This is a genomic window from Plantibacter sp. ME-Dv--P-095 (assembly GCF_030209365.1).
Classification (GTDB): Bacteria; Actinomycetota; Actinomycetes; order Actinomycetales; family Microbacteriaceae; genus Plantibacter.
The window spans coordinates 57,672-114,149 of record NZ_JARVSB010000001.1; the positions used below are offsets into that span (position 1 = coordinate 57,672).

At 70.2% G+C, this 56,478-nt stretch carries 55 protein-coding genes (2 of these 55 running past the window's edge); 40 read left to right on the forward strand and 15 right to left on the reverse strand.

Annotated elements, in window-relative coordinates:
- The 6 genes in view from QRN26_RS00265 to QRN26_RS00290 are tightly spaced (at most 55 nt apart) and all read left to right on the forward strand, a layout consistent with a single transcriptional unit that may run on beyond the window.
- Window positions 1-629 carry the 3' portion of a phosphate/phosphite/phosphonate ABC transporter substrate-binding protein gene (locus tag QRN26_RS00265; RefSeq protein ID WP_285034837.1) on the forward strand. It extends 313 nt beyond the left edge of the window, so 629 of the gene's 942 nt are visible here — the last part of the coding sequence; the start codon falls outside the window, past its left edge; the stop codon is at window positions 627-629.
- Between the two features lie 55 nt (window positions 630-684).
- Window positions 685-1,521, forward strand: coding sequence for a phosphonate ABC transporter ATP-binding protein (gene phnC, locus QRN26_RS00270; protein ID WP_285034838.1), 837 nt, complete (start codon window positions 685-687; stop codon window positions 1,519-1,521).
- Window positions 1,518-3,275 (forward strand): PhnE/PtxC family ABC transporter permease, encoded by a 1,758-nt coding sequence (locus QRN26_RS00275; RefSeq protein ID WP_285034839.1) that lies wholly within the window; start codon window positions 1,518-1,520, stop codon window positions 3,273-3,275. The genes phnC and QRN26_RS00275 overlap by 4 nt, the downstream gene beginning before the upstream one ends.
- Entirely contained in the window at window positions 3,272-4,465 is a 1,194-nt protein-coding gene (locus QRN26_RS00280; protein WP_285034840.1) for a TIGR03364 family FAD-dependent oxidoreductase, read from the forward strand. Before QRN26_RS00275 ends, QRN26_RS00280 begins: the two co-directional genes overlap by 4 nt.
- A complete protein-coding gene (locus QRN26_RS00285; RefSeq protein WP_285034841.1) occupies window positions 4,462-5,184 on the forward strand; it encodes a phosphonatase-like hydrolase in 723 nt (240 codons plus the stop codon). The genes QRN26_RS00280 and QRN26_RS00285 overlap by 4 nt, the downstream gene beginning before the upstream one ends.
- Entirely contained in the window at window positions 5,181-6,362 is a 1,182-nt protein-coding gene (locus tag QRN26_RS00290) for a zinc-binding dehydrogenase (RefSeq protein WP_285034842.1), read from the forward strand. The genes QRN26_RS00285 and QRN26_RS00290 overlap by 4 nt, the downstream gene beginning before the upstream one ends.
- Here the strand turns inward: QRN26_RS00290 and QRN26_RS00295 are convergent.
- The 4 genes from QRN26_RS00295 to QRN26_RS00315 form a co-directional block, all read right to left on the reverse strand.
- Window positions 6,359-7,117 carry a GntR family transcriptional regulator gene (locus QRN26_RS00295; RefSeq protein ID WP_235526809.1) on the reverse strand — a complete coding sequence of 253 codons (759 nt, stop codon included), beginning with the start codon at window positions 7,115-7,117 and terminating at the stop codon, window positions 6,359-6,361. The genes QRN26_RS00290 and QRN26_RS00295 overlap by 4 nt on opposite strands.
- Before the next feature lie 47 nt (window positions 7,118-7,164).
- Window positions 7,165-7,584 carry a hypothetical protein gene (locus QRN26_RS00300; RefSeq protein WP_285034843.1) on the reverse strand — a complete coding sequence of 140 codons (420 nt, stop codon included), beginning with the start codon at window positions 7,582-7,584 and terminating at the stop codon, window positions 7,165-7,167.
- Between the two features lie 399 nt (window positions 7,585-7,983).
- On the reverse strand, window positions 7,984-9,357 hold the full coding sequence (locus QRN26_RS00310) for an FAD-dependent oxidoreductase (protein ID WP_285034844.1): 1,374 nt from the start codon (window positions 9,355-9,357) through the stop codon (window positions 7,984-7,986).
- 11 nt (window positions 9,358-9,368) lie between these two features.
- A complete protein-coding gene (locus QRN26_RS00315; RefSeq protein ID WP_285034845.1) occupies window positions 9,369-10,124 on the reverse strand; it encodes an aquaporin in 756 nt (251 codons plus the stop codon).
- A 48-nt stretch (window positions 10,125-10,172) separates the two neighbouring features.
- Here QRN26_RS00315 and QRN26_RS00320 point away from each other — a divergent pair, with 48 nt between their 5' ends.
- Together QRN26_RS00320 and QRN26_RS00325 are read left to right on the forward strand one after the other, a co-directional pair.
- On the forward strand, window positions 10,173-10,847 hold the full coding sequence (locus tag QRN26_RS00320) for an arsenate reductase/protein-tyrosine-phosphatase family protein (RefSeq protein WP_285034846.1): 675 nt from the start codon (window positions 10,173-10,175) through the stop codon (window positions 10,845-10,847).
- 22 nt (window positions 10,848-10,869) lie between these two features.
- Window positions 10,870-11,268, forward strand: coding sequence for an arsenate-mycothiol transferase ArsC (locus QRN26_RS00325; RefSeq protein WP_285034847.1), 399 nt, complete (start codon window positions 10,870-10,872; stop codon window positions 11,266-11,268).
- Between the two features lie 16 nt (window positions 11,269-11,284).
- On the opposite strand, the gene QRN26_RS00330 is transcribed toward QRN26_RS00325, so the two are convergent.
- Window positions 11,285-12,604, reverse strand: a complete 1,320-nt coding sequence (locus tag QRN26_RS00330) for an NAD(P)-binding domain-containing protein (RefSeq protein WP_285034848.1) — start codon at window positions 12,602-12,604, stop codon at window positions 11,285-11,287.
- Between the two features lie 84 nt (window positions 12,605-12,688).
- Here QRN26_RS00330 and QRN26_RS00335 point away from each other — a divergent pair, with 84 nt between their 5' ends.
- Window positions 12,689-13,036, forward strand: a complete 348-nt coding sequence (locus QRN26_RS00335; protein WP_285034849.1) for an ArsR/SmtB family transcription factor — start codon at window positions 12,689-12,691, stop codon at window positions 13,034-13,036.
- Between the two features lie 89 nt (window positions 13,037-13,125).
- Here QRN26_RS00335 and QRN26_RS00340 read toward each other — a convergent pair whose 3' ends face one another.
- Window positions 13,126-13,695, reverse strand: a complete 570-nt coding sequence (locus tag QRN26_RS00340) for a hypothetical protein (RefSeq protein WP_285034850.1) — start codon at window positions 13,693-13,695, stop codon at window positions 13,126-13,128.
- Between the two features lie 103 nt (window positions 13,696-13,798).
- On the opposite strand from QRN26_RS00340, the gene QRN26_RS00345 reads away from it, so the two are divergent.
- Window positions 13,799-14,374: a hypothetical protein gene (locus QRN26_RS00345; RefSeq protein ID WP_285034851.1), complete on the forward strand. Its 576-nt coding sequence runs from the start codon at window positions 13,799-13,801 to the stop codon at window positions 14,372-14,374.
- Window positions 14,375-14,423: 49 nt separating this feature from the next.
- Here QRN26_RS00345 and QRN26_RS00350 read toward each other — a convergent pair whose 3' ends face one another.
- The gene (locus tag QRN26_RS00350; RefSeq protein WP_285034852.1) at window positions 14,424-14,696 is read right to left on the reverse strand and encodes a hypothetical protein; all 273 of its coding nucleotides are present in this window, start codon (window positions 14,694-14,696) and stop codon (window positions 14,424-14,426) included.
- A 259-nt stretch (window positions 14,697-14,955) separates the two neighbouring features.
- Here QRN26_RS00350 and QRN26_RS00355 point away from each other — a divergent pair, with 259 nt between their 5' ends.
- The 13 genes from QRN26_RS00355 (at window position 14,956) to QRN26_RS00415 (ending at window position 27,392) form a co-directional block, all read left to right on the forward strand.
- The gene (locus tag QRN26_RS00355) at window positions 14,956-15,327 is read left to right on the forward strand and encodes a hypothetical protein (protein ID WP_285034853.1); all 372 of its coding nucleotides are present in this window, start codon (window positions 14,956-14,958) and stop codon (window positions 15,325-15,327) included.
- A gap of 10 nt (window positions 15,328-15,337) precedes the next feature.
- Window positions 15,338-16,075, forward strand: coding sequence for a hypothetical protein (locus tag QRN26_RS00360; protein WP_285034854.1), 738 nt, complete (start codon window positions 15,338-15,340; stop codon window positions 16,073-16,075).
- Window positions 16,076-16,134: 59 nt separating this feature from the next.
- Window positions 16,135-16,638 (forward strand): hypothetical protein, encoded by a 504-nt coding sequence (locus QRN26_RS00365; RefSeq protein WP_285034855.1) that lies wholly within the window; start codon window positions 16,135-16,137, stop codon window positions 16,636-16,638.
- Window positions 16,635-17,177, forward strand: coding sequence for a GNAT family N-acetyltransferase (locus QRN26_RS00370; protein WP_285034856.1), 543 nt, complete (start codon window positions 16,635-16,637; stop codon window positions 17,175-17,177). Before QRN26_RS00365 ends, QRN26_RS00370 begins: the two co-directional genes overlap by 4 nt.
- Window positions 17,178-17,315: 138 nt before the next feature.
- On the forward strand, window positions 17,316-18,182 hold the full coding sequence (locus QRN26_RS00375; protein ID WP_285034857.1) for a putative endonuclease domain-containing protein: 867 nt from the start codon (window positions 17,316-17,318) through the stop codon (window positions 18,180-18,182).
- 111 nt (window positions 18,183-18,293) lie between these two features.
- Window positions 18,294-19,166, forward strand: a complete 873-nt coding sequence (locus tag QRN26_RS00380; protein WP_285034858.1) for a MerR family transcriptional regulator — start codon at window positions 18,294-18,296, stop codon at window positions 19,164-19,166.
- Window positions 19,167-19,265: 99 nt separating this feature from the next.
- A complete protein-coding gene (locus tag QRN26_RS00385) occupies window positions 19,266-20,108 on the forward strand; it encodes an NAD-dependent epimerase/dehydratase family protein (protein WP_056006209.1) in 843 nt (280 codons plus the stop codon).
- Window positions 20,109-20,465: 357 nt separating this feature from the next.
- Window positions 20,466-21,821 carry a cation:dicarboxylate symporter family transporter gene (locus tag QRN26_RS00390; RefSeq protein WP_162239331.1) on the forward strand — a complete coding sequence of 452 codons (1,356 nt, stop codon included), beginning with the start codon at window positions 20,466-20,468 and terminating at the stop codon, window positions 21,819-21,821.
- Window positions 21,818-22,711 (forward strand): LysR family transcriptional regulator, encoded by an 894-nt coding sequence (locus tag QRN26_RS00395; RefSeq protein WP_285034859.1) that lies wholly within the window; start codon window positions 21,818-21,820, stop codon window positions 22,709-22,711. Before QRN26_RS00390 ends, QRN26_RS00395 begins: the two co-directional genes overlap by 4 nt.
- The gene (locus tag QRN26_RS00400) at window positions 22,708-23,931 is read left to right on the forward strand and encodes an alkaline phosphatase family protein (protein ID WP_056006200.1); all 1,224 of its coding nucleotides are present in this window, start codon (window positions 22,708-22,710) and stop codon (window positions 23,929-23,931) included. The genes QRN26_RS00395 and QRN26_RS00400 overlap by 4 nt, the downstream gene beginning before the upstream one ends.
- A gap of 108 nt (window positions 23,932-24,039) precedes the next feature.
- Window positions 24,040-25,005 (forward strand): hypothetical protein, encoded by a 966-nt coding sequence (locus QRN26_RS00405; protein WP_056006197.1) that lies wholly within the window; start codon window positions 24,040-24,042, stop codon window positions 25,003-25,005.
- 51 nt (window positions 25,006-25,056) lie between these two features.
- Window positions 25,057-25,851, forward strand: a complete 795-nt coding sequence (locus tag QRN26_RS00410) for a response regulator transcription factor (RefSeq protein WP_235526737.1) — start codon at window positions 25,057-25,059, stop codon at window positions 25,849-25,851.
- Window positions 25,851-27,392, forward strand: a complete 1,542-nt coding sequence (locus tag QRN26_RS00415) for a sensor histidine kinase (protein ID WP_056006194.1) — start codon at window positions 25,851-25,853, stop codon at window positions 27,390-27,392. The genes QRN26_RS00410 and QRN26_RS00415 overlap by 1 nt, the downstream gene beginning before the upstream one ends.
- A 13-nt stretch (window positions 27,393-27,405) precedes the next feature.
- Here QRN26_RS00415 and QRN26_RS00420 read toward each other — a convergent pair whose 3' ends face one another.
- The 4 genes from QRN26_RS00420 to QRN26_RS00435 form a co-directional block, all read right to left on the reverse strand.
- The gene (locus QRN26_RS00420; protein WP_157580150.1) at window positions 27,406-28,560 is read right to left on the reverse strand and encodes an ABC transporter permease; all 1,155 of its coding nucleotides are present in this window, start codon (window positions 28,558-28,560) and stop codon (window positions 27,406-27,408) included.
- A 26-nt stretch (window positions 28,561-28,586) separates the two neighbouring features.
- A complete protein-coding gene (locus QRN26_RS00425) occupies window positions 28,587-29,303 on the reverse strand; it encodes an ABC transporter ATP-binding protein (protein ID WP_056006187.1) in 717 nt (238 codons plus the stop codon).
- Window positions 29,303-30,559, reverse strand: a complete 1,257-nt coding sequence (locus QRN26_RS00430; protein ID WP_056006184.1) for an efflux RND transporter periplasmic adaptor subunit — start codon at window positions 30,557-30,559, stop codon at window positions 29,303-29,305. Before QRN26_RS00430 ends, QRN26_RS00425 begins: the two co-directional genes overlap by 1 nt.
- 68 nt (window positions 30,560-30,627) lie before the next feature.
- Window positions 30,628-31,545 (reverse strand): SDR family NAD(P)-dependent oxidoreductase, encoded by a 918-nt coding sequence (locus QRN26_RS00435; protein ID WP_285034860.1) that lies wholly within the window; start codon window positions 31,543-31,545, stop codon window positions 30,628-30,630.
- Between the two features lie 95 nt (window positions 31,546-31,640).
- Between QRN26_RS00435 and QRN26_RS00440 the strand changes: the two genes are divergently transcribed.
- The gene (locus QRN26_RS00440; protein ID WP_285034861.1) at window positions 31,641-32,069 is read left to right on the forward strand and encodes a MarR family winged helix-turn-helix transcriptional regulator; all 429 of its coding nucleotides are present in this window, start codon (window positions 31,641-31,643) and stop codon (window positions 32,067-32,069) included.
- A gap of 40 nt (window positions 32,070-32,109) precedes the next feature.
- On the opposite strand, the gene QRN26_RS00445 is transcribed toward QRN26_RS00440, so the two are convergent.
- Window positions 32,110-32,793: a response regulator transcription factor gene (locus QRN26_RS00445; protein ID WP_285034862.1), complete on the reverse strand. Its 684-nt coding sequence runs from the start codon at window positions 32,791-32,793 to the stop codon at window positions 32,110-32,112.
- Window positions 32,794-32,908: 115 nt separating this feature from the next.
- Between QRN26_RS00445 and QRN26_RS00450 the strand changes: the two genes are divergently transcribed.
- From QRN26_RS00450 to QRN26_RS00470, 5 genes are all read left to right on the forward strand, one after another.
- Entirely contained in the window at window positions 32,909-33,523 is a 615-nt protein-coding gene (locus QRN26_RS00450; protein ID WP_285034863.1) for a hypothetical protein, read from the forward strand.
- Window positions 33,520-34,563, forward strand: a complete 1,044-nt coding sequence (locus QRN26_RS00455; protein ID WP_285034864.1) for a peptidoglycan-binding protein — start codon at window positions 33,520-33,522, stop codon at window positions 34,561-34,563. The genes QRN26_RS00450 and QRN26_RS00455 overlap by 4 nt, the downstream gene beginning before the upstream one ends.
- Window positions 34,560-35,261: an ABC transporter ATP-binding protein gene (locus QRN26_RS00460; protein WP_285034865.1), complete on the forward strand. Its 702-nt coding sequence runs from the start codon at window positions 34,560-34,562 to the stop codon at window positions 35,259-35,261. The genes QRN26_RS00455 and QRN26_RS00460 overlap by 4 nt, the downstream gene beginning before the upstream one ends.
- Window positions 35,254-36,441 carry an ABC transporter permease gene (locus QRN26_RS00465; protein ID WP_285034866.1) on the forward strand — a complete coding sequence of 396 codons (1,188 nt, stop codon included), beginning with the start codon at window positions 35,254-35,256 and terminating at the stop codon, window positions 36,439-36,441. Before QRN26_RS00460 ends, QRN26_RS00465 begins: the two co-directional genes overlap by 8 nt.
- A 69-nt stretch (window positions 36,442-36,510) precedes the next feature.
- Window positions 36,511-38,331 (forward strand): sensor histidine kinase, encoded by a 1,821-nt coding sequence (locus QRN26_RS00470; protein WP_285034867.1) that lies wholly within the window; start codon window positions 36,511-36,513, stop codon window positions 38,329-38,331.
- 108 nt (window positions 38,332-38,439) lie between these two features.
- Here QRN26_RS00470 and QRN26_RS00475 read toward each other — a convergent pair whose 3' ends face one another.
- Window positions 38,440-38,736, reverse strand: coding sequence for a hypothetical protein (locus QRN26_RS00475; protein ID WP_056006156.1), 297 nt, complete (start codon window positions 38,734-38,736; stop codon window positions 38,440-38,442).
- Window positions 38,737-38,963: 227 nt separating this feature from the next.
- Between QRN26_RS00475 and QRN26_RS00480 the strand changes: the two genes are divergently transcribed.
- From QRN26_RS00480 to QRN26_RS00505, 6 genes are all read left to right on the forward strand, one after another.
- Entirely contained in the window at window positions 38,964-39,893 is a 930-nt protein-coding gene (locus QRN26_RS00480; protein ID WP_285034868.1) for a WcbI family polysaccharide biosynthesis putative acetyltransferase, read from the forward strand.
- Complete coding sequence (locus QRN26_RS00485; RefSeq protein WP_285034869.1) at window positions 39,890-40,864, forward strand: hypothetical protein; 975 nt, start codon at window positions 39,890-39,892, stop codon at window positions 40,862-40,864. The genes QRN26_RS00480 and QRN26_RS00485 overlap by 4 nt, the downstream gene beginning before the upstream one ends.
- Window positions 40,861-42,162, forward strand: a complete 1,302-nt coding sequence (locus QRN26_RS00490) for a glycosyltransferase family 2 protein (RefSeq protein WP_285034870.1) — start codon at window positions 40,861-40,863, stop codon at window positions 42,160-42,162. The genes QRN26_RS00485 and QRN26_RS00490 overlap by 4 nt, the downstream gene beginning before the upstream one ends.
- A 100-nt stretch (window positions 42,163-42,262) precedes the next feature.
- The gene (locus QRN26_RS00495) at window positions 42,263-43,162 is read left to right on the forward strand and encodes an SDR family oxidoreductase (protein WP_056011222.1); all 900 of its coding nucleotides are present in this window, start codon (window positions 42,263-42,265) and stop codon (window positions 43,160-43,162) included.
- A complete protein-coding gene (locus tag QRN26_RS00500; protein ID WP_285034871.1) occupies window positions 43,159-44,550 on the forward strand; it encodes an alpha/beta fold hydrolase in 1,392 nt (463 codons plus the stop codon). The genes QRN26_RS00495 and QRN26_RS00500 overlap by 4 nt, the downstream gene beginning before the upstream one ends.
- A gap of 11 nt (window positions 44,551-44,561) precedes the next feature.
- Window positions 44,562-46,094, forward strand: a complete 1,533-nt coding sequence (locus QRN26_RS00505) for a GMC family oxidoreductase (protein ID WP_285034872.1) — start codon at window positions 44,562-44,564, stop codon at window positions 46,092-46,094.
- A gap of 19 nt (window positions 46,095-46,113) precedes the next feature.
- Here the strand turns inward: QRN26_RS00505 and QRN26_RS00510 are convergent, their stop codons facing one another.
- Both QRN26_RS00510 and QRN26_RS00515 read right to left on the reverse strand, forming a co-directional pair.
- The gene (locus QRN26_RS00510) at window positions 46,114-47,160 is read right to left on the reverse strand and encodes a LacI family DNA-binding transcriptional regulator (RefSeq protein WP_285034873.1); all 1,047 of its coding nucleotides are present in this window, start codon (window positions 47,158-47,160) and stop codon (window positions 46,114-46,116) included.
- Entirely contained in the window at window positions 47,153-48,733 is a 1,581-nt protein-coding gene (locus tag QRN26_RS00515; RefSeq protein WP_285034874.1) for a sugar ABC transporter ATP-binding protein, read from the reverse strand. Before QRN26_RS00515 ends, QRN26_RS00510 begins: the two co-directional genes overlap by 8 nt.
- Window positions 48,734-48,998: 265 nt before the next feature.
- Between QRN26_RS00515 and QRN26_RS00520 the strand changes: the two genes are divergently transcribed.
- From QRN26_RS00520 to QRN26_RS00540, 5 genes are all read left to right on the forward strand, one after another.
- Window positions 48,999-49,997, forward strand: a complete 999-nt coding sequence (locus QRN26_RS00520) for an ABC transporter substrate-binding protein (protein ID WP_056777685.1) — start codon at window positions 48,999-49,001, stop codon at window positions 49,995-49,997.
- 116 nt (window positions 49,998-50,113) lie between these two features.
- Window positions 50,114-51,640, forward strand: a complete 1,527-nt coding sequence (locus tag QRN26_RS00525; RefSeq protein WP_285034875.1) for a sugar ABC transporter ATP-binding protein — start codon at window positions 50,114-50,116, stop codon at window positions 51,638-51,640.
- The gene (locus tag QRN26_RS00530; protein ID WP_369817177.1) at window positions 51,637-52,761 is read left to right on the forward strand and encodes an ABC transporter permease; all 1,125 of its coding nucleotides are present in this window, start codon (window positions 51,637-51,639) and stop codon (window positions 52,759-52,761) included. Before QRN26_RS00525 ends, QRN26_RS00530 begins: the two co-directional genes overlap by 4 nt.
- The gene (locus tag QRN26_RS00535; RefSeq protein ID WP_082455782.1) at window positions 52,758-53,801 is read left to right on the forward strand and encodes an ABC transporter permease; all 1,044 of its coding nucleotides are present in this window, start codon (window positions 52,758-52,760) and stop codon (window positions 53,799-53,801) included. The genes QRN26_RS00530 and QRN26_RS00535 overlap by 4 nt, the downstream gene beginning before the upstream one ends.
- An 81-nt stretch (window positions 53,802-53,882) precedes the next feature.
- On the forward strand, window positions 53,883-56,478 hold the 5' portion of the coding sequence (locus QRN26_RS00540; RefSeq protein ID WP_285034876.1) for a family 43 glycosylhydrolase. 1,034 nt of this gene lie beyond the right edge of the window; the window shows 2,596 of its 3,630 coding nt (coding positions 1-2,596); it begins with the start codon at window positions 53,883-53,885; its stop codon lies beyond the right edge, outside the window.

The window sequence follows — 56,478 nt, forward strand, 5'->3', positions numbered from 1 at the left end:
ATGTCGCCTCCTTCTCGGGCTTCACCTACGTCACCGCCGCGAACAACGGAGCCAAGCTCACCCCGATCTCCTCGATCGTCACCAAGGAGGGCCAGGAGCCCGGCTACTACTCCCAGGCCATCGTCCCGAAGGGGAGCGACATCACCGATCTCGCCGGCTTCAAGGGCAAGAAGGTCTGCTTCGTCGACCCGTCCTCGACCTCGGGCTACCTCTTCCCCAGCTACAACCTGCTCGAGGCCGGCGTCGACCCCGAGAAGGACATCACCCCGGTCTTCGCAGGCAAGCACGACGTCAGCGTCACCAAGGTCGGCGAGGGCGTGGAGTGTGAGGCGGGCTTCGCCGAGGACAGCGAGGTCGCCAAGTCCGACAAGGTCACGGTCATCGCCGAGACCATGGTCCCCGGAGCGCCCATCGTGATGTCGAGCACGCTGCCCACCGAGGTGCAGTCGAAGCTGACCGACGTCCTGGCTGACGTCACCATCGACCAGATCATCAAGGCCGGTGTCACCTCCGCCGACACCGACGGCTTCCGCAGCGTCTTCTACGAGACCAAGCCGGTCGACGACACGTACTACGACACGATCCGCGACATCTGCAAGAAGACGAACGCCACCCAGTGCAAGAGCTGATCGAGCCCGGCCACTGAACCGTCCACCCGCTGACGAACCCGACCCGGAGACTCCCATGACGAATCCCCAGACACCGACCGAGACCGTGGTACGACTGTCCGACGTGACGAAGCGCTTCGGCGCGACACTCGCACTCGACGGCGCATCGCTCGAGGTGCAACGAGGCGAGATCGTCGTCCTCCTGGGACTCTCCGGGTCGGGCAAGTCGACCCTGCTCCGCCACCTGGACGGGCTCGAGCAACCGAGCGCCGGCACCGTCGAGGTCCTCGGCCAGCCGGTGCCCGACCTCTCCGGCCGACGACTCCGCACCCTGCGCGGCCGAGTCGGCTTCATCTTCCAGCAGTTCGAGCTCGTCCCCTCGCTCACCGTGCTCGAGAACGTGCTCACCGGGTCGCTCGCCACCGTCCGCGGCCCACGTCTCGGCCTCTGGTCGTACGGCCGTGCCGGCAAGCTCGCCGCGCTCGGGCACCTCGACCGCGTGGGACTGCTCGACCGCGCCTACCAGCGGGCCGACACCCTCTCCGGCGGCCAGCAGCAACGCGTCGCCATCGCGCGCGCCCTCATGCAGGACCCCGAGATCCTCCTCGCCGACGAGCCGGTCGCCTCGCTCGACCCCGAGTCGAGCGACCAGGTGATGGCGCTCATCCGCGAGATCGCCGTCGACCGCGGCCTGACCGTGGTGTGCAGTCTCCATCAGGTCGATCTGGCCCTCAGCTGGGCCGATCGCATCGTCGGTCTCCGTCACGGCAACGTTGTGCTCGACACGCCGACCGAGGGACTGAGTAAGGCGCAGGTGATGGAGATCTACGGCCGGGTCGCGACCACCACCAGCGAGCTGCACGCCATCGAGACCGAGCTCCTCGTCGACGCCGTCAGCGAGACCCCGCGATGAGCGCTGACACACGCACTCGACCCGACACCCGGACGGGCCTGCGCACCGCGGACGGCCCGGCAGGTCCTGTCGGGCGTGTCCCTCGCCGCGCCGTCTCGCCGGAGCGCATCGCCGCCGTCCTGACCCTGCTCGCGCTCCTGGCCGCGTCGATCGTGGCGCTGAACAGCATCGGGATCGATCCGGCCAGGATGGCCCAGAGCTGGTCGAACGCCGAACGCTTCTTCGGTCGGGTGGGCGCCATCTCCTTCCCCGACCGCGGCGAGTTGCTGTACCTCACCGGCTTGACGCTCGGGCTCGTGATCTGCGGCACCCTCCTCGCCGCGGTCATCTCGGTGCCGATCGCCTACCTGGCCGCGTCCAACACCACCCCCGGCACCGGGTGGCGTGCGTTCGCCCGCTTCTTCGGCGTGCTGACCCGGGCGATCCCGGACGTCGTGTTCGCCATGGTCTTCGTGCTGGTCTTCTCGCTCGGGACGCTGCCCGGGATCCTGGCGATCGGCATCCACTCCATCGGCATGATCTCGAAGATGTTCGCCGATGCGATCGAGCAGATCGACGAGGGCCCCCGCCTCGCCATCCGGGCCGCCGGAGGCAGCCGGATGCAGGAGTTCACCGCCGGGGTGCTGCCCCAGGTCATGCCCTCGTGGGTGGCGACCGTGCTGCACCGCAACGACATCAACCTGCGCGGCTCGGTGATCCTCGGCTATGTCGGTGTCGTCGGCCTCGGCATGCAGATGTCGTTCGCGTTCAAGTCCCTCGACTACGGCCTGGGCCTCGGGTACGCCGTCGTCATCTTCGTGCTCTGCGTCGTGATGGAGATCGTCTCGAGCGCGGTGCGCGCCGCCATGCTCGGCATCGCGCCCACCGGCCGGGGCCTCGGTGACCGGGTGCTGCGCGGCATCCGCCGTGGCCGCGACGCCTCGCGGCCGGGCACCTCACGCGGTCGGGCACCCGTCGCGACGGTTGACGACGCACTGCGCCGTCCGTGGACGGCGACCCGCGTGCGGAACACCACCTGGGGCTGGCTCGCGGTCGCCGTGGTGGTCGGCAGTGTCCTGATCTGCGACATCCAGTGGCGCGACCTCCTCACCGTGTGGGCGAAGGTCCCGGCCGTCGCGGTGCAGTTCTGGCCGCCGTCGTTCGGCAGCTACGAGCTGTCGACCATGACCGACGCGATGGTCGAGACGATCGCCATCGCCCTCGCCGCCACCCTCCTGACGCTCGTGGTCTCGATCGTGGTCGGGTCGCTCGCGGCCAGGAACGTCGCACCGAGCCGGGGGGTGCGCGGCGGGATGCGGTTCCTGCTCGTCGCCGTCCGCGGCATCCCCGAGATCATCCTCGCCATCGTGCTCATCGTCATCTCCGGGCTCGGCACCCAGGCCGGCACCATCGCCCTCGCGATCGGTGGCGTCGGACTGCTCGGCAAGCTCATCGCGGACTCCTTCGAGGAGGTCAAGGCCGGCCCCGAACGGGCACTCACCGCCGCCGGTGCGTCCCGACTCCAGGTGTACGCCGGCGCGACCGTCCCGCAGGGTGTCCGCGCCCTGATCGGTCACACCTTCTACATGCTCGACACCAACATCCGCGCGGCGACCCTGCTGGGCATCGTCGGCGCCGGGGGAGTCGGCTACTACCTCCTCAACGCCAGCCAGGGCTCGAACTACGGCGTCGTCACCGCGATCGTGCTGATGATCCTCGTCACGGTGCTCGTCGTCGAGGGCATCGCCATCTGGATGCGGCGGGTGTTCCGATGAGCGGCGCCGCAGGGGGAGTCTCCGCAGCTCCGGAGCGCTTCGACGTCGTCGTCGTGGGTGCGGGCATCGTGGGGCTGGGCGCGGCCCTCGCGGCCGTCGACCGCGGCCGCTCCGTGCTGGTGGTCGACCGCGCGTCCGAGATCGCGGGGGCGAGCATCCGGAACTTCGGTCACCTCTGCTTCACAGCGCAGTCGGGCGTCGCCCGGGACTACGCCGCGACGTCGCGGAAGCTCTGGCTGCGGCTGGCCCGCGACGCCGGCTTCTGGATCGACCAGGCGGGCACCCTTGTCGTCGCCCGCCATGACGACGAACTCGCGCTGCTCCGCGACCTGGCCGAGCGACGACGGCCCCAGCACGACGCTGAGGCGCCCGAGGTCGAGCTGCTCACCGCTTCCCAGATCGAGGCACTGGCCGCGTTGCCGGCCGGCACTGCGGTCGGCGGCGCGAGGCTGCCCCGCGACCTGCAGGTCGACCCCCGGTTCGCCGCCGACGCCATCCGCGACCATCTGGCCGCGCGCGGGGTCGTCTTCCGGATGCGCACCGCAGCCGGACGGATCACCGGCGGACGCGTCGAGACCAGCCGCGGCCCGGTCGACGCAGGCCTCGTGGTCGTCGCCGTCAACCACGACATCGACCAGCTCTATCCCGAGCTCGCCGAACGACACGGCGTCATCCGGTGCGGCTTGGACATGCTGCGGGTGACCGCCGACCTCCCGCGTCCACTGGGTGGCCCCCTGCTGACCGGGTGGTCACTCATCCGGTACAGCGCGTTCGCCGGGCTTCCTGGCTCGGCCGCTGTGCGCGAGCGCCTCGGGCGGGAGCGGCCCGAGCTGGCCGCCCTCGACCTGAACCAGATGTACACGCAACGGCCCGACGGGTCGCTCATCGTCGGCGACAGTCACTGGAAGGGGGAGACCGTCCCGCCGTTCCAGCCGGAGGCCGCCCCGGAGGCGTTCCTCGCGGAGTTTCAGGCGCTCTTCGACCGCGACCCGGCCGTCGTCGAACGGTGGCAGGGCGTCTACGCCACGGGGCCCGAGGAGTTCCTCATCGAGGAGGTCGAGCCGGGCGTGCTGGTCACCGTCGTGACGACCGGCATCGGCATGACCACCGGCCTCGGGCTCGCCGAACACGTCGTCGGAGGCCATCTCGACACCCACTCCCGTCCGCTGACAGAAAGCACGAGACCATGACCATCACGACCACGACCACCACGATCCCCGACAGCCCCACGGGCGTCCCCGTCGAACTCGTCGTGCTCGACATGGCCGGCACCACCGTCGTCGACGACGGCATCGTCGAGCGCGCCTTCGAGCGTGCCGCACGCCGCACCGGCCTCGACACCCGGCGCCCGCTCGAGGAGTCGCTGCAGTACGTCCGCGACACGATGGGGCAGTCGAAGATCGAGGTCTTCCGCCACCTCACCGGCGGGGACGAGGACGCCGCGCAGGCCGGCAAGGAGGCCTTCGAAGCCGCCTACGCCGAGCTCATCGACGAAGTCGGGGTCGACCCGATCCCCGGCGCATCCGACGTGATCGCCGGCCTCCGCGCGTCGGGGCTCAAGGTCGCACTGACGACCGGGTTCTCGCCCGCCACCCGTGACGCCGTGCTCGCCCGCCTGGGCTGGGAGGTCGACGCCGCCCTCTCGCCCGCCGACGCCGGCCGAGGCCGCCCGGCGCCCGACCTCGTGCTCGCCGCACTCATCGCCACCGGAGCGACCTCGGTGGCCTCGGTGATCGTCGTCGGTGACACCACCAGCGACATGCGCTCGGGCCGGAACGCGGGTGCGGGGCTCGTCGTGGGCGTGACCACCGGTGCGCACACCCGGGACCAGCTGACCGAGGCCGGGGCCGACGTGGTACTGGACAGCGTCCGGGAGCTGACCGCCCTGCCGCGACTGGCCACGCGGTGACGCTCACGCACGAGGCGACGACGGTGCGGATCGAGCTCGACCCGGCACCGACCGCGATGGTGTGGGTGCAGGCCGGGCGGCGTCACGAGCGCATCGCGGTGCCGTCGGTCTCGCTGGCACCGGGCGAAGCCCTCGTCGCGATCGAGCTGGCGACCATCTGCGGCTCCGACGTGCACACCGTGCTGGGGCACCGCGAGGCCCCCACGCCGCTGGTGCTCGGCCACGAACAGCTCGGCCACGTCGTGGCCGTCGGCGACGGTGCCGTCACCTCCTCCGGAGCACCGTTGCGGGCGGGGCAGCGCGTGGTGTGGGCGCTCACCGTCGGATGCGGTGCCTGCCCCACCTGCGTTCGCGGGCTCCCGCAGAAGTGCCAGACCGTGCGCAAGTACGGCCACGAGCGGCTCGAGACCGGGTGGGAGCTCAGCGGGGGATTCGCGTCGCACGTGCACCTGAAACGCGGCACCGCCATCGTGCCGGTACCCGACGACGATCTCCCCGCCGAGGTGCTCGCACCCGTCTCGTGCGGCACCGCCACGGCAGTGGCCGCCCTCGAGGCCGCCTCGGCGATCGTCGCGCTGGACGGTGAGGTCGTGATCGTGCACGGTGCCGGGCTGATCGGTCTCACCGCCTGCGCGATGGCGAGCGACGCGGGAGCGAGGGTCGTCGTGGTGGACCCCGCCAAGCGGCGTCGCAAGCTGTCGACCCGGTTCGGCGCCGCGGCCACGGTCGACCCGACGGAACCGGGATCACTCCAGGCCGCGCTGGATCTCGTCGGAACTCGGCCGCTCGTGGCGATCGAGGCGTCCGGATCCCCGCTCGGTGTCGCCGCGTCGATCGACGTGCTGGGGATCGGCGGCGTCGCCGTGCTGGTCGGCAGCGTGTCGCCGAGCGACCCCGTCGCCCTCGACCCGGAGAGCGTGGTGCGGAGGCTCGTCACCATCCGTGGTGTGCACAATTACGCACCGACGCATCTCGAGCAGGCAGTCCGCTACCTCGCCGAACGCCACGAAGCACACCCGTTCGCCGAACTGGTGGGGGCGATGGTGGCGCTCGGTGACCTCGACGACGGCCTCGAGGCCGCCATGGGTGGACGGGCCGTCCGCATCGGCGTGGCCCCAGGCTTGGCTCCGCTCGTGCCCGGCCATGCGACCCGCGAGGCCGGGTCGCCCCAGCGCTAGGCGGGTTCAGCGCCGATCGCGCCGATCGCCCGGATGAAGTGTCCGCCCTCACGAGCCCGTCCCGAGGCGGAGACCGTGAACCGGATGATGTCGCTGCGGTACCGGTCGTCGGAGGCCTCGAAGATGCGGCCGTCCGGGCCCCTCGTGACCCGGTGGAGGCGGAGGATCGGGGTGCCCGGTTCGACATCGAGCAGTCGGCTGTCGAGCTCGTCGGCGGCGACGGCGTCGATCTCGTGGTCGACGTCCTGGTAGCCGTAGCCCCGCCCGTTCAGATACTCGGTGATCGAGACCGTGTCGAGGTCGACGTCGAACAGCGCCCGGCCGACCTCCTCGATGAAGGTGAGTCGCTCGAGCATGGTGGGGCGCCCGTCGAGCAGGCGCAGCCGGACGACCTCGACGATCGGGTCGCCGACCGCGATGCCGAGGGCGGCGGCCTTCTCCTCGTCGGCGCGACGCAACGACACCTCCTGGGTGCGGGCGCCTGGCGTGGTGCCCATCGATTCCGCCCAGCGCGTGAACGGGATGGACACATCTGCCGCCTGCTGCGCCTTCCGCTCGGCGACCCGGGCAGGCCTGCCGCGCCGGGTCTCGATGAGGCCCTCGTTCCGCAGCGCCGCCAGGGCGTTCCGGATCGGCCCGCGCGAACTCCGCCACAGCTCGGCCAGCTCGCCCTCGCTCGGCACGTCGTCACCCGGCGACAGCTCGCCGCTCACGATCTTGCGGCGGAGGTCATCGGCTATCTGGACGTACAGCATGGCGGACACATAGGCATACTAGTTGTCGCCCTCGACGTGCAGGGTGGTCAGGCTGTGCCGTCCACGTCGCCGCGTCCTCGTGTGGATGATCGTCCGAACCAGATCCAGAGCGGACGAGCCGTGACGGCGATGATCACCGCGAACAGGCTCTGGTTGGCGATTCCGAAGACCGAGAGCCCGCCGATGGTCAGAAAGACGGTCCAGTTGACCGCGATGTCCGCGACGATCACGGCGCTGCCGAGCACGATGCCGGAGCGCCGACGAAGGATGATCAGCACCACGGTCACCGGATCGAGGATCGTGAGTGACACCCAGAACAGCCGCACTCCGGGAGGGAAGCCGCCGTAGACGTCCAGTCCGCCGAAGATCAGGTCCGCCGTGTGCGTGGTCGTCCCGATGAGGAAGCCGATCACCCACAGGATTTGGAACACCCTCAGCGGTCGTGCTGGTGCGGGGAGAGCGGGCATGCGCCCATGGTACTGAGTCGGCGGTGACCGGCGAGCCGGGGTACCGATGGGTCGCCGGCGACGAGACCGCGTCCCGGCCGTGGCAGCTCTACGCGATCTACCTGGCGGCGTCGCACTACGGAAGCGGCGCGGCCCAGGCATTGCTCGATGCAACGATCGGCGCCGAGCCGGCGATGCTCTGGGTGGCGAAGGAGAACCCCGCGCGACGGCGTTCTACGTGCGTAACGGCTTCGCCTTCGATGGTGTCGAGCAGGTGGATCCCTCCGCGCCGTCCATCACCGACGCCCGCATGGTCCGGTAGGCGCTCTCGCCTCGGACACCATCCGTTGCAGCGGAGGCTGTACGGCGAGACCTCTCCGACGTCCCGGTACACGCGCTGCGAGCCGGACGCAGCGGTGACTATCTGGTCCGCGCCTCGCGGCTCCACGCCTGCGTCGCGACCTGGACCGCGTCCCACGGGGAGCCGAGTGGTGGCGTGTAGGACAGGTCGAGGTCGCTCATCGCGTCGACCGTCATGCCGTGGTGCAGGGCGGTGGCGTAGGTGTCGACGCGTTTCGCGATTTCCGCCCCGCGGGTGCCGACGAGCTGCGCACCGAGTAGTAGCCCGCTGTCGGTCGCTCCGGTGATCCGGATGCTGATCGGTGTTGCGCCCGGGTAATAGGCCTTGTGGTCGTCCGCGATCGCCGTGGAGCTGTGCGCTGCGTACCCGGCCGAGACGGCTTCGTGGTCGCGGAGACCGGTGCGGGCGGCGACCAGGTCGAAGACCTTCACCACCTGTGTGCCGAGCGACCCGGCGAAGCGGGCGTTGCCGCCGATCGCGTTCTCGCCCGCGACCCGGCCCTGCTTGTGCGCTGTCGTGCCGAGCGGCAGATACGTGACGCCCAGGAGGCGGTGGTGGGTGACGATGCCGTCGCCGGCCGCCCAGACGTGCGGTAGGCCGGTGCGCATCTGCTCGTCGACCATGACCGCGCCGCCGGGTCCGGTCGTCGCGCCGGCCTCCGTGAGCAGGCTCGTGTTCGGCCGGACGCCGACGACGACGAGCACGAGCTCGGCGCTGCGCTCGAACGGCTGGCCGGCCTGCTGGCCGGTCACGGTGAGGCCGGTGCTGGTCTTGCTGATGCGCTCAACGCGAGTGCCGATCACGACGTCTACACCATGGCGGGTGAGTTCGTCGTGGACGAGCGCGCCGAGTTCCGGATCGAGGGTGGAGAGCACTTCCGGACCGCGCTGCAACTGCGTCACCTGCAGGCCGCGCGCGGTGAGGGCTTCGGCCATCTCGAGACCGACGTACCCGGCGCCGACGATGATCGCGGTTTCCGGCTGGTGAGTGTCGAGGCAGCGCTCGAGGGCGAAGGTGTCGCCCATCGAGTGCAGCAGGTGCACACCGTCGTCAGGGCCGAGCTGGTCGAGGCCCGTGATGCCGGCGGTGGAGGGTGAGGCTCCGGTGCCGACCATGAGTTCGTCGTAGGCGATCGTCGACACCGGGCCGTGCTCGTCGCGGACGGTGAGGCGCTGCCCGGCGACGTCGATACCGGTCGCAAGCGTGTTCAAGCGCAGGTTCATGCCGGTGGCTTCGAGGTCGGCGTGGGTGCGGTGTGCGAGGGACTGCCAGGGCTGGACCTCGCGGGAGAAGTAATAGGGGATGCCGCAGATGGAGAAGTTCGGGTAGGCGTCCGCGACGATCACCGTCACGTCCATGGAGGGGTCGAGTTCCCGGGCGCGGAGAGCGGTGGAGATACCGGCATCGCTGCCGCCGATGACTGCGAGATGCATGAGGGTGCCTTTCAGAGCTGAGCTGCGGGATGGGGAGCCACGGCCGCAGCGGTGCTGCGCGCGGGAGTCGGGTAGAGCAGGAGCACCAGGCCGAGCCCGATGGTCGCGCCAAGGAGCTCCGCGAGGAGGAACGGGCAGACCGAGGCCGGGGCGATCCCGGCGAAGGTGTCGGTGAACATGCGAGCGATCGTCACGGCAGGGTTCGCGAACGACGTCGAGCTGGTGAACCAGTACGCCGCCCCGATGTAGGCACCTACCGCGGCCGCAGCCACCGCGCCCTTTCCGGAGCGAGCGAGGGCGAAGATTACCAGGAGGAGCCCGGCGGTCGCGACGATTTCACCGAGCAGCGTCCCGGCGCTCGCCCGGTCCGTCGTGGAGAGCGCTGGTTCGGTATCGAACATCGCCCCAGCCAGCACTGTGCCCGCGGTCCCGCCGACGATCTGCGCGACCACATACGGCAGCAGGTCCCGCAGCGGCAGCCCGTGCGGCGTGCCGCGGTTCACCCACCAGTCGACGAACGAGACCACGGGGTTGAAGTGCGCGCCGGACACCGGGCCGAGGATGAGGATCAGCACGGCGAGCCCGAGCGCGGTCGCCAGACTGTTCTGCAGCAACTGCAGCCCGACGTCATTCGGAGACAGCCGCTGCGCCATGATCCCGGAGCCGACGACGATCGTCACCAGCAGTCCAGTGCCGACGAACTCGGCCAGCATCCGACGCAGCAGATGCGGTCGGACCGGGGTGGGTGCGGGGTTCGGTGGGTTCATGGCGGCATCATCTTGACTCACCAAGTTACTTCAGTCAATATTGAACCAATGAACATCGAACGAACTGAAGCGGTCGAGGCGCGGGCAGCGAAGCACGCCGCGCTCAGCGATCCCACGCGCCTGCAGATGATCGACCTCCTCACCTTGGGGGATCTGTCCCCGACGGAGATCCGGGTCGCGCTCGGCACCCCGGGTAACCTGCTCACGCACCACCTGAACGTGCTCGAATCCGTCGGCATGATCACCCGCACGACGTCCGAAGGCGACAAGCGCCGCAGCTACGTGCGCCTCACCCCCGGCGGGTTCGACGGCCTGATGCCCGGCGCTGCAGGCGCGGCCAGCCGAGTCGTGTTCGTGTGTTCCGCGAACTCCGCCCGATCGCAGCTCGCCGCCGCCCTCTGGGCGCGGCAGAGCAGTATCCCCGTCGCCTCCGGCGGCACCCACCCCGCCGAACGCATCGCACCTGGCGCGATCGCTGCTGCTGCACGCCACGAGCTCGCCCTCCCGTCGAGCGCGCCGAGCGCACTGGATGCGGTGCTGAGCGATGGGGACTTCGTCATCACGGTCTGCGACAACGCACACGAGGAGATCGGCGTCACGGGCGATCTGCACTGGTCGATCCCCGACCCGGTACGCGTCGGCACCGATGCCGCGTTCGACGCCGCCTACACCGAATTGGAGCGCCGCATCGCGGACCTCGCTCCCCGCCTGCTCGCCTCCTGACCAGAAAGCACCCAGCGCCCTCATGACCACACCCAAGCCCGTCGTCCTGTTCATCTGCCAGCACAACGCCGGCCGCTCCCAACTCGGCGCAGCCCTGCTCGAACACCTCGCCGGAGACCGCTTCACCGCCACCTCAGCAGGCCTCGCCCCATCGGATGCCGTGAACCCTGCGGTCGCAGCGACCGTCGCTGAGCTCGGCCTCGACATCACCGACCGAGTGCCACGGGCCGTCACTGCCGCCGACCTGGATCAGGCCGACGTCGTGGTGCTCATGAAGCCCGGCCTGGCCCTGCCGGCCACCCCTCGCGGCGAGGTTTTGGCCTGGTCGTTCCCGAACCCCGAGGCCTGGGACGTGGAGACCGTGCGCCCGCTCCGGGAAGCTGTGGCCGAGCAGATCCGCACGGAATTGCTCACCCGGTAGATCCCGTTGCGAGCGGTCAGACGCTTGCTGGTGCGCGACCGATCTGCAGGACCTGCTCCGGCACCGCACAGCATGAACCACCCAGCGACGCGCCAGCGGCATCGAACAAGCCGGAACCGCCACACACGCCGGTTTCCGGGAGGATCAGTTCCACCCGCTCGGCCGCAGCCTGGTCACCCGCCAGGGCTGCGACGACGGAGCGCACCTGCTCGTAGCCGGTCATCGCGAGGAACGTCGGCGCACGCCCGTAGGACTTCGCACCGACGATGTAGAAGTCCGGTTCCGGCTGAGCGAGATCCTTCGCACCGGTCGCGGCGACTGACCCGCAGGAGTGCAGGTTCGGGTCGACCTCGGCCGCGATCCGCACCGGAGCCTGCAGCGTCGCGTCCAGCTCGATCCGCAACTCCGACAGGAACGACAGATCAGGCCGGAATCCTGTCAGCACGATCACCTGATCAGCGCCGGGCAGCTCGCGGCCGTCCTCCGACAGCAACACGGTCTGGTCGCCGTCACGCCTCACGCGCTCGACGCGGAAGCCCGTGACGAGGCGGATGAGGCCACCATCGACGAGTTCCTTCGCCTTCAACCCGAGCGCGCCGCGGGCGGGCAGCTCGTCAGCGTCGCCGCCACCGAAGGTGTCCCCGACCGTTCCCCGACGCAGCACCCAGGTGACCGTGGTGTCTGGGTTCCGGCGCACGATCCGAGCGAGGGCGATGACCGCGGTGACTGCCGAGTGCCCGGACCCCACGACGACGGTGTGCTTGCCCTCGAACCCGGCGCGGTTCCGGAAGTCGGGGATCCGGTAGCTGAGCGTCTCGGATGCGGCCCGTTCCCCGAGTGCCGGCAGACCGTCCGCCCCGGCCGGGTTCGGCGTCGACCAGGTGCCCGAGGCGTCGATGACCGCCCGAGCATCGAGGCGGTACTCGCCGTCTGCGGACGCCACGTGCACCGTGAACGGCTGTTCTGCGCGGCCGGCATCCACCAAACGATCACGGCCACGGCGAGACACGCCGACGACGCGTGAATCGAACCGCACCCGTTCGCCGAGGGCATCCGCGAGGGGTGCGAGGTACGAGCTGATCCATTGGGCTCCGGTCGGGTACCCCGTCGTCGGCGCGCTCCACCCGGTCGGCGTGAGCAACCGAGCGGACGCCGCGTCGACCAGCTCGGACCAACCGGAGAACAACCGCACATGACCCCATTCCGACACCGCCGCAGCGGCCGAGGAGCCGGCCTCGAGCACCATCACCGGAACGTCGCGCTCCACCAGGTGCGCTGCAGCAGCCAGACCCTGCGGGCCTGCACCGATCACGATCACGGGCAGCTCGTTCACCATCGTCAACTCCAATCGACAACCATCAATACGACGAGACTGATCGACACATCGACACATGTCAATACGATCTGTCAGAATGTGTCCATGCAGATCGAACTGCCCCTCCTGGAAGCCGACGCCGCAGCGTGCTGCACCCCTGTGACCGGCGGTGTGCTCGCGCTCGACGAAGCCGAGCGGATCGCCCACACCTTCAAAGCGCTCGCTGACCCGAACCGCGTTCGGCTGCTGTCATTTATCGCGGCGAGCGAGGGCGGCGAGGCGTGCATCTGCGACCTCACCGAACCCGTCGGGCTGACGCAGCCCACGGTGTCGCACCACATGAAGATCCTCGTCGACGCTGGTCTCGCGACCCGCGAACAGCGCGGCCGCTGGGCGTACTTCCGCGTCATCACCGACGGCCTCGAACGCGCCTCCCAGGCGATCCGTCCGTGACCGGAGCGGTGATGGTCCGACTGCTCGGCGCAGTCGAGTGACGATGCGTGGGCGACGTACCGACCGGTCGGTATCTGCCTGAGCTCGGGTCAGCGCAGCCGCCCACCCGTGAACGCACCGGACGCGGCGAGGAGCGTGTCGATCGGCGTGTCGATCGCCACCTCGCCGACCTGGAAGCCCAGCTTGGCGAGTCGTGCGAAGGCGGCCTGCGAGAGGGTGGTGGTGACGCCGGGGGACTGCGCCGTCACCCCGGGCAGGAGGTGGAAGGTGAGGATCCGCCACCGGCCGCGCGAGCGCATCGAGACGCGCTCGACCGCACCCCAGGGGAGGAAGACCTCGCCCTGCTGGATGCTGCCGCTGAGGCCTGCCGCGTCGAGGGTCATCACCGTGCGGGTCACGGACTGTGCGCCCCGCACGGTCGCCAGCTGCAGCGCGAGGAACAGCATGAACCACGAGACGACGATGAACACCAGCCCGGACAGCGCACCCAGCCCGAACCCGCTGACCGAGGCGGTGAAGGCTGCCAGCAGGACGCCGATGATCGGTATCAGACCGGCGCACACGAGCGCCATGACGAACGCGGGGCGGGTCGCCCGCTCGGTCCGCACCGGGTCGGAACCGACGACGAGCGGTGGGAAGGAGGACGGTGCACCAGTCATGAGGACAGTATGCCGCGCGTGTCGGACAGGGGTTCGGAGCCAGTCCTGCATGCTGGGAGTACCGGGACGAGCCGCCGGCTGGACGATCTGAACGGAGAACACGGTGAAGCAGGTCGGCCTGTCCACGAGGGTGCTGCTCGTCTGCGCTGCGTTCGCCGCCGTGCACCTGTTGCTCCACCTGGCGACGGGGACGTTCCTCGCGGTGTTGGCGCCGACGTCCCCGCCGTTGTACGCGCTCGGCGCGGGCATCCACGGTGTGCTCCCGTTCGTGGCGCGCCGGTACACGGGCGTCGTCGGCAGTGCGACGGTCACCGCGGGCATCGCAGGACTCCTCATCGCGGCGACCAGCCCCTCGGGCGTCGTCATCCTCGTCCCGTTCCTGCTCACCGGTACCATCATCGACCTCGTCGTCTGGAAGGTCGACCGCGGGAACCGGGGTCCGCGGTCAGTCCAGGCCAGGTACCTGCTCGCCGCGGTCATCCTCGGTGCTGCGCTGTTCGGCGTCTCGCTCGCGGTCTTCTCGCCGGAGCACCTCACAGCGCCCATCGTCCTGGGGACGCTCCTCGGACGCATCGTCGGTGAGGTCGTCGCCGCCGTGCTCTCGGGGATGATCGCCCGGGCGCTCCAGCGAGCCGGCGTCGGGACACGGTCACGTCGAGTTTCCTCGTCCCGGCGATAGGGGAGAGAGCACCGCTCCGCGGCGCTCCAGGGCTCCGCTGCTGGACGACTCAGGACGTCGGACGGACGAACCGCTCCGGTGCCGTGCGGGTACCGGCGAGGAACTCGGTCAGGCCCGCGCCGAAGTCCATCGATGAGCCCACGAAGAGCACGCTCTCGTCCGGCGCGACGTAGATCTTGCCGCCGCCGCGAACCGTGTGCACGACGCACACCCCGGCATCGTCCTCGAGCGGGATCGAACGCACTTCGGGATCCTGGGTGAGCTGCCGCATATAGCGAGTGCCCACCGCGGTGAGACGGTCGATGGTGGCGTCGGCGGTCATCGTCGGTCCTGTCGTCGGAGGGTCGCGGGAGGGCGGGGTCGGGGAACGGCCCGGTGAAGACGGCGGCGTCCCGGTGATCCCACCAGGGTAGATCGCTGCCCCGGATCCGCCAGCGGTCGACACTCCCAGCGGGTCGTGGCACTCCGCCCGGAGCGCCACGGTGATCGACGCGGATCCCGAGCCGGTCGACGCCTCTCACGTCCTGGCCGATCGGAACGTCGTCCGGCGAGGCCTCGGGTCGCCGCGTTACCCTCGGCTCATGGACGCGGACTGGATCGAGCATCGACGATCAGGCGACGGCGAACGGTTGGGCTGGATGCTGCCCGACGGCGAGGGGTTCATCGTGATCGACCTTCTGGGGCGCCGGAGAACCGGGGCGGTGGACTGGATGGAGGCCGAGGAGACCCTCGACGAGATCGGATTGAGCTATCTCGCCGAGCCTCATGAGCTCCGCCTGGACGACGGCTCGTGGTTGCGGGTCCGCATCGCAGAGGTCTCGCCGACCGGCATCCGGGTGAAGAAGGACGACTGGGGCGACATGCGCGCGACGCAGCTGTACTACGACGTGTCCTTTCCCGTGAGTGACGATCGACTTCGACCGACGCGCCAGTGCACGTCGCCCGAGGTCTGAGCGGTCACCGATGAACGAGACGAACCGTCCGCCGAGCCTCGGCCAGCGGATCGCCGCCTGGGTCGGCCTGTCGCCGGCATCTTCCACGCGGGCCGGTAGCGGAGGCACGAGGGCGACGGGTCCTCGAGTCGCTTCGACCGGATTCCCCGAGCCGGTGGGCCCGGCGCCCCGCCACAACGACCCCGAGCTGGTCATCCCGACCATCGAGGCCGAGCTGCAGCCCCTCGCCCGTGAGCTGCTCGGGGCGGGGTTCGCCGTGATCGAGGCCTGGGGGCCGGTGCAGATGGCGTGCGCGGGGTTGCTCCTCGAGCGGGACGGGACGCAGGTGCTGTTCGACGCCGAGCGCGGGATGACCTCGGCCCACCTGATCCGTGACGGGCGGAACATCTGGCTCGGTGCTGCGGTTGCGGCGTGGGCTCGGTCTTCGAACGGCGACGGCGAGCCGAACGTGCCCGGCTTCACACCCTGGTCGTTGATCTCGCTGTTCACCTGGGAGCAGCGCGAGAACCGCAAAGCCGGCGCCCAGCAGGAGACGCGGTACGGACTGGCCGTGTGCGCCTGGTTCGCCAACGCCGATCTCGGGGCGATCGATGCCGTCGAAGCCGAGCGGCGTGCACTCGACGCGTCGAGCCGATCCATCGCGAGACCGACTCCCGAGGAGACGGCCGAGGTGGTCGCCGCCCGGTACGCCGATGCCCTCGATCGGTACTTCGCGGGTCACGGCCCAGGAGCGCCGTCGGACCGCTGAGGCGGCTGAGGAAAGGCGCGCGATCATGCCGGTGTGTTCGTTGAAGGTGGAGGTGATGGATGAGGGCTGAATCGGCTTCGGGTGGCGCCAGGAACGCTCGACCGCGACCGTCCGTGTCCGGGCAGGTGGTCACCGTGCTCGTCCTCGTCATCCTGACCGGGTTCTCCGGACTGCTGGGCGCCACCGCAGTGCAGCGTCTCGTCACCGATCTCACGGCCACCCAGACCTCGGTGACGGCGCAGGTGATCGGCGAGGACACGGAACGCGTCATGGAAGGCAACAGCCGCAACCGCCACTGGGTCGAGTACCGGACGGTGAGCGTCGACTACCCGACGGCGAACGGAACGCAGCGGGCCGTCGTGCGCAGCGACGACGCGCGGGTCGGAGCGTCCGTCACAGCGTGGGTGGACGACGGGACGGATGAGGTCCGCCTGGACCAGCCGAGCCCGCCCGACCTCTGGCAGTGGATCTGGGCGGTCGTGTTCGTAGGCCTCACGATCGCCTTCGCCTGGGGGCTCGTGGTCGTCGTCCGCAACCGTCCGCGCGCTAGCATCTCGGAATGACTTCTGACGTGGACCTGGGCCGCGGAGTGGTGCTCCGCGCCGTGACGATCGACGACTCGGCCGCGCTCGCCGAGGCGTACCGCAAGAATCGCGACCATCTTGCCCCGTGGGATCCGGAACGATCCGAGGCGTTCTACACCGAGAGTGGCCAGGAGTCCGCCACCCGGCAGCTCCTGCTCGATCAGGAGGCCGGGACGGCACTGCCCCTGGTGCTCGCGGAGGCGTCGCGCATCGTCGGACGGGTCAACCTCACGGGGATCGTTCGGGGCGCCTTCCAGAGCGGGAACCTGGGGTACTGGATCGACGCCGACCACGCCGGTCACGGGCTCATGACGGCCGCCGTCGGTGTCGCCGTCGACCTGGCTCGCGATGACCTGCGGCTGCACCGGATCCAGGCGGGGACCCTGCCGCACAACGTCGCATCGCAGACGGTCCTCAAGCGATGTGGGTTCGTCGAGTTCGGGCTCGCCCCGGAGTACCTGCGTATCGCGGGCCGATGGCAGGACCATCGCCTGTTCCAACGCATCCTCACGAGGTAGCGGGCGCGGACGTCATCCGACAGGCGGCGAGGAACGCGTTCTCCGGCTGCGTCGCTGGTCGTCGAGCCGGGTCGGCACGGGCACGGGCACGGGCACCGCAGCGTCACGGGTGTCGGCGGTCCGTCATAGCTTCGGATCGTGTCGGAACGTGTGGAATCGTGGTGGGCTCGCCGCCAATGGTCGAAGGGCCTCGAGACGCCCTATCCGGTCGGCGCCTACCGCCACGCGTGGGCACCGTTCCCCGCGCTGTGGCGCCAGTACCACGCCGATCTCAACGCAGGGATCGTCCTCAGCCAGGTGCCGCCGGCGGCCGACGTCCTGCTGCAGTGGCAGTGCGACCGCGGACACCGCTTCGTCGCGACCCCGGCGGAGCAGCGCTCGCGGCCCGGGCGGGAGCGCCGCCGGAGCGCCTGGTGTCCGGAGTGCGCCGACGAGGCGAACCCGTCCAGGGTCGTCGCCCTACCGATGCGGGAATCGGTGACCGATCCGGTACCCGCAGGGGCCGGTGTCGCCCGGGAGCGTCGCGGTCGCCGTCAGGCGTCGCTGTGTGACAAGACGCCGGACCTGCCGGTGGGGGAGGCGTTCACCTCTGCGTGTGCACCGAAGCCGGCTTCCGCCGTCGAGGACCGGCTCCGCGCGGACGTCCACGAGCGTCTGGCCCTGACCACCGGCATGAACGCCGTGCGCGTCCAACGCCCGTTCTTCACGCACGTCGAGGTGTGGCCCGACCTGGTCTTCCCGGAACTCCGCATCGCGATCGAGTACGACACCATCGGCAGGCACGGTGTCGAGCACGTCGGTCGCCGCGAAGCCGTCGACCGACGGAAGGACCGCGCGCTGCGGTCCGCCGGCTGGGAGGTCGTCCGCCTCCGCACCGGGAAGCTCGAACCCCTCGGGCCGCACGACCTGCAGCTCACCTCATGGAACGGCCGGGCCCTCGACCGGCTGGTCGAGACGCTCAGAACCGTCCGGGGCCCGCTGCTGGTCGACGCGTATCTGCGCTGAAGCATGGCGGCCCGACCGGAGTGGCGCAGCGACGGATCGGGCACGGAGTTGCACCTGCCGTAGCGTCATGTGGTGCAGTGGTCATATCCCGCCCACTGAGGAAGGACCACCATGTTCTCGTCATTCACCCCGCCACGCCAGGTCACGATCGGCGGTGCCGCCGCCTTCGTCGGCACCACGCCACGAGCGATCCGTCACTACCACCAGATCGGTCTGCTCCCGGAGCCCGAGCGGGGGAGTGACGACCGCCGCCGCTACGGCTACGAGGAGATGATCCAGCTGCTGTGGATCCGCCGGATGGCCGACGCCGGTATCGCCCTCGACGACATCCGAGACGCCTTCGCGGCCGTGTCCGACACCGCCGATCAGGACGGCGACGTCACGCAGACCTTGGATCGACTGGAGGCGTCGCTCGTCGCCAAGCAGGCCGAACTCGAGCTGCAGCGCACCGCCGTCCAGCGCATGCGAGCGCAGGGCAGCCGGCTGGGCCTGCTCTCCGACCTGGTGAGCGATCGCCTCGCGGATCTGCCCGAAGGGACGCTCCGGCAGGACGACCTCGACACCCTGCTCGTGACCGAGCGGATCTTCGGCGAACTCAGCGCGTCCGTCCAGGCGTCGCGCTTCATCGCCCTGGCCACCCACCCCGAGTTGCGCGAGGAGGCCGACCGGGTCGACGCCGCCGAACAGGCGCTCGATGACACGGTCGCCGTCGACGACCCCCGCGTGGCGGAGGTGGCGGCCGAGCGGCACGCCTTCGAGACCGCCCTCAGCACGGTGATCGAGGACTCCGGCCTGGCGCAGGCGGACGACGAGCGGTTCGAGGCATGGGACGAAGCACACCCTGTCCCCGACGACGGTGCCGGCGTGACGTGCGGGACGACGAGCCTCACCGAGGCGGTGCGGATGATGCCCTACGACTTTTCCCGTGCACGCCTCCGGAGCATGGAACTGGCGCTGGAGCTCGACGTCCTCGACACGGCCTGAGGCGCAGCGCCCCGTGATCGACCATCGCGAGGCGTGAGGGGCCGGGCCGGCGTCGTCGACGCGGTCGGTCGTCCGGTGGCGGCCTGCGAGGATTGGTGCATGCGTGTACTGGTTGCCGGCGGGTCCGGCGTGCTCGGCCGAGCGGTGATTCCGAGGTTGCTCACACTGGGCCATGAGGTCAGCGCGACGTCACGATCGACCGAGAAGCTGGGCGCGCTCGAGCAGCTCGGAGCGACAGGGGTGGTTCTGGACGCCCGCGACCGCGATGCGACGGCTGCGGCCGTCCGGCGCGCAGCACCCGAAGCGATCCTGCACCTCATGACCGACCTCGGCACGGGGGACTCGGCGAGTAACGCGCTGCTTCGATCCGAGGGCACCCGGAACCTGGTCGACGCGGCACGTGCGGCGGGCGTGCGGAGGATCATCGGACAGAGCATCTCGTGGATCCACCCGCCCTCAGCACTCCCAGCGATCGAGACCGACCCGCTGGATCTGGACGCGCCCGAGCCTCGTCGCTCGACGGTCCACGCGGTGCAGGCACTCGAGGCGGCCGTCCACGACCTCCCGCAGAGCGTGGTGTTGCGCTTCGGGCAGCTGTACGGCGCAGGCACGTGGTACTCGCGAGCCGGCCGGTTCGCCGAAGCCGCTCGGTCGGGGGCGTTGCCCGCGACGGAGACCGTGACCTCCTTCGTGCACGTCGACGACGCGGCGGCGGCCGTCGTCGAGGCCCTCGGGTGGCCGACCGGCGTGTGGAACATCGTGGACGACGAACCCGCTCCCGGGACCGAATGGGCGCCCGTCTTCGCTCACGCGGTCGGGGCACCGGCGCCCACGGTCGAGCGAACGGGTGATGTCGGCCGGCCGGTGTCGAACGACCGCGCTCGAGCGCAGGGCTTCACGCTCCGCCACCCCAGCTGGCGCGCAGGCTTCGCGACGCTCTGACGAGTGGGTCGAGGATTGGCGGCCCGGCGTCGTTGGTGATCGTCGCCGGCTGAGCCGCCCCTCAGACATGCAGCCGTGCTGCCAGCCGTCATGGTGGCGATGCCCGCCGGGAGCTGAGCCGATGTCTCGGGTGGCGGGACGCGGTCCGGACGCGATTCCGGTGGGTTCGGTCCGAGCGGTCCGGGCGCTGGTACGCCCGCGGACCATCGCCTCAGCCGATGGGAGACAGCAGCGGTTCGTGGCACGTTCACCTCCCGTTCCGTCCCGAGCCGCGCCCCGTCCTCTTCGATGTCCTCCGGGCCCCGTTATCTGGGTGTCGCCCCGAACCGTTCGGGGCGTTTTCCTCTGGGGGTAGCCGTGGCTCGCCGATCGTTGTCACCGAAGCGGTCTCGATGGTTCCAGCGCCTGTACGTCTGGGTGGTCGTCGGGATGATCGCCGGCATCGTCGTCGGATTCCTCGCCCCCGACTTCGGTGCGTCGCTCGAGCCGGTCGGCGACGCCTTCATCGCGCTGATCACGATGCTGCTCGGCCCGATCATCTTCTGCATGGTCGTCGCGGGCATCGCAGCGGTCCACGACCTGCGCAAGCTCGGCGCGGTGGCGTTGCGGTCGTTGATCTACTTCGAGATCGTTACGACCATCGCCATGGTCTTCGGCCTCGTCGCCGTCAACGTCGTCCGCCCCGGCGCCGACCTCCGCGTCGACCCCGCATCGCTCGAGGTGTCCGCGGACGCCGCGGAGCGGATCGACGCGGCGAAGGGGCTGCACTGGTCCGACTACTTCACCCAGCTGATCCCGTCGAACATCGTCGAGAGTTTCGCAGCCGGTTCGATCCTGCAGATCCTCGTCTTCTCCGTGCTGTTCGGTATCGCCCTCACGGTCGTCGGCGAACCGGCGAAGATCGTCGCCCGCGGTGTCGAACGACTCGGCATGGTGCTGTTCACGATCGTCCGCTTCGTCACCTATCTCGCACCGATCGGTGTCTTCGGGGCGATGGCGTACACCGTCGGCGCCCACGGTGCCGCCGTGATCGCCGGGCTGGTCAAGCTCATCGTCACCTTCTACGGGACCTCCGCGCTGTTCATCGTGATCGTGCTCGGCGGCATCCTGCTGCTCGCCCGCCTGAACCCGCTGTACACCCTGCGGTACTTCCGCGAGGAGGTCCTCCTCGCCCTCGGGGCGTCGTCGTCCGAGGTCGCCCTGCCGGGGATCATCCGCAAGCTCGAGGCCATCGGCGTGGACAAGGGCACCGCGGGTGTCAGCGTGAGCGCCGGCTACTCCTTCAACCTCGACGGCACCTCGATCTACCTGTCGCTCACCACGGTGTTCATCGCCCAGGCGCTCGGTATCGACCTCGACCTGGGACAACAGCTGCTGCTGCTCGCCATCATGCTGCTCTCCTCCAAGGGCACGGGCGGCGTCACCGGTGGTGGCTTCGTGATGCTGAACGCGACGGTCGCATCGACCGGTCTCGTCCCCATCGCCGGCACCATGCTCGTCCTCGGGATCGACCGCTTCATGTCGGAGTGCCGAGCCGTGGTGAACTCCCTGGGCAACGCCGTCGCCGGTCTGGTGATCGCCCGCTGGCAGGGGGAGATCACGCCGGGAGCGGCCAACGCGTTCATGCGCGGGCGCGACGTGCCCGCATCCTCTGAACCGGACGAGGCGCCTGCGGTGATCGGATCCGACCTGGCCGAGCGGAGCACCCGGTGACGCTGAACCTGCAACGCCTGCAGACCTTCATCCACGTCGTCGACCTCGGAGGGGTCACGGCGGCAGCCCGGGCCATGGACGTCGCGCAGTCGTCCGTCTCCGCAGCCGTCGGTCAGCTCGAGACGGACGTCTCCGCCCAACTGATCGATCGGGGAGCACGACGCTTCCAGGTCACCGATGCGGGACGGGCCCTCGTCGACCATGGTCGCGCGCTGCTCGTGAGCGCGGACGAGGTGCTCGATGGCGTCGCCCGCGCACGTGACGCGCCCGTCGGTGGCCTGCTGCGGGCCGGCGCCACGACCACCGCTGCAGAGCACGTCCTGCCGGCGGCGTTGGCCGGCTTCCTCGCGAGCCACCCGGACGTCGATGTGGACGTCACCGTCGCGCGGACGGAGCAGATCGTCGCTCAGGTGATCGACGGTGCGCTCCCGTTCGCCCTGATCGCGGGAGTCAGCGACGACCCGAGACTCTACTGCGAGCCGATCGCGATGGAGGAGCAGGCGGTCATCATCTCGCCCGAGCATCTCCTGGCCGGCCAGCGGATCGATCCGGCGATGCTGCGCGGTACGCGTCTGCTCCTCCGCGAGCGAGGATCCGGGACCCGCGAGCATCAGTTGCAGCTCGCAGCCCGCTGGCAGATCCCCGCGGTGCAGCACAGCACCCTCACGGGCACCTCGGCGATCCTCGCGGCGGTCGCACACGGCCTCGGGATCACCTGCCTGTCCCGCTCCGTCGTCGACGTCCACCTCCGGGCCGGCGCGGTCGCCGAGGTCGAATTCCCGACCCCGGTTCCTCCGCGGGCCATCTCGCTCATCAGCCGCCCAGTCCGCACCCCGTCCCTCCTCGAGGAGCTCTTCCTCGACCACCTGAAGAAAGGCCGCTCCGCATGAGCACCGTCACCGTCAACGACCGCACCTACACGATCCCCGAACGCACCGTCGTCGTCTTCACCGTCGACGGTGGTGACCCGCGCTACTTCGACGACGCCCTCAGGCGGGACATCATGCCGCGCTTGGCGGCGATGCTCGCCGCGGGCGGCTCGTACGCGCTCGGTGCCTCCGAGATGCCGAGCCTCACCAACCCCAACAACATCTCCATCGTCACCGGCGTCTCGCCCGCGATCCACGGCATCCCGGGGAACTACTGCCGGCTCCCCGACGGCACGCTCGAGTTGCTGAACGATCCACGGTTCCTTCGCGCGCCGAGCATCCACGCGGCGTTCGAGGCCGCCGGGGTGCCCACCCTCATGGTGACCACGAAGGACAAGCTCCGCCTGCTGCTCGGCAACGGTGGTGTCCCGTCGGTCAGTGTCGAACGTGCCGCCGGCGCCGGCCTCGACGCCTACGGCATCGACGACGTCGAGCAGCTCGTCGGCGAGCCGGCACCCGGCGTGTACGAACCGCGAGCGAGCCACTACGCGATGCGCATCGGCCTGGCGGCCCTCCGGCACACCCCGGAACTGAAGCTGATCTACGTCTCGCTCACCGACCGGGTACAGCATGCGGCCGCGCCGGGGGAGGACCTCGCCGACGAGTTCTTCGTCGAGTTCGACCGACTCCTCGGCGACTACCTGGATGCCGGATGCCTGATCGCGATCACCGCCGATCACGGCATGAACAGCAAGCACGATGCCACCGGTGCAGCACGCGTCATCTACCTCGAGGACACCCTGCGCGACGCGGGCATCGCCTTCGACGAGATCGTGCTCCCGATCACCGACCCGTACACCAAGCACCACGGGGCGCTCGGCTCTTTCGCCTGGATCTACCTCCCCGACGCCGACCGCGAACGCGCCCGTCGAGCCCTGACGGCGGTCCCCGGCATCGAGGAGGTGTGGGACCGGGAGGCCTCCGCCACGATCTACGAACACCCCTTCGACCGCATCGGCGACCTCGCCGTCACCGCCGCCGCCGACACCGCGCTCGGCCGGACGGCTTCCGCCCACGACCTCACGCAGCTCCACGGTGCGCTGCGCTCGCACGGTGGTCGGTACGAGCAGCTCGTCCCGCTCATCATCAGTGGACCGGTGACCGGACCGCTCGCCGAACGCTACGCGGCGAACGTGCTGCGCAGCCGCGACATCCACGACCTCGTCCTCAACAACACCTGATCCGTCGGGCGCGTCGGCGAGGCCACCGCTGGACGGACGACCGCTCGGCGTGGCGGATGGGGAGCGGTCCCCATCCGCAGGACGGTGCAGGACCAGTAGCGTGTGGCCATGAGGAAACGCACAGCACTCGTCGGCGTGCTCGCCATCACCGTCTCGCTCACGGGATGTGCACGGGGGATCGACACGGACGACTCCGGGAGCACCGCGCTCGTCGAGGAGTTCTTCGCACACCTCGAAGCGGGTGAGGCGACGAAGGCCGCGGCGTTGACCACGATCGACTTCCCCGAGGAGTTCATCGACGACGACTTCTACCGCGCATCCGACGCCTTGCCGACCGACGCACGTATCGTCGAGACAAGGGGCTACGACTCCGGAGGATTCAGGGCGACCGTCGAGTACACCTTCGACGGTGCCGAAGCACCTGGCACGCTCGAACTCTCGGTGTCGCGGGAGGACGGCGAGCTCCGGATCACCGGCTGGCGCGGCGACACCCCGATCACGATCGGCGGCATCGAGTCCGCCGCGACCGTGACCGTGAACGACCAGCTGGAGTACCCGCTCGCCGAGGACAGCGCTGAACTGCAGCTCCTCCCCGGTGCGTACGGCGTGAGGTACGAGGATCCGACCGGCCTCACCAAGCTGCTCGGCACGGAGGACGCGTTCACCGCCTATGTCCCCGACCTCGGGGGCGACGAGGGCCGGGCCGACTTCAGCTTCTCGCCGGCGTTCACGGCGGATGTCGAACCGGGACTCGCCGCCGCGGTCGAGGGGCTGCAGGCTACATGTGCGGCCGAGCGCTTCGTCGGGCCGTCCTGCCCCACCGAGCTGACCGCTTCGCTGCCGGGACCGCTGGGGGAGGCCGTGACCGCGCAGTGGTTCCGCGAGCCGGGTCCCGTGATCACGCTGACCGATGGCGAATACCACGCGACGTCGACCTTCCGCGTCCGCTTCTCCGACGATGAGCTCCCCATCACGACGGTCTCCTACACCGGCGTGCTGACCCGGGACCCGGCCGGCGCGATCGCCTTCACCCCGGAGCCGTCGAGCAGTTCGCCGCAGACCAGCGCGCGGTAGGCTCGCGGCGCGGCGGCGTCCGGCCGTCCTTATCTGGCGCACAGGAGCACGATGCACGCTGACAGCATGTATGAGGCGTCGCCATCTCCGGACTCCGCGCGCATCCGTGTGCTCGTCGTCGACGATGAGGCGAACCTGCGTCACCTGCTCTCCGCCGTGCTCCGACAGCAGGGCTGGAACGTCTTCGTCGCGGGGACGGGTGAGGCCGCCATCGCTCAGGCGAGGGCGCACCGGCCGCACCTCGTGGTGCTCGACGTCGTCCTGCCCGATCTGGACGGACTCGCCGTGCTCGAGCGCATCCGCGAAGACCTGCCGGACACCCTCGTCCTCTTCCTCACCGCCAACAGCTCGGTGTCGGATCGGATCTCGGGCATCACGGCCGGCGGCGACGACTACGTGACGAAGCCGTTCAGCATCGACGAGGTCGTCGCCCGTCTGCGGGGCCTCGCCAGGCGAAGCCCGATGCTCAGCCAGACCGATTCCCCCGTGATGACGGTCGGCGATCTCACCCTCAACGAGGACAGCCATGCCGTCGCCCGGGGAGGGACGGACATCACGCTCACCGCGACCGAGTTCGCGCTCCTGCGGTACCTCATGGAGAACGCGAACCGGGTGCTCAGCAAACACCAGATCCTCGATCGGGTGTGGGAGTACGACTTCGGCCGTGAGTCGAACATCGTGGAGCTCTACATCTCCTACCTGCGGAAGAAGATCGATGCCGGGCGTCCGCCGATGATCCACACCCTCCGCCGCGTGGGCTACCTCCTCCAGGCGGCCAGCGAGGCGACGCCCGAGGCGACCGAGGCGCCGCCCGAGCGTTCGGACACCGTGGGTCGAGAGCGCTGATGCGACTCCGTCGGACACGACCGAAGGCGGCGAGGTTCCCCCTCCGCGTCCGCCTGGTGATGCTGGTGTGCACCCTCATCGTCGCCGTGGTCGGGGTCATCGGGGTCGTCTCGGTCTCGATCCTCCATCAGAACCTCATGACCCAGGTGGCCAACGGGGTGTTCCTGGCGACCGACAGCGCCATCGGCCGGGTGAGTGCCGAGGTCGGCTCTGCGAAGGACCTCGACACGCTCGGCGGCCCGTTCGGCCTGTTCGCCGCACCGGACGGGTACTACGTCATCGCCGACGGGGACACGGTCCTCTTCTCCGTCTACGTCGCGCCGGACTATTCGGCTCGTGACCTGACGGACGCCGAGGCCGCGGCCGTCCTCCGCCGCACGACGGGTGACGACACCACCGCGATCAGCGTCCCGGAGCTCGGGGACTTCCTCTCCTTGCGGACCAGCCTGACCCTGGCCGACGAGCCCGACCGGGAGCTGACCTTCGTCACCGGCGGCGGGCTCGACGACGTGAACGCGACCCTCCGCGCGTTCATGCTGGCGGAGGTCGTCATCGGTCTGCTCGCCGCCGCGATCGCCGCCTCCATCGGGTACCGGCTGGTCCGTCGTGAGCTCGCGCCGCTCGAGAACGTCGTCGACGTCGCCGACCGGGTCGCAGCCACACCCATGTCGTCCGGTGAGGTGAGCGGGGGCGAACGCGTCCCCCTGCGCGACGAGGACCGTGACTCAGAAGCGGGCCGCGTCGCCGGAGCCCTGAACCGGCTCCTCACCCACGTGGAAGCCTCGCTGAACGCGCGCCATGCGACCGAGGAGTCGATGCGGCGGTTCGTCGCCGAGGCGAGCCACGAATTGCGGAACCCGCTCGCAGCGATCCGCGGCTATGCCGACTTCACGATCACGACGCCCGGCCTCGATCGGGACGTCGTCGGAGCGCTCGCCCGGATCGGAGCGGAGTCGCTGCGCATGACGACGCTCGTCGAGCAGCTCCTCCTCCTCGCGAAACTCGATGCGGACCCCGAGCTGCGGATCGAGGAGATCGACCTCTCGAAGGTCGTCCTGGAGACGGTCTCGGATGCGAGGGCCGCGCGTCCTGGGCACCGGTGGCGACTGGCCCTCCCGCCGGATCCGGCGGTGGTCCTGGGCGACGAGGACGCGATCCGGCGGATCCTGCTGAACCTCATCGGCAACGCCGGCCACCACACCCCACCGGGCACCTCCGTGACCGTCTCGCTGACGACGGCCGAGGCCGCGACGATCCTGTCGGTCGAGGACGACGGCCCCGGCATCCCCGAGGAGGCGCTCCCCACCCTCTTCGAGCGGTTCACCCAGGCCAGGCCGCCGGGAGACGGCAACACCCGGGACGCCAGCACGGTCGGGCTCGGCCTGGCCATCGTCAGTGCACTCGCCGACGCGTCCGGGTTCACGGTCTCCGTGGAGAGCCGGCCCGGCCGGACCCGGTTCTCGGTCCTCGTGCCGCATCCACCTCGGGTCGTCGACCAGCGAGCGGTGGACGGATCGCTCGAGCGGCCGCCCCACGACTGAGACCGCCGGCCGGTCACACGCCGACCCGGAGGGCCTGTACCGGGTCCATCCGCGACGCTCTGACCGCGGGATAGGTCCCGAAGACGATGCCGATCCCGATCGACAGTCCGGCGGCGAGGAGGACCATCGTCGGTTCGATCACGGGCGGGATGCCGTTGATCGGGACGCGGGTGACGAGGAACGCGGCTCCGACGCCGAGAGCCCCTCCGACGATGCTCAACGTGGTGGCCTCGATCATGAACTGGCCGGCGATCGGGAGCGGACGGGCGCCGAGTGCCTTGCGGATGCCGATCTCCCTGGTCCGCTCACGGACGGTGAGGAGCATCACGTTCGTCACCCCGATCCCACCGACCAGCAGGCTGATGGCGGCGACGCCCGCGAGCATCCCGTTGAGACTCGTGGCCGAACCGCCGAGGACGGAGCGGAGCTGGTCCGGTGTGGAGAGGTCGAACGCGACGGAGCCGTGCCGGAGAGCGAGGACGGCGCGGACCTCGGCGGAAGCCTGGCCGACGGCGGCCGGGGACACGGCGCCCACCGAGAGGGCGCTCAAGGAGCCGTAGCCGGTGATGGAGGCGCGGACGCGGTCGATCGGGGCGTAGATGGTTCGGCCGGAGCCGAACATCTGCTGCGCGGCACCGCCGTCGGCGAGGACGCCGACGACACGGAGGGGTGTCGAGCCCACGAGGACGGTCTGGCCCACGGCGCTCCCGTCCGGGAACAGCGCCGACGCTGACTTCGCGTCCAACACGGTGACGTCACCACCGCCGATCGCGTCGGAGGCACTCAGTGCCCGACCCTGGGCGATGACGGCGTTCGTGATCGTGAAGTACGCGTCGGTCGTCCCGACGACGGTGATCGAGACCGAACGGCTCCCCGCGACGGCGCGTTTCTCCGCGGAGACCTGCGGGGCGACGCTCGAGATGCTCGTCGCCGCCCGGCTCGAGCGGATCGCATCCGCGTCCTCGGGTTGCAGCGAGGCGCCGGTGCCGGTGGAGGAGAAGCCGGGGGAGACGGTGATGGCCGAGGCACCGAGTGCGGCGATCTGGTCGTTGACCTGTTTCGACGCACCGTTCCCCACGGCCACGAGGGTGATGACGGAACCGACGCCGATGACGATCATGACGATCGTCAGGATCGACCTCGTTAGGTTGCCCGTGATCCCACGCATGGCCGAGCCGAACAGGTCGCCCGCCCTCACGAGGTCACGACCGCCCCGGTGATCGCCGTGCGTCGATCCTCGTCGGCCGCGATCCGGCCGTCCTGCATCGTCACGACGCGCTCCGCTCGGGCGGCGACCTCGTCCTCGTGGGTGATGAGGACGACGGTCGAGCCGGCCCGGTGCAGCTGTTCGATGATGCCGAGCACGTCGTCCGTCGATCGCGAGTCCAGGTTGCCGGTCGGTTCGTCGGCGAGGATGAACGCCGGGTCGTTGACGATCGCGCGGGCGACGGCGACCCGCTGCTGCTGACCGCCGGAGAGCTGGTTGGGATGCCGCTCGGCATGTGCTGCGAGCCCGACCCGGTCCAATGCCTCCGTGGCCCGGAGTCGGCGCTCACGACGCCCGACACCCGCGTACACCATCGGGAGTTCGACGTTGCCCCGCGCGGTCAGGGCAGGGATCAGATTGAACGCCTGGAAGACGAATCCGATCTCGGTGTTGCGGATGTCTGCGACGGTCGCCGAGGGCATGGTCGACACGAGTCGGTCGTTGATGAGGAGCCGGCCTGAGGTCGGCCGGTCGAGGCAGCCGAGGATGTTCAACAGGCTCGACTTACCGGCGCCCGAGGGACCGATGATGGCCAGGAACTCCCCGGACGGCACGGTCAGGTCGATCCCGTCCAGCGCCCGGACCGTCGAGCCGTCCTGGCTGCGGTGGTGGCGGGTGATGCCGTCGAGTGAGATCGCGGGCATCACTGCTCACCTCCGAACGAACCGTCGCCGCCGCCGGGCATCTGGCCGCCGAGCCCGTCGTCGGTGCTCGTGACGGGTGTCGGCGCGACGATCACCACGGTGTCGCCACGGGAGACCCCCTTCAGGATCTGAACCTGGGTCGGCGTGCTGATCCCGACGGTCACGTCCACGGTCCTCGTCTTGCCCGTCGCCGCCCGGACCTGCACGGTGCCGGCGGTGGTCGAGGTCAGCTGGACGGCCTCCGCCGGGACGACGGTGGCGTCCTCCGCGGTCGCGACCGTGATCGCGACGACCGCGGTCTGCCCGAGGCGGACCCCGGCCGGGGGAGCCGTCAGCTGGATCGCGACCGCGTAGCTCACGACGCCGTCGGTGCTGCTCTGCGGGGTGGGGGCGACGGCGAGGACGGTGCCGGCGATGGGCGCAGCGCCCTTCACGGGGAGGGTGACGGTGGCCGTCTGGCCGACGGCGACGGTCGCGATGTCCGCCTCGGGGATGGACGCCGTCACCCGGAGGCTCGACACGTCGGCGATGGCCACGAGCCCTGCCGATGCGGTGGCTGAGGCCGTGTTCGTGCCGTCGCCGTTCGCCTGCGACGACTGACCGGCGGTGAGGATGGTCCCGACGGTGCCGTTGACGGCCGTGACGACGCCGGCGATCGGCGCGAGCAGCGTGGTCTGGTCGCGTGCGGTCTGCGCGGCGGTCACGTCGCGTTGTGCATCGTCGCGACCTTTCTCCGCCTGCGTGACGGCATCGCGCTGCGTCGGCCCCTGGGCGGACAGGTCCCGCACGGTGGCCTCCGTGGTCTGGCGTTCTGGAGCGTCGGCCGCGAGGGTCGCCAGGGTCGCCTTCGCGGCGGCGAGGGCGTCGAGCCCGGCTTGCGCGCTCTGCCGGGCGCTGTCCAGCGCACTCTGGGCGGCGGTGAGCGCCCCCTGTGCCTTCTCCAGGGCCAGGTCGGCGGGTCCTGGGTCGACCGTGGCGAGCTCCTGCCCGGCGGCGACCGTCTGACCGACGGCGACCGAGATCGTGTTGACGCGACCCCCGTCGACGAACCCGGCGGAGGCGCTGCTCGCCGCGGCGATGGAGCCCTTCCCCGTGACCGTCGCGGAGATCGTCGTCTGTTCGGCCGTGGCGGTCGCGGCGGCGGGTGCCGGTGCGGCCCGCCCGGTCGCGGTCGCGAGGACGACCCCCGAGCCCACCGCCACCGCGGCCACCAGGCCGGCCGCACCCCACAACATCCATCGCTTCTTGGTCATCATGGCGGCAGCGTATGGGCCCTTCCTAAGCCTCAGATAAGGACCTCGACGGGGCGGCCTCGAAGCCGGGGTCAGGACCGCGCCGAGAGGATCGGGGCTCCGATGAGCCGCTCGGTCTCCTCCCAGATGAACGCCCCCAGTGCCGGATCAAGGCTGATGGGCGGCGCGGGGACCACGCGAGGGGTTCCGACCTCGCGCCGTTCCGGACCGATGTACGCCAGGGACGGGAGCTCGGGCGTGCTCGCGGCGAGGACGGCCGAACGGGCCGCCTCGTGTTTGCCAGCGACGATCCGAGAGAAGAGCGGGCCGATCACGGCGGCTGCGGCCCGGACGAATGCGCTGCGCTGGTGAACGCCGGACCGGTCGACGGTGAGGGCGTCGATGGCGGCTCCGGGATGGACGACGATCGACCGCGTCGAGTGGCCCTGGGCTTCGAGGCGACGGGCCAGCTCGAATCCGAACAGCTGCACGGCGTGTTTGGAGTTCGTGTACGCGATGCGGGGTCGGTAGTCACGCTCGGAGAGCCAGTCCGACCGGTCGAAGGGATGGGTCGCCGCGACGAGGCTGCCCTGGTGGACGACTCGGGCACCGACCGTTCGCTCGAGCGCGGGCAGGGCGTGCCGGAGGAGCTCCGCGTGAGCGAGGTGGTTGACGCCCATGGTGTGCTCGACGTCGAACGGCCCGACTCGCCGCGCCCGCGCCGGACCCACCACGCCGGCGTTCAGCACGAGTGCGTCGAGGCGGTCGAGCGCGGCCAGGTGCGCTCCCGCCGAGCGGACGGTGTCGACGTCGTCGAGGTCCGCCGTCAGGGCGTGATGGCGGTGCGGGTGGGGCAGCAGCTCGATCACCGTGCGTGCTCGATCCGGGGATCGTCCGATCACGATGATCTCGGCCCCGAGCGCGGCCAGCTGTTCGGCGATGAAGTACCCCACGCCCGAGGTGGCTCCGGTGACCGCGATGACGCGGGAGTCCAGTCGTTCAGTGGTCATGGCGGGTCGTCCTCCGGTCGGGAATATGCTTCGAGTCTCGAATCACCTGCCGACCATAACACTTCAAGTCTCGAAGGAGCTGATACGGTTTCCCCATGGACCTGAGGACCGCGGACACGGCTGCCGCCCTGCTGGCGGCGTACGACGTCACCGCCCGCACGACGGAGTCGGTGACGCCCGCGCTCGACGAGTTGGGCCTCACCATGAACACCGCCTACGCGTTGTGGATGGTCGACCCCGAAGCGGATGCGCTGCCGATGAAGGAACTCGCAGCACGCATGCACTGCACCCCGCAGAACGCGACGTTCCTCTACGGGCAGCTCGAGCAACGGGGGCTCGTGGAGCGCCGCCCGGACGCCTCGGACGGCCGACAGCGCGTCGTCTCCCTGACGGCACGCGGCGGCACGGTCAGGGCGTCGATGATCGAGGCGGTGCTCCGGCACAGTCCGCTCAACGGCCTCACCCAGCGGGAACTCGCGGTGGTCGGTCGTCTCCTCGTGAAGGCCGCCCGCTCAGGCGCGTAGCGCGACCGCGACGGCAACGTGGACGGAGCCCGCGCCTCGCTCAGCCCGCGTGGAGGGTGTACCCGACGCCGTAGACGGTGACCAGCCTGGCCGGGCGCTGTGGGTCGGTCTCGATCTTCGCCCGGAGGTTCTTCACGTGGGTGTCGATGGTGCGGTCGCCGATCCAGCGATCCGTGCCGTGGAGCCGGTCGAGCAGGCGGGCGCGGCTGAGGACGATGCCGGGATGCAGCGCGAACTCCTCGAGGAGGTCGAACTCGGCGCGTGTGAGGTCCAGCGGGAGCTCCCCGAGGGTGGCTTGATGCCGGTCCGGATCGATCTCGAGGTCGCCGACGGCGATGACCGTCGACGTCGGCGTCGTCCGCCGCGCGCGCCTCAGGAGGGCACGGACCCGAGCGACCAGTTCGCGCGGGCTGTACGGTTTCGCGAGGTAGTCGTCGGCGCCGAGCTCGAGCCCGAGCAGCAGGTCGTTCTCCGTCGAGCGGGCGGTGAGCAGCAGGATCGGCAGGTCGAACTCTTCCTCGCGCAGCGTCCGGCAGACCGTGAGGCCGTCGGCGCCGGGGAGCATCACGTCGAGGACGAGCAGGTCCGGCGTCGAGCGGCGCACCTCCGCGAGCGCCTCGGCGCCGTCCGCGAGCACCGTCACGTCGTGCCCCTCGCGTTCGAGGTAGCGGCGCACGAGCTCCGACTGCAGGGCATCGTCCTCGACGATCAAGACTCTGGTCACGTTCCGATCCTAGGCACGGGCCCGGCATGCGGTCGGGCTCGGCACCGTTCGCTCACAAGTCGCTCACATCCGGTGACGAGGGTGGGTCGTAGCCGTCCACACCTGAGGAGGAACCGTGCCACGCACCACCCATCGATCCTTGACCGCCGCAGCGGGGGCCCTGGCGCTCCTGGCGGGACTCACCGCCTGCTCCGCACCCGCCTCCGACCAGGGGGCCGACGGCGGTATCGCGACCCTGGAGACCGCCGCTCCGACCCCGACCGAGGCCGTCGACCCGCTCTTCGCGGAGTACGGCGAGCCCGTGCGCCTGCGTCTCGACATGTCGGATGAGGAGGAGGCGGAGGCCTGGAAGCCGCGGGACCGCTGTCTCGCGGACCACGGCCCGGCGATGCCGGACGCTCCGACGGGCGGCGACGGCGGCTCGGTCAGCGGCGGCGTCGCCGAGGATCTCGCGGGGGTCGCCGAGGCCGAGGCGCTCTGTCTGCGCGTGGCGCCGTTGCCCCCGTGGGAGCTCGACGCACAGAATCCCGATGCCCTGCGGTTCGTGCAGCGTGTGGTGGACTGCCTGCGCGACCGCGGCGTGCGAGAGGTCGAGATCACCGAAGCGGACACGTTCGGCCGGATCAACCTCGCCTTCGGCGGCGAATCGAACGACGCCACCTCGATCTCGCTCGGGATGCAGTACGTGGACGCCTGCATGGCCTCCACCTCGGACGGGAGCGCCGAATGACGCGGCCGCGACGGCGCACCGTGCTCATCGGTTCGCTCGTCCTCTGCGCCGTCCTCGCGGTGGGGGCCGGGGGAGCCAACCTGCTGCTCCGCCCCGCGGCCGATGCGGCTCCGGTCGCGCCGCCGGCCGCGCCGGCCACCGTGGTCGTCGAGCGGGGAGAGCTCGTCCAGACCGCCCGCCTCGACGGCGCCGTCGGGTTCGGTACCGCGGTGCCCGTGACGACGAAGGCCGACGGCATCATCACCGGCCTGCCCCCGGTCGGCGGTGTCCTCGACCGCGGATCCGTGGCGCTTCGCGCGAACGAGCGAGCGGTCGCGGTGCTGATCGGCGAGCTTCCGCTCTATCGCGCGATCGACGGCTCTGGGATGGAGGGGGCGGACGTGAGCATGGTCGCGTCGAACCTCATGGAGCTCGGATACCTCAGCCGGAGTGATTCGGCGGACTTCGAGACCGGGGAGGCGTTCGGCGAAGCCGTGCGGGACTGGCAGGAATCGCTCGGCCTGGAATGTACCGGCACGCTGGGACCTGCCGACGTGATCGTCCTGAGCGCGCCGAGTCGTATCGCCGCCGTGACCGCACGCCTCGGCGACCCGGCGGGCGGACAACCGTTCACGGTCACGCCCACGACCCGCGTCGTCGAGGCGTCGGTCCCGGCCAAAGACGCGGGCGTCATCGGCGCCGGTGCGAAGGCCACGATCGAGTTGCCCGACGGGCGCACCGTCGGCGGATCCATCGTCACGGTGACCACGACCGGCGAAGGAGCCGAGGCGAAGGTGCGTGCGGTCGTGGCGATCGACGATCAGGCCGCGCTCGACGGTGTCGACGCGGCCGCCGTGACCGTCCGGGTCGCCACCCGCTCCGTGCAGGACGTGCTGATCGTTCCTGTGGCGGCCCTCGTCGCGCTCGCGGAAGGCGGGTACGCCCTGCAGGACGAGCGCGGTCGACTCCACGGGGTCGAGATCGGGCTGATCGCGGACGACCACGTCGAGGTCAGCGGTGGTGGGATCGACGCCGGGATGACCGTGGTGTCGGCACGATGACGACGCCGGCGCTCGAACTCGAGCACGTCAGTCGCATCCACCCCGGCGGGGTCGCCGCGCTGGACGACGTCTCCCTGCGGATCGACGCGGGTGAGCTCGCCGCGATCGTCGGGCGCTCCGGCGCCGGCAAGTCGACGTTGCTCAACGTGCTGGGAACGCTCGACCGGCCCACCACCGGCGTGGTCCGCATCGGCGGTGTCGACACCCGTGAGCTCACGGATCGGGCACTGTCCGACGTACGGGGGAGCTCGATCGGATTCGTCTTCCAGGGGTTCCACCTGTCCGACGGCGTGACCGCCGAACAGAACGTCGTCACGGCGCTGCTCTACAGCGGCGTTCCGAGGCGGGAACGCCGCGACCTCGCCTGCGCGGCGCTCGAGCGGGTGGGCCTCGGACACCGGATCGGGCACGCTGCGCAGGACCTCTCCGGCGGTGAACGGCAGCGGGTCGCCATCGCCAGGGCGATCGTGACCGACCCGCTCGTCGTCCTCGCCGACGAACCGACCGGCGCCCTCGACACCGCGAACGGCGAGCGCGTGCTCGGGCTGCTCGAACGGTTGCACGAGGAGGGGACCACCGTCGTCGTCATCACCCACGACGTCGAGCTGGCCGCACGGCTGCCGCGTCGGATCGAACTGCGTGACGGTCGCATCATCACCGACACCGATGCACACACCGAGAGGATGGCCCATGCGTGAGCCCCGCAGACGTCTCGACCTCCGAGACCTCCTGGAGGTCGGCACGGTCGGGCTCCGTACCCGACCGCTTCGTGCCGTGCTCTCGACGATCGGCATCGCCATCGGCATCGCGACCCTCGTGACCGTCACCGCCGTGCCCGCGTCCTCGCAGGCCGCGCTCGACGAGCAGCTCACGGCGCTCGGGGCGGACCTGTTGCGTGCCGATCCCCGTGCGGGCGCCGACGGGTCGCCCGTCCCGCTGCCCGACGAGGCCCTCGGCATGCTGCAGCGCATCGGAACCGTGACCGACGCCGCGACGGTCGGGAACACCCACGCCCCGGTTCGCAGCAACGTGTTCCGCGGGTACCCGGAGACCGGATTGACCACGCTCGCCGTGCGCGGCGACCTCCGGGGGGTGCTGCGGACCGAGGTGACCTCCGGCCGCTGGCTCGACCGGAGCGACCTGCCGACGGCGGTGCTGGGCATCGACGCAGCCGAGCGGTTGGGCCTGTCACGGTTGCCCGATCGGCCGGTCACGATAGATGTCGGCGGCGTCGCGTTCACCGTCGTCGGTGTGCTCGCGAAGACGCCGCTGTCCGCCGACGTGCAGTCGGCGGTCCTCGTCGACGACGCTGCCGCACAGCGCTGGCTGGGTTTCGACGGCGCACCGACGGTCGCCTACGTCACGGGTGTCGAGGCGTCGATCGACGCCCTGCGTCCCGTCGTCGCCGCCACCCTCTCGCCCGGGGCGGGCGGACTCGTGCAGGTGAGTCAGCCCTCGGCCGTGCTCGCCGCGAAAGCCGCGGCCCGGTCGAGCTTCGACGGCCTGTTCCTCGCACTCGCCGCCGTCGCGCTCGTCATCGGTGGCATCGGCGTCGCGAACACGATGTTCGTCTCCGTGCTGGAACGTCGCCGGGAGATCGGATTGCGGCGAGCGCTCGGCGCACACCGGGGTCAGATCCAGGCGCAGTTCCTCGTGGAGGCGGTCACGCTCTGCGCGCTGGGTGGTGCGACGGGCGTGGTGCTCGGTCTGCTCGGCACCTGGACGTGGAGTGGTCTGCAGCACTGGCCGCTGGTCGTCCCGGTGGAGACGATCCTGTCCGGGATGGCCGCCGCACTGGTGACCGGTGCCGTCGCCGGGCTCGCCCCGTCCATCCGTGCCGCTCGGCAGTCACCGACCGCGGCCCTCGCCGCGACCTGATCGCGTGACGTGGCGATCGGGGCATGGATGCGAACCGGGACGGGAAGCGATGAGAGCATGGCTGACGACATGACTGACAGCGGCGGAGCGGCGACGGTGGGGCGCCGACGCGTACCGCGGCTCCTCGCCCGCTATCTCGCGGCTGGGCTCCTGCTCGTGCTGGCCTCGGTGGGCGGCACGATCTGGCTCGCGCAGACGTCGGAGTACCGGTACGACGAGCAGGCGTCCGGCGCCGATCTCATGCGGGACGAGCAGGTGATGGACGCGCTGACGGTCTGGGCCGGGCATCACACGGATTGGAACGATGTCGGGTCGACGCTGTTGGTCCTCGGTCAGGAGACGGGACGCCGCATCGCCGTGGTCGGCGGCGACGGGACGGTGATCGCGGACACCGCGCCCGAGCTGCCTCGCCCGGCGCGCGCCACCCGGTTGCTCGACCCGCTCGCGCTCCGAGCCGATCCGGTGACGTCCGAGCTGGGGCTGCCCGACGGGATCACCGGGCCGTTCCTGCTCGATGGGACGCAGCGTGCGGAGCTCGCCCGGCAGGCGGATGCGGTGGTGACGTGTCTGGGTGAGGCGGTCGGCGAGACGGCGGTGTGGGCGACCGGGAGGCCGGTCGTCTCCGGTGACGAGGATGCCCCGGATTGCGGCCGCGCCGCGCTGGAAACCCCGTTGCCGAGCGAGCAGACCGCCCTCGACGACCTCCGAGATCGGACGAACGGCTGCCTGCTCGCGGCGAACGCCCCGCTGATCACCAGCGTCGAACTCGCCCTGTCGCCGTCGGTCGCCCCCACGGGACTCGCGCTGCGCACCGTCCCGAGCGGTGACGACACCGCCGAGGAGTGCCTGCTCCAGGCGCGCATCGATCAGGCGAAGGCCACGACGGCGCCCGCCGTCACCCTGGTGCTCACCGATGAACGCGGCGACGCCCGCGGCCCGCTCGACGCGAGTCCCGGATCGATCGCCCGCGTCGCCGGGTTCATCGTGGTGCTGCTGGCGCTCCTGTCGGTGGCGGCGGCACTCATCATCGTGCCGACCCTGCGGAGCGCGCGTCGGCTCGAGGGTGCTGTCGAGCGGTTCAGCGCCGGCGATCGGGATGCCCGCGCGGAGCTCCCCGCGGGCGACGACCTCGCCGGCGTCGGAGCGGCGTTCGACCGCATGTCGAGTGAGGTCGCCGGACACGAGGCCTCCCGCCGTCGCCTGCTCGGCGACATCGCCCACGAACTGCGCAGCCCGCTGACGAACATCCGTGGCTGGGTCGAGGCTGCGGAAGACGGACTGGGACTCGACGACGCGGCCCTCCGCCGGCTCGTGCTGGATGAGGCGGGGCGGATGGAGCGGATCACGGGCGACCTGCAGCTGCTCGCGTTGGCGGAGTCCGGGGACCTCGTGTTGGACCTGCGGAGGTGCGATGCGGCGATGGTCGTGCGCGACCTCGCCGAGGCGTACCGGGTGCGCACGGCGGCCTCCGATGTCGCGCTGCACGTCCAGATCACCGGTCCTCTGCGCCTCGAGACCGATCCAGCCCGATTGCGGCAGATCCTCGACAACCTGCTGTCGAACGCCTTGCGGCACACCCCGGCGGGCGGGCGGATCGACCTCGACGCGGTGCTCGTCGACGGTACGGTGCGGATCGCGGTGGTCGACACCGGTGAGGGTATCCCGGCGGCGGATCTGCCTCGGATCTTCGACCGGCTGTGGCGTGGCGAGCCGTCGCGGGTCCGCGCCGGACGGAGCACCGGTCTCGGCCTCTCGATCGCCCGCGGCCTCGCCGAGGCGCTGGGGGGCCGGCTCACCGCGCACAGCACCCTCGGCGAGGGCAGCCGGTTCGAGGTCTCACTCCCGGCGACGGAGCAGCACCGACGCGGGGCGTCGCGCGCGGGAGAGTAGGACGTCGAACCCTGGCCTCGCCGGCTTGCCCGGTCAAGGGGCGGCCCGGGAACGCTTGAGGGCCCCGACCGTCTGGTCGAGGCCCTCAGGCGTTCAGCAGGGACGGGCTCAGTGCTCGTCGTAGTGCTCGCCGTGGGCGGCGTGCTTGTGGCCCTCGTGGACGAAGTCGACGTGGTCGCCGTGCTGGACGGCCTCGTGGCCGCAGTCGTCACCGTGAGCGTGGTCCGTGACGGTGTGCTCGGCGACGCTCTCGTGCTCGTCGTAGTGGTCGCCGTGCTCGGCGTGGTGGTGCGTGCCGTGCACGTAGTCGGTGTGGTCCTCGTGCGCGACGGCCTCGTGGCCGCAGTCGGCTCCGTGGGTGTGGTCGGCGAGGGTGTGCTCGGCGTGGATCTCGGTGGTGCTCATGGGTGCTCCTTCAGCTTCAGGTCCGGCGATGGATCCATCGCACCACATACATAAACGAATTGCAATGTCTTCATGTAATCGATAACGGTTGTCATCGCCGATAGACCTGGTCGCTCACGCCACAGGCAGGTATGGCGTGGACCGACCGACTGGCAGACGGTAGGGCCTCTGCGCAACCTCATGGCCGCAGGAACCTCCGGTCTCCGGCGACGGTATACGGTCGGAGCATGAGCCTCACCGCCGACCCGGGCACCATCAGCGCGCCCTCCGAGACATCGGTGTCGGCGCGTCGACGGCACTACGCGGAGTTCTACGGGCTCGCGCCGCTCCCGGCCGACTTCGGGGTGGTGCTCGGCAACTGTCAGGCCGAATCGCTCCGCACGGTGATGGATGCCGAGGGACGACGGTTCGTGCGCGTTCCCGCCGTGCACGAGATGACCGCCGAGGATGCCGAGCGCCTCCACGAGGTGGTGCGGAGCGCCCACAGTGTGGTGACGCAGCCCGTCCGCGACGACTATCACGGGCTGCCGCTCGGAACCCGGCAGGTGGCGGCCGCCACCGACGGCCGGGTCCTGACCCTGCCGCCGGTGCGCTTCGGTGGACTGCACCCGTTCCAGGCGTCCATCCGGATCCCGGCGTTCGAGGAGAGCCTCCCGATCGTCGACTACCACGACGTCCGGACGCTCGCCGCCGCCGCCGGCATCCCCGTCGCGGCCGTGCTGCCACCGGACGCCGTGCGGGCGATCGGCCGGTCATCGCTGGAGGTGCTCCGCACGCGTGAAGCGCTCACCGACGTGGCGGTCTCCGATCTGTTCGACGAGGTCACCGCCGATCACGTCCGCACGGTCAACCACCCCGGGAACGCGATCTGGCTTCCCCTGGGGGCGAGGGTGCTCGGCGTGCTCGGTCTGGGCGGTGGCGTCACCGATCCCGGTCGGCCCCTGCTGAACGCCGTGCACGCACCCCTCCTTTCCGATGTCGTCGACGCGTGGTCGCTCCCGGACCGCCCTCGTGACCACTGGATCGTGGACGGAGCCGAGATCGACGACGCCGAGGTTCGCGCCGCCCACACCGACTGGTACGCGTCCCACCCCGGCCTCGTCGTCGCGGCCGTCGGCAGGCTGACGGACCTCCTCGCCGTCTGGCGTGACGCGTGATGGAGGCACCACTCCTCCTCGTCCACGCGGGCAACCACGGCGTCGCCGTCTACGCGCGGGAACTGGCCGCCGAGGTCGCCGCGCGGCATCCGGCCGTCCGGAGCGTCGACGCGACGCACCTCGATCGCCTCGCCGACGGCACCGCGGTACACGCGCACTTCACCGATCGCCTCTGGGGCGGGTCACCGGAGCACGCCGCCGACGACTTCGTCCAGCTCGCAGCGCGGTTGCGGGTGAGTGTCACCCTGCACGACGTCCCGCAGGCCTCCGACGGGGCGCACAACCTCCCACGTCGGCGGGCCGCCTACGCCCGAGTGGCAGCGGCCGCGCGCGGCGTGGTCATCAACAGCGACCACGAGCGGGAACTCCTCCGCGAGGAGGGCGTCTGGTCAGGGCCGGTGGCCCGCATCCCGTTGCCGGTCGAAGTCCAGGACGGAGAACAGCCACAGGTGCCGGACGGATCCGTGGGCGTCCTCGGCTTCTTCTACCCCGGCAAGGGACACGACGAGGCGGCGGCGGCCGCAGCGGCCGCCGGGATGACCCGACTGACGGTCCTCGGCCGCGCCTCCGACGGGCACGCCGCCGACCTCGAGGCCTTCATCCGTCGTGCCGGCGCCCTCGGCGTCGGCGTCGAAGTGACCGGTTGGCTCGACGATGCGGAGATCGCCCGGCGGGGGAGAGCCGTCGCCGTCCCCGTCATCGCGCACCGACATGTCTCGGCATCCGGTTCGCTCGCGTCCTGGATCGGCTGGGGTCGGCGACCGGTGGCCATGCGCAACCGGTACATCGACGAGATGGCCGCCCTGCGCCCGGGTGCGTTGACGTCCGTCGACGAATCGGACCTCGCGGTCGCGGTCCGCAGCGCCGCCGAACAGCCACAGCAGACCTGGCACGGCTTGCGGCGCCTGCCGATGTCGTGGACGGAGGCGACGGACTCGTACCTCCGCTGGTGGGACGGGCTGGACGCATGAGGCGGCCCTGGGTCGTCGGCAACCGTTGGGACACACTCGACGGGATCCACCCCGATCCGCTCCCTCGGGTGTCGGTGATCGTCGCGCACTACGACCAGCCCGGCGAGCTCGGCCGCACGCTGCACGCCCTCGCCGCGCAGGACTACCCGCACGAGCTGCTGGAGATCGTCGTCGCCGACGACGGTTCACCGGGAGCGGTGGACGTGCCCGACGACGTGATCCTCGTCCGGCAGGAGGACCGGGGCTTCCGCCTCGCGGCGGTCCGCAACCTCGGTGTGCGCGCGAGCAGCGGTGAGGTGTTGTGCTTCCTCGACGCCGACACGGTCCCGGAGCCGGGCTACGTCCGTGCGCTGACCCGGCTGCCGGCCCTGCTGCCCGAGGCCGTCACCGTGGGCCGTCGCCGCCACGCCGATTTCTCCGGCATCGATCCGGACGTGCCCGTCGTCGAGGCTGCGGCCGGTCGTGAACTGGCCGAACCCGCCTGGCTCGCCGAGGCGTACGGCAGGTCGCACGACCTCCTCGAGGCCGACGATCGGTCCTACCGGTTCGTGATCGGAGCGGTCATCGCGTGTTCGCGGGCGATGTTCGACGAGGTCGGCGGTTTCGACGAGACCTTCACCACGTACGGCGGCGAGGACTGGGAGTGGGCGCACCGGATGTGGCAGGCCGGTGCCGTGCTCGCTCACGTGCCCGCCGCGGTGGCCTGGCACGACGGCGCTGAGTGGGCCGGGCGCGCCGACTCCGGTATGCACCGCGCGAACGCGCAGACGACCCGGCTGCTCTCGGCGATCCCCGTCCCGGGTTCCGCACCGAGAGCCCTGTGGTCGGACGCGGTCGACGTCGTGATGCGGCTGCGGTGTGAGCACAGCGGGGCCGCCCGGTTCATCGCGGCGGACTCCTTCCTCGCCGCCTTCCCGCAGGCCAGGTTGGTCCTCGAGGACGACGGAGCGCCGGAGCTCCGGGACGACCCGCGCGTGGTCATCGGATCGGATCAGACCGACGCGCGCGTGACGTGGGACCTCGAGCGACCCGTCGTCGTCCTCGACCCGGCGTGGATCACGGACGCCGTCGGACGCCTCGGAACGGGCGAGGTGGGCACCATCGAGCTCGTCGACGACGAAGGCATCCCGCTCGGCACCCTGCGGTCGCGGCGCGCCACGCGTCGAGCGCAGCGCTGGGGTGGCCCTGCCGCGTTCACGACGGAACGGCTCGTCGCCGAGGGCGTGTTCCCGCTGCGGTCCGACCCTCGCCTCGAGGCTTGGGTCGGCGGCTGGGGCGGACCCTCGTCGTTCTGCTGACCGGTCCCCGACACGAGTCGTCCGCCCGGTCTCATGACCGGCTGACGGCCCGAGCGCAACCCCACCGAGGTCGACCGGTCTCTCGTCTAGCGTGGTCGTCATGTCCCCGCATGACCAGTACGAGCTGACCAATCCTGTGACCCGATACGCCCGGGTCGAACCACCCTTGCAGCACCAGCCGGAGCCCGGCGTCCAGGCCCGGATGACGCCGGTTCCCGACCTCGGCGAATCGAGCTACCGGGGGAGCGGACGACTCTCCGGTCGCAAGGCCCTGATCACCGGCGGCGACTCCGGTATCGGTGCCGCCACGGCGATCGCGTTCGCCAGGGAGGGCGCCGACGTGGTCATCGCGCATCTTCCGGGTGAGGAGGAGGACGCCGAGCACGTGCTCGGGCTCATCGACGAGGCCGGGCGACGCGGCCTGGCGATCGTCGCCGACGTCTCGCACGCCGCCGAATGCCGCCGGCTCGTGTCGGAGGCCGCCGACTTCCTCGGCGGTCTGGACATCCTCGTCAACAACGCCGGCAAGCAGATCGCCGTCGACCGCGTGGAGGACCTCAGCGACGAACAGTTCGAGGAGACCTTCCGGACGAACGTCTTCGCGAACTTCTGGATCACCAAGGCCGCGCTCGCGCACCTCGGTGCCGGTGCGAGCATCGTCAACACGGCATCGCTGGAGGCCTACAAGCCGTCGCCCGACCGGCTCGACTACGCCGCGACGAAGGCCGCGATCAACAACCTGTCGAAGGGTCTCGCCCTGCAGCTCGCCGACCGGGGGATCCGCGTCAACGTGGTCGCCCCTGGCCCCGTGTGGACCGCACTGCAGGTGTCCGACGGCGTGTCGGACGAGCAGATGACGAACTTCGACGACGAGAACACCTACCAGCGGGCGGGGCAGCCTGCCGAGCTCGCGCCGGCCTACGTCTACCTGGCCTCAGCGGAATCCGGGTACGTCTCCGGTGCCACGCTGAACGTCAACGGCGGCATGGTCACTCCGTGACCGCGGCCGAGTGCACGGTCTTCTTCCTTCCCGGGCTCGGCCTGGACGCGGCGGCGGCGCAGCCCCTCGCTCATGAGCTCGGCGACCGTTTCAGGGTCGTCCCCGTCACCCTCCCCGGTCAGGGCGGCTCCGCCGATGCGCCCGACGGTTCAGTGTCCGCACAGATCGACACCGCCCTCGCGGTGATCGCGGACGAGGCCGACGGCGGCCCGTGGCTGCTGTGTGCGCACAGCATGGGCGGGAAGATCGCTGCCGGGATCGCGTCCCGGGTGCGGGACGGCGACATGCCCGTCTTCGGTCTCCTCGGGGTGGTCCTCCTCGCACCGTCGCCGCCGACACCCGAACCGATGCCCGACGAGAAGCGCAGTCAGATGCTCGCCTGGGTCGAGGACGGCCGCATCGCCGAAGCCGATGCGCAGACCTTCGTCGACGACAATGTGGGTGCTCCGCTGTCGGCTGAGCTCCAGCAGCCGACCGTCGCGTCCGTGCAGGCCATGTCGCCGGTGGCGTGGCGACGCTGGCTGGAGCAGGGCAGTCTCGAGGACACCACCTCGTCCGTCGGCGTCCTGGACCTCCCGTGCACCGTCCTCGCTGGCGACCAGGACGATGCGCTCGGTGCCGCCGTGCAGCCGGACCTGCTGTCCGGTGTGTATCCGCGTGCGCGATTCGTCTCCCTCGCCGGAGCGGGACACCTGCTCCCGCTCGAACGCCCTGCCGAGGTCGCGCACGCGATCACGGAGCTGTGGGACGAGATCCTCGTCCACAGCGCGGTCGTGCCCGCCGAGTGGGGGCGCGTCATCGCCTCACCACGCACCACGACGCGCGTCCGGAGTGCCCTTGCACGACGGGCATTGCCCGACGACGCCGCATACCGATCGCGTGTGCTGGAGCCGGAGCAGCTCGACCTGCTCCGACAGATCGCCGCGCGGCTCGTGCCGCAGCCGGTCGGCGGGGTGATCGACCTCGCCGCGCGCGTCGACACCGACCTCGCAGCAGGCGGCGGCGACGGCTGGCGGCCGATGGGGGCCTTGACGGACGATGAGGCCTACCGCGTCGGCCTCGACGAGCTCCTGCCGGCTTGGCCGACCTCGCCCGACGACCAGGACGCGATGATCCGCGACGTCATCGACGGGAAGGGCGTGCCCGGCGGGACCGTGGCGGGAGACGAGCTGCGTCGCTGGTTCGAGGACCTGCGCGTCGACCTCGTGCGGGAATGGCTCATCCACCCGGCGTCCCTCGCGCGGGTCGGCTACGACGGCTTCGCGACCGGAGCCGAGGACGTCGACTTCGCCGGCTACCAGCAACTCGCCGCAGACACCCGAGACGAGTGGGAGCCCTCCGACCTCGGCGTCGCCCCGCTCGACCAGACGCAGAAGGACACCGCGTGAACCTCGATTCCATGCAGACATACGACCTCGAGGACAGCGTCGACGTCGTCGTGGTCGGGACCGGAGCGGGAGGTGCGCCACTGCTCGCACGCCTCGCCTCTCAGGGCCTCCGTGTCGTCGCCCTCGAAGCCGGGCCGAACCACGATCCGGCCGAATCCACCCCGGACGAGGTCGATGCGACCACGATCAACTGGATGTCCAGCCGGTTCAGCGGCGGCGACGCCCCGACCGCGTTCGGTCCGAACAACAGCGGATTCGGCGTCGGCGGTGGCACGGTGCATTGGGGCGCGTTCACCCCACGTCCTGATGCCCGCGACCTGCACCTGCGCAGCGACACCGGGCAGGGAATGGACTGGCCAGTCGACCACGCGGAGCTGACCCGCTACGTCGAGGAGGTCGAGGCGTTCATCGGCGTCTCCGGTCCGACGCCCTACCCCTGGGACCCGGCGCGCACGTACCTGTACGCTCCGCCGCAGCGCAACGCCCCGGCGGACCTCATGGCGAAGGGTGCCGACGCCCTCGGGATCCGGGCCACGGACGCACCAGCCGCGATCATCACCCGCGACCGCGACCAGCCCCACCACGGCCTGCGGCGCGCGACGACGAACGTCGGATCGATCCACCAGGGCGAACGCCACGGTGCGAAGGCGACGACGGCCATCACCTACCTCCCGGCCGCCGTCGCGGCCGGCGCGGAGATCCGTCCGGATGCGGTCGTCCACACCATCGAGCGCGACGCTCGCGGTCGGGTCACCGGCGTGGTCTACCGGCAGGACGGTGCCGACCATCGGCAGCGGTGCGCGGCGCTCGTGCTCGCCGGCGGTGGGATCGAGACGCCCCGCCTCCTGCTCCACAACGGGATCGCCAACTCCAGTGGCCAGGTGGGACGCAACTTCCTCGCCCACGGCGCCGTCCAGGTGTGGGGCCGGTTCGACGAGCAGATCCGCGGATACCGCGGCTACCCGTCGGCACTCATCACCGAGGACTTCCTGCGTCCGAAGGACGCCGATTTCGTCGGCGGATACCTCCTGCAGAGTCTCGGCGTCATGCCCTTCAACTACGCCACGACACTCGTGCGCGGCGGTGGCCTGTGGGGTTCGGAACTGATGGACGAACTCGAGCTGTCACGCCACAGCGCCGGCATCGGCATGAACGCCGAGTGCCTCCCCGCCGACGGCAACCGCCTCGAGCTGTCCTCGGAGGAGGACGAGTGGGGTCTGCCGCGGGCGTCGATCACCTTCTCGCCCGGCGAGAACGAGGAGGCCATCGACCGCCACGCCATCCGGACGATGACGGACATCCTCACGGCGGCAGGCGCTCGGAGCACCCGGGTGCTCGCACGCACGGCGCACACGCTGGGGACGTGCCGGATGAGCACCGATCCATCCGAGGGCGTCGTCGATGGCGACGGTCGATCGCACGACATCGACAACCTGTGGATCTGCGACAACTCCACGTTCCCGAGCGCCCTGGCGGCGAACCCGGGCCTCGCCCAGATGGCGTTGTCGGTGCGGACCGCCGACCGGATGCTCGCAGCCCGCTGACCGGGAACCGAAGACCGGCTCAGTCGACCCGTGTGCGCGCCAGGTCCTGGCGGATGCGGATCGTCGTCGGGGCCGCCGCCGTCGAGTCCCGCTCCACGAGGAGCGGGACCGAGGGTGCCGTCGTCCGCGCCGGGTCGCCGTTGACGTGGTCGAGGAGCGTGGCGAGCATGGTCCGGCCGACGAGCTCGAAGTCCTGACGGACGGTCGTCAGGGGTGGCGAGAGATGCTCGGCCTCGGGGATGTCGTCGAATCCGACGACGCTGAAGTCGAGTGGGACCCGGACGCCCTGCTCGGTCAGGGCGTGGATCAGCCCGAGCGCCATCTGGTCGTTCGCGGCGAACACCGCGGTCACCTCGTCGTCCAGACGCCGACCCACCACGTAGCCCGAGGTCGGCGTCCAGTCGCCGGTGCCGATCAGCTGCGCGACGAGACCCGCCTCGGCGAGTTCGTCCCGCCACCCACGCTCGCGCTCCCGCGCGTCGACGGCGTCCGCGGGCCCGGCGAGATGGCCGATGCGCCGGTGACCCAGCCGGATGAGGTGCGCGGTCGCGGCCCGTGCGCCTGCGTACTGGTCGACACCGACCGTCACCAGGCCCGCCCGAGGCGTCGCGTGCAGGGCGACGAGCGGCACGCTCAGCTCCATCCCGGCGACGATGTCGGTGACGCCCTCCCGGGCGCTGATGACCGCGATGCCCTCGACGTTCTGGCGGAGGAACCCTTCGACGGCGGCTCGTGCCGATCCGGGGTCGCTGTCCACCATGTTCGCCGTGAACACCGACCACCGGGCGTCCCGAGCGGCCGCGTTGAAGTGGAGCACGGACGACGACGGTCCGAACTCCGTCCCACCGGTGGCGATGAGCCCGATGGTGCGCGACCGCTTCGTGACCAGGGTGCGCGCTGCGGGGGAGGGCACGTACCGCAGCTGCTTGATCGCCTCTTCGACGCGGGCCTTCGTCGCCGGTCGGACGTTCGGCAGGTCGTTGAGCACCCGTGACACCGTCTGATGGGACACCCCGGCGAGCCGAGCGACGTCGAAGATCGTCGCATGGCGGGACGCCTCAGCCACGGGGTCCGTCCGGCTCGGCGCTCGGATGCTGGACAGGCACCCGTTCGTCCGGAGCCTCCGACATCGCTGCCAAGAGCTTCGACACGGTCAGATCATGGTTCGGCAGATCCGCGACCTTCCGTCGATCTCGGAGCACGGCGATGCGATGACTGATCCGCAGCACCTCCTCGAGTTCCGCGGAGATGAACACGACCGAGAGCCCGTTCTCGGCGAGGCGACTCACGAGCTTCTGGATCTCCGCCTTCGCGCCGATGTCGATCCCGCGCGTCGGTTCGTCGAGGACGAGGAGTCGCGGGGCGAGCGCCAGCCACCGCGCCAGGAGCACCTTCTGCTGGTTGCCCCCGGAGAGCTCTTTCATGAGCGCATCGGGGTTCGCGGGCCGGATGCCCATGGCCTGGATGTAGCTCTCGGCCAGCTCGTTCTGCCGCCGCAGGGGGATCCGGCGGAACCAGCCGAGGTCGGCCTGCAGCGCGAGGGCGATGTTGTCGCGAACACTGAGCTCACCGATGATCCCCTCCGTCCGGCGGTTCTCGGAGGCGTAGACGATGCGCTGCTTGAGCGCCCGCCGCGGGGTGCTGAGACGGGTCGGTGCACCGGCCACCTGCACCGAACCCGTGTCGGCCCGGTCGACCCCGGTGAGGAGCCTGGCGAGTTCGGTCCGGCCGGAGCCGAGCAGTCCCGCGATGCCCACGATCTCGCCCTCGTAGACCTTCAGGTCGATCGGTTCGACGCCTCCCTGGCGTCCGAGGCCGATGGCGGCGACGAACGGCTCCTCGCCGTCGAGTGTGTCGCCCTCGTCGGAGAGGTCGAGCCCGCGGCGGATCTCGTCGAAGGTCGCGAGCTCCTTACCGATCATCTTGTGGACGAGGTCGATGCGGAGCAGTTCGTGGGGGAGGTACTCGCCGACGAGGCGGCCCTCGCGCAGCACGGTGAGGCGATCGGAGATCTCGTACACCTGGTCGAGGAAGTGCGAGATGAAGAGGATCGCGACCCCTTCGGCCTTGAGGATCGAGATGATCCGGAAGAGCTCGGTGACCTCGTCCGTGTCGAGGCTCGAGGTCGGTTCGTCGAGCACGAGCACCCGGGTGCGGACGGCGATGGCGCGCACGATCGCGACGAGCTGCTGGACGGCCGGCGGATGGGTCGACAGCTGCGACGACGGGTCGATGTCGAGTCCGACGGAAGCGAGCAGCTCCCTGGCCCGCTCGCGCATGCGTCGCCCGGAGATCCCACCCCAAGCGTGCCGTGGCTCACGACCCAGGAGGATGTTCTCCGCGACGGTGAGGTTGGGGAGGAGGTTGACCTCCTGGTAGACCGTGCTGATCCCGTGCGCCTGGGCGTCGGCGACGCTCGAGAAGGACACGTCGCGGCCGTCAAAACCGATGCGACCCGCGTCGACGTGGTGGACGCCCGTCAGCACCTTGACCAGGGTGGACTTCCCGGCACCGTTCTCGCCCATCAGGGCGTGGACCTCACCGGGGAAGAGTCGGAGCTCGACGTCGTCGAGGGCCTGCACACCCGGGAACCGCACGGAGACGCCGCGCAGATGCACGAGCGGCGCGGGTGTGGACATGGGTGACTCTCCATCGAGGCGGGCGGTCGGGTGGAACGCCGACGACCCCGACTCTAGCGCGAGCGACACGTGTCGGGGGAGTGGATCGCGAACGAATGTGAGGGCTCACATTGCCTGTTGACATGGTGTCGCGGCCCTGGCTAATGTTCAGCACAACGCAATTGTGATCGCTAACAATCAGTGCCCACCGGCGTTGCACCAGCAGCACACATCGCATTCACACCGCGCCCCAGTGTCGGGACCGCGGGTCTCAAGGAGGAGATCAATGTTCAGAACAGCACGTGTCCGCGCCATCGCGGGCCTCGCTCTCGTCGGTGCCATCGCGATCAGCGCGACCGCCTGCTCCGGCGGTTCCGGAAGCGCAGGCGGCGACGCCGGCGGCGACGGCGAACTCACCACCATCGGCTTCGTGGCCGTCGGCCCCGAAGGCGGATGGCGCACCGCGAACGAGAAGAACATCCAGGACTCGTTCTCGAAGGAGAACGGCTTCGACCTCAAGTACGCACCGGCGACGAACGGCGACCAGAACTCGCAGATCACCGCCTTCACCTCGTTCATCGACGAGGGCGTCGACGCCATCCTGCTGTCCGCCACCGAGGCGACCGGCTGGGAGAGCGTCCTGAAGCGCGCGAAGGAGGCCGAGATCCCCGTCGTCCTCCTCGACCGCGGCATCGAGCCCAACGACACCGAGCTCTACACCAGCCGGATCGCCCCCGACAACGTCGGCATCTCCGGCTCCGCCGCCGAATGGGCGAACGGCCAGTTCCCCGACGGCGCCAAGTACGTCGTGCTCGAGGGCCCTCCCGGACTCTCCGTGGTGAACGACCGCAACAAGGGCTGGGACGAGACCATCGACCCGAACTTCACGAAGCTCGAGTCGCAGTCGGCCAACTGGTCCACCGAAGAGGCGAAGAGCGTCTTCGAGACGATCCTCAAGGCGAACAACAACGACGTCCAGCTCGTGTTCGCCCAGAATGACGAGATGGGCCTCGGCGCAGCCCTCGCCGTGGAGGAGGCCGGTCTGAAGCCCGGCACCGACGTCAAGATCATCACGATCGACGGCACGAAGGCCGCCCTCGAGGCGCTCGAGGCAGGCCGCCTGAGCTTCGTCGCAGAGTACAACCCGCTGTTCGGTGACACCGCGATCGACGTGGTCAAGAAGGCTCTCGCCGGCGATTCGGTCGAGTCCGAGATCGTCGTGCCGAGCGTGACGTTCGACTCGCCCGACGCGGCCAAGGAAGCACTTCCGACCCGCGCGTACTGATGCATCCCGGTCGCCCGGCAGCGAACGCCTCGCTGCCGGGCGACCGGCCCACACCTTCCGGGGCTCACGCTCCCCAGCGACGACGCCGGACGACCCGGCAGAACGACCAGGCAGACATGGCAATCACCGAGCCGATCGTCGAGATGCAGCACATCTCCATCGAGTTCCCGGGCGTCAAAGCCCTGCAAGACGTGGACTTCCGCCTCTTCCCGGGCGAGGTCCACACCCTCATGGGTGAGAACGGCGCCGGCAAGTCGACGCTCATCAAGGCCCTCACCGGCGTGTACAAGATCGACTCCGGCTCGATCCTGGTCGCGGGCGGTCCGCGCTCCTTCTCCGGAACGGCCGACGCCCAGAGCGCCGGCATCTCAACCGTCTACCAAGAGGTGAACCTCTGCGACAACCTCACCGTCGGTGAGAACGTGATGCTCGGCCACGAGGTCCGTGGTCCGTTCGGCATCAACTGGCGCCGGACCCACGAGGCGGCGCACGAAGCGCTCGTCGGCCTCGGTCTCGGCCACATCGACCCCAAGCAGCCGCTCTCGAGCATCTCGCTCGCGCTGCAACAGCTCGTCGCGATCAGCAGGGCCATGGTCACCAAGTCGAAGGTGCTCATCCTCGACGAACCGACCTCCAGCCTCGACGCCAACGAGGTCGAGGGGCTCTTCCAGGTCATGCGCCGACTGCGCGACCAGGGCGTCGCGATCCTCTTCGTCTCCCACTTCCTCGATCAGGTCTACGCGATCAGCGACCGGCTCACGGTGCTCCGCAACGGCGAGTTCGTCGGCGAGTACCTGACGTCGGAACTGAACCGGACCGAACTCATCTCGAAGATGATCGGCAAGGACTACGGCACGCTCGCCGCCCTCGGCTCCAACCGCGGGCGCGCAGGCGCTGGGGACGCTCCAGCCTTCTACCGCGCCACCGAGCTCGGCCGGAAGGGCTCGATCGACCCCGTCGACATCGAGGTGCACGCCGGCGAGGTCGTCGGCCTCGCCGGACTCCTCGGCTCAGGACGCACCGAACTCGGCCGCCTCATCTACGGGGCCGACCGACCCGACTCCGGTTCCGTCACCATCGACGGATCCCCGGCCGAGGTGCACACCCCCATGGCCGGGCTGTCCAAGAAGATCGCCTTCTCGACGGAGAATCGTCGCGACGAGGGCATCATCGGCGACCTCACCGTGCGCGAGAACCTCATCCTGGCCGTGCAGGCCCGCCGAGGGTGGGCCCGCCCGCTCTCCCGCCGGGAGCAGAACGAGCTGTGCGACAAGTACCTGCTCGAACTCAACGTGCGCCCGTCCGACCCCGAGCGTCCCATCAAGAACCTGTCCGGCGGCAACCAGCAGAAGGTGCTCCTCGGCCGGTGGCTCGCGACGAAGCCGCAGCTCATCGTGCTCGACGAACCCACCCGCGGCATCGACGTCGGCGCGAAGGCCGAGATCCAGGAGGCCATCGCCGCCCTCGCCGAGGACGGCATGTCGGTCGTCTTCATCTCCTCCGAGCTCGAGGAGGTCGTGCGCTTGAGCGAGCGGATCGTCGTGCTGAAGGATCATCGTAAGATCGGCGAGATCGTCAACGGACCCGAGGTCACCGCAGACACCATCGTCGACCTGATCGCCACCGAAGGGAGCGCCACGTGAGCGCCACCAGTCAGGGTCCGGCCCGTTCCGGTTCCTCCGCCAGCGGAGGGCAGCGCTCCGCCCGCGGCATCGTCAGCACCATCGTCCACCAGCCCTACATCTGGGCGATCGTGACCCTGCTGCTGCTGCTCGTCATCAACCTCGTGAAGGACCCCGGCTACCTCGGTGTCTCCGTCAACGGCACGACCGGCAACCTGTCGGGCAACCCGATCGACATCCTCCGCGCGAGCGCCCCGATCATGATGATCGCGGTCGGCATGACCCTCGTCATCGCCACCCGCGGTATCGATCTCTCGGTCGGATCCGTGATGGCCGTCTCCGGCGCCGTGTCGATGGAGTTCATGAGCAACCAGAGCGGCGGTGACGCCGGGACGGCGATCGTCGCGGCCCTGCTCGCGCTCGCTGTCAGCGCCTTCCTCGGGACGGTGAACGGGGTCCTCGTCTCGATCGTCGGGCTGCAGCCGTTCATCACCACGCTGATCACGATGCTCGCCGGCCGAGGCCTCGCGAAGGTCATCACCTCCGGTCAGAACACCTCGGCGACGAACGAGCCCTTCCGGTGGCTCGCGAACGGCACGGTGTTCGGTTTCCCGGTGGTCTTCATCATCGCCGGGGTCATCGTCGCGATCGTCGCCGTCCTCGTGCGGCGCACCGCGCTCGGGCTCATGATCGAGTCCATCGGCATCAACCCGCGGGCGGCGCGGATGGCGGGGATCCGCCCGATCGGCATCCTCATCGCGGTCTACATCGTGAGCGCGGTCCTGGCCGGTGTCGCCGGCATCTTCAGCACGGCCAGCGTCATGACCGTCGAGGTCGCGAAGACCGGTCTGAACGCGGAGATGGACGCGATCCTCGCCGTCGTCATCGGCGGCACCTCGCTCGCCGGCGGCAAGTTCTCCCTCACCGGCAGCGTCATCGGGGCACTCCTCATCGCCACGCTCGACAAGACGATCGTGTTCCTCTCCATCCCCTCGTCGGCGACGCCGGCCTTCAAGGCGGTCGTCATCGTGATCATCTGCCTCCTCCAGTCCCAGCGCGTGCGAGCCCTGTTCGCCCGTCGGAACTCCCGGACGACGCCACCCGCGTCCGTCCCCACGCGAAAGGAAACGGTGTCCGCATGAGCACCCTCAGCGAACGACCGACGCTCGACGCGTCGGCGCCCCCGCGGCGGACGCTGCTGGCGCGTCTGACGCCGAACCTCGAGACGCTGCCGACGTTGGCCGCCGTCGTCATCTTCATCGGCATGGTCGTGTACGGCGAGATCGCCTACGGGCGCATCGTCCAGGCGAGCACCATCTCGAACCTGCTCATCAACAACGCGTACCTGATCATCCTCGCCGTCGGGCTCACCTTCGTGATCCTCACCGGGGGCGTGGACCTCTCCGTCGGAGCGATCATCGCGATCAGCAGTCTCGTCGGGGTGATGCTCGCGAACTCGGGCTGGAATCCGATCGCCGTCATGGTGATCATGGTCCTCATCGGCTCGGCCTTCGGCGTCTTCTCAGGGGTGCTCGTCCAGTACTTCAACGTCCAACCCTTCATCGCCACCCTGGCGATGATGTTCCTCGGACGAGGGCTCGCGTCGATGCTCAGCACCACCCCTGAGCGCCTCGCCGACGACTCGCCGATCCGCTCGCTCTCGACCGAGTGGAAGGTGATCGACGGCCCGAAGATCAACGACCTCATCACCACCCCGAACGTCGTGATCGCACTCATCGTCGTCGCCGCGGCCTTCGTCGTCCTGCACAAGACCCGGATGGGTCGCACCGTGTACGCGATCGGCGGTTCCGAGCAGTCGGCCCTCCTCATGGGTCTGCCCGTCGTCCGGACGAAGCTCATGGTCTACATCATCAGCGGCACCCTGGCCGGCCTCGCCGCCGTCGTCTACACCTCGAAGCTCGGCATCGCCCAGAACATCACCGGTGTCGGGTGGGAGCTCGATGCCATCGCCGCGGTCATCATCGGTGGCACGCTGCTCACCGGTGGCGCGGGGTTCGTCCTCGGGTCCGTGGTCGGTGCGCTCGTCCTCGGGCTCATGAACGTCCTCATCACCCGTGACGGCAGCATCCCACCGGAAGCGACGACGATCATCACCGGCGGCATCCTGCTCGTCTTCGTCCTCCTCCAGCGACTCGTCGTCTCGCGCAAGCGCAAGACCTGACGCCCCGGTCGCCCCCGCGACCGCGGCACCACCGTTCCATCCCCGCTCGACAACGAAGCCGAACCAGGAGAACCAACCCCCATGCCTCGACTGCGCCTCAAAACGGTCGTCGCGACCTGCGTCGCGACCCTGATCCTGCCGCTCGTCGGCGTCTCCGGCGGTGCCGTCGCGGCGCCGGGGACCGCCCAGACGCCCACCTCCCAGACGGGTCTCCGAGCCGCCCCCACGGCGCAAGAAGTGCTGGACGCCGCTGCCGCCTCCCTCTCGATCGCCAACGTCGACGACGTCCGCGGCAACCTGACGCTGCCCGGCGCACTGGAGGGGATCGCCATCGAGTGGATGTCCTCCGATCCCGCCGTGATCGCCACGGACGGGGTCGTCTCGCGGCCCGCCGCCGACAGCACCGTCACCCTGACCGCGACGCTGCGGCAGGGCGAGGCGACCGCGACGCGCGAGTTCACCGCGACCGTCCGCGCCGCCATCGCGACGCCCGACTACGAGGGCTACGCCTTCGCCTACTTCACCGGCAACTCCCTCGCCGGCGAGAACATCTCCTTCGCAGCGAGTGAGGGCAACAACGCGCTCGACTGGAACGAACTCAACGCCGGACGCCCGGTCCTCACTTCCGACGAGGGGACGAAGGGGCTGCGCGACCCGTTCCTCATCCGCTCTCCCGAGGGCGACACCTTCTACCTCATCGCCACCGACCTCTCGATCGGCAGCGGCACGTCCTGGGGTGACTCGGTCCGCCAGGGTAGCCACTACCTCGAGGTGTGGGAGTCCCACGACCTCGTGACCTGGTCCGACCAGCGGCACATCGAGGTCGCCCCCGAGAACGCCGGCAACACCTGGGCGCCCGAGGCCTACTACGACGACACCATCGGTGCCTACGTCGTGTTCTGGGCGTCGTCGCTCTACGGTGCCGACGACCCGGACCACACGGGGGACAGCTACCACCGCATGATGTACGCGACCACCCGCGACTTCACGACCTTCAGCGACCCGCAGGTCTGGCAGGACCAGGGCGTCTCGCGGATCGACTCCACGGTCATCAGGTCGAGCGACACCTACTACCGCTTCACCAAGGACGAGGGTGCCGGTGGCACCGGGTGCGCCGACATCATCCAGGAGTCCTCGACGGACCTGCGGGCCACGCTCGAGTCCTGGACGGTGCTCGACAGCTGCATCGGTCGCGACGCCGGCACGAGCGCGGTCGAGGGGCCGACGGCGTTCGCCGCCAACCCCGGCGACGTCAACGGCGACAAGTTCTACCTCTTCGTCGACGAGTACGGCGGACGCGGCTACATCCCGCTCGAGACCGAGGACATCGCGAACCCGGACTGGCAGGTCGCGAAGGACTACGACCTCCCCGCGAGCCCGCGGCACGGCACGGTGCTCCCCGTGACGGCGGCCGAACTGCAGCAGCTCCAGGACAGCCTCGGCGGCGTGGCCGAACCGGTGCCCGCGAACGAGGACGGCGAGATCGTCCGCTACGACTTCGCAGGATCCGCAGGATCGACCCTGAACGACGTGTCCGGCAACGGCCTCGACGCCACGGTCGAGGGTGGCGCCTCCTTCGCCGACGGCGCACTGCAGCTCGACGGCGGCGACGACTACGTCAAACTGCCCGACGACCTGCTCGCCGGCGTGACCGACGTCACGGTGGAGGCCCAGGTCTGGATCGACCCGTCGCAGGCCAACCCGTACTTCATCTACGGGCTCGGGAACACCTCCGACGGCTCCGGGAACGGCTACCTGTTCAGCACCGGGAACGCGTACCGGACGAGTCTCGCGACCGGCAACTGGAGCACCGAGCAGACCGTGTCGCAGGGCAAGGACCTCACGCGCGGACGCTGGGCCACGTTGACCTACACGCTGCAGGGCACGACGGCGACGATCTACCTCGACGGGATCGCCGTCGGGACGGGGACCGTGACGTCCGATCCTGGTGACATCGGCGCCGGATGGACGAGCGCCAACTACCTCGGCCGCTCCAACTACGACGGCGACAACCGGCTGAAGGGCGCGTTCCGCGAGTTCGCGATCTACAACCGGGCGCTCTCGGCGGACGAGGTGCTCGCCGGCTCAGGGAACAGCGCCGCACTCACCGACATCGGTCTCGAGGAGGACGTGCTGAAGACCGCCCCGATCGTCGACGACGACCGCCACGAGGTCGTCTTCCCGGTGCGGCCCGGAACCGACCGCACGGCGCTCAGCCCGACCTTCACGACCGTGGCCGGTGTCACGGCGAGCCCCGCCTCGGGGACCGCCGTCGACCTGAGCAGCCCAGCCACCGTGACGCTCACGCCGACCTCCGGCGAACCGGTCACCTGGACGATGCGGGCGGTCGAGATGAAGAGTCCGGTCATCCCGGGGCTGTACGCCGATCCGAACATCTTCGCCTGGGGCGACACGTACTACCTCTATGCGACCTCGGACGGTTTCGCCGGCTGGGGTGGCAAGGAGTTCTTCGTCTGGTCGTCCAAGGACCTCGTCGACTGGGAACGTTCGGCGGAGCCGATCCTGACCCTCGACGGCGCGAACGGGAACGTGCCGTGGGCCACGGGCAACGCCTGGGCGCCGACGATCGGCGAGAAGAACGGCAAGTTCTTCTTCTACTTCAGCGGCCACAATCCCACCGTCGATCGGAAGACCATCGGTGTCGCCGTCGCGGACA

Bases quoted from the DNA above. Each gene is read 5' to 3' on its own strand.
- phnC (WP_285034838.1), top strand. From the start codon at position 685: ATGACGAATCCCCAGACACCGACCGAGACCGTGGTACGACTGTCCGAC.
- QRN26_RS00275 (WP_285034839.1), top strand. From the start codon at position 1,518: ATGAGCGCTGACACACGCACTCGACCCGACACCCGGACGGGCCTGCGC.
- QRN26_RS00280 (WP_285034840.1), top strand. From the start codon at position 3,272: ATGAGCGGCGCCGCAGGGGGAGTCTCCGCAGCTCCGGAGCGCTTCGAC.
- QRN26_RS00285 (WP_285034841.1), top strand. From the start codon at position 4,462: ATGACCATCACGACCACGACCACCACGATCCCCGACAGCCCCACGGGC.
- QRN26_RS00295 (WP_235526809.1), bottom strand. From the start codon at position 7,117: ATGCTGTACGTCCAGATAGCCGATGACCTCCGCCGCAAGATCGTGAGC.
- QRN26_RS00300 (WP_285034843.1), bottom strand. From the start codon at position 7,584: ATGCCCGCTCTCCCCGCACCAGCACGACCGCTGAGGGTGTTCCAAATC.
- QRN26_RS00310 (WP_285034844.1), bottom strand. From the start codon at position 9,357: ATGCATCTCGCAGTCATCGGCGGCAGCGATGCCGGTATCTCCACCGCT.
- QRN26_RS00315 (WP_285034845.1), bottom strand. From the start codon at position 10,124: ATGAACCCACCGAACCCCGCACCCACCCCGGTCCGACCGCATCTGCTG.
- QRN26_RS00320 (WP_285034846.1), top strand. From the start codon at position 10,173: ATGAACATCGAACGAACTGAAGCGGTCGAGGCGCGGGCAGCGAAGCAC.
- QRN26_RS00325 (WP_285034847.1), top strand. From the start codon at position 10,870: ATGACCACACCCAAGCCCGTCGTCCTGTTCATCTGCCAGCACAACGCC.
- QRN26_RS00330 (WP_285034848.1), bottom strand. From the start codon at position 12,604: ATGGTGAACGAGCTGCCCGTGATCGTGATCGGTGCAGGCCCGCAGGGT.
- QRN26_RS00335 (WP_285034849.1), top strand. From the start codon at position 12,689: ATGCAGATCGAACTGCCCCTCCTGGAAGCCGACGCCGCAGCGTGCTGC.
- QRN26_RS00340 (WP_285034850.1), bottom strand. From the start codon at position 13,695: ATGACTGGTGCACCGTCCTCCTTCCCACCGCTCGTCGTCGGTTCCGAC.
- QRN26_RS00350 (WP_285034852.1), bottom strand. From the start codon at position 14,696: ATGACCGCCGACGCCACCATCGACCGTCTCACCGCGGTGGGCACTCGC.
- QRN26_RS00355 (WP_285034853.1), top strand. From the start codon at position 14,956: ATGGACGCGGACTGGATCGAGCATCGACGATCAGGCGACGGCGAACGG.
- QRN26_RS00360 (WP_285034854.1), top strand. From the start codon at position 15,338: ATGAACGAGACGAACCGTCCGCCGAGCCTCGGCCAGCGGATCGCCGCC.
- QRN26_RS00365 (WP_285034855.1), top strand. From the start codon at position 16,135: ATGAGGGCTGAATCGGCTTCGGGTGGCGCCAGGAACGCTCGACCGCGA.
- QRN26_RS00370 (WP_285034856.1), top strand. From the start codon at position 16,635: ATGACTTCTGACGTGGACCTGGGCCGCGGAGTGGTGCTCCGCGCCGTG.
- QRN26_RS00380 (WP_285034858.1), top strand. From the start codon at position 18,294: ATGTTCTCGTCATTCACCCCGCCACGCCAGGTCACGATCGGCGGTGCC.
- QRN26_RS00385 (WP_056006209.1), top strand. From the start codon at position 19,266: ATGCGTGTACTGGTTGCCGGCGGGTCCGGCGTGCTCGGCCGAGCGGTG.
- QRN26_RS00400 (WP_056006200.1), top strand. From the start codon at position 22,708: ATGAGCACCGTCACCGTCAACGACCGCACCTACACGATCCCCGAACGC.
- QRN26_RS00405 (WP_056006197.1), top strand. From the start codon at position 24,040: ATGAGGAAACGCACAGCACTCGTCGGCGTGCTCGCCATCACCGTCTCG.
- QRN26_RS00410 (WP_235526737.1), top strand. From the start codon at position 25,057: ATGCACGCTGACAGCATGTATGAGGCGTCGCCATCTCCGGACTCCGCG.
- QRN26_RS00415 (WP_056006194.1), top strand. From the start codon at position 25,851: ATGCGACTCCGTCGGACACGACCGAAGGCGGCGAGGTTCCCCCTCCGC.
- QRN26_RS00420 (WP_157580150.1), bottom strand. From the start codon at position 28,560: ATGCGTGGGATCACGGGCAACCTAACGAGGTCGATCCTGACGATCGTC.
- QRN26_RS00425 (WP_056006187.1), bottom strand. From the start codon at position 29,303: ATGCCCGCGATCTCACTCGACGGCATCACCCGCCACCACCGCAGCCAG.
- QRN26_RS00430 (WP_056006184.1), bottom strand. From the start codon at position 30,559: ATGATGACCAAGAAGCGATGGATGTTGTGGGGTGCGGCCGGCCTGGTG.
- QRN26_RS00435 (WP_285034860.1), bottom strand. From the start codon at position 31,545: ATGACCACTGAACGACTGGACTCCCGCGTCATCGCGGTCACCGGAGCC.
- QRN26_RS00440 (WP_285034861.1), top strand. From the start codon at position 31,641: ATGGACCTGAGGACCGCGGACACGGCTGCCGCCCTGCTGGCGGCGTAC.
- QRN26_RS00455 (WP_285034864.1), top strand. From the start codon at position 33,520: ATGACGCGGCCGCGACGGCGCACCGTGCTCATCGGTTCGCTCGTCCTC.
- QRN26_RS00460 (WP_285034865.1), top strand. From the start codon at position 34,560: ATGACGACGCCGGCGCTCGAACTCGAGCACGTCAGTCGCATCCACCCC.
- QRN26_RS00465 (WP_285034866.1), top strand. From the start codon at position 35,254: ATGCGTGAGCCCCGCAGACGTCTCGACCTCCGAGACCTCCTGGAGGTC.
- QRN26_RS00470 (WP_285034867.1), top strand. From the start codon at position 36,511: ATGACTGACAGCGGCGGAGCGGCGACGGTGGGGCGCCGACGCGTACCG.
- QRN26_RS00475 (WP_056006156.1), bottom strand. From the start codon at position 38,736: ATGAGCACCACCGAGATCCACGCCGAGCACACCCTCGCCGACCACACC.
- QRN26_RS00480 (WP_285034868.1), top strand. From the start codon at position 38,964: ATGAGCCTCACCGCCGACCCGGGCACCATCAGCGCGCCCTCCGAGACA.
- QRN26_RS00490 (WP_285034870.1), top strand. From the start codon at position 40,861: ATGAGGCGGCCCTGGGTCGTCGGCAACCGTTGGGACACACTCGACGGG.
- QRN26_RS00495 (WP_056011222.1), top strand. From the start codon at position 42,263: ATGTCCCCGCATGACCAGTACGAGCTGACCAATCCTGTGACCCGATAC.
- QRN26_RS00505 (WP_285034872.1), top strand. From the start codon at position 44,562: ATGCAGACATACGACCTCGAGGACAGCGTCGACGTCGTCGTGGTCGGG.
- QRN26_RS00515 (WP_285034874.1), bottom strand. From the start codon at position 48,733: ATGTCCACACCCGCGCCGCTCGTGCATCTGCGCGGCGTCTCCGTGCGG.
- QRN26_RS00520 (WP_056777685.1), top strand. From the start codon at position 48,999: ATGTTCAGAACAGCACGTGTCCGCGCCATCGCGGGCCTCGCTCTCGTC.
- QRN26_RS00525 (WP_285034875.1), top strand. From the start codon at position 50,114: ATGGCAATCACCGAGCCGATCGTCGAGATGCAGCACATCTCCATCGAG.
- QRN26_RS00535 (WP_082455782.1), top strand. From the start codon at position 52,758: ATGAGCACCCTCAGCGAACGACCGACGCTCGACGCGTCGGCGCCCCCG.